Annotated in this window: 66 protein-coding genes (2 of these 66 cut by a window edge); 33 read left to right on the top strand and 33 right to left on the bottom strand. The window is 32.9% G+C overall.

Annotated elements, in window-relative coordinates; genetic code table 11:
• The 5 genes in view from pilM to ABIN61_02535 are tightly spaced (at most 2 nt apart) and all read left to right on the top strand, a layout consistent with a single transcriptional unit that may run on beyond the window.
• Nucleotides 1-340 carry the 3' portion of a type IV pilus assembly protein PilM gene (gene pilM, locus ABIN61_02555; GenBank protein MEO0293087.1) on the top strand. Its footprint begins 698 nt before the window's first position, so the window shows 340 of its 1,038 coding nt (coding positions 699-1,038); the start codon falls outside the window, past its left edge; the stop codon is at nt 338-340.
• Nucleotides 341-922, top strand: a complete 582-nt coding sequence (locus ABIN61_02550) for a PilN domain-containing protein (protein MEO0293086.1) — start codon at nt 341-343, stop codon at nt 920-922.
• Nucleotides 919-1,479 carry a type 4a pilus biogenesis protein PilO gene (pilO, locus tag ABIN61_02545; GenBank protein ID MEO0293085.1) on the top strand — a complete coding sequence of 187 codons (561 nt, stop codon included), beginning with the start codon at nt 919-921 and terminating at the stop codon, nt 1,477-1,479. The genes ABIN61_02550 and pilO overlap by 4 nt, the downstream gene beginning before the upstream one ends.
• The gene (locus tag ABIN61_02540) at nt 1,469-2,032 is read left to right on the top strand and encodes a hypothetical protein (protein MEO0293084.1); all 564 of its coding nucleotides are present in this window, start codon (nt 1,469-1,471) and stop codon (nt 2,030-2,032) included. The genes pilO and ABIN61_02540 overlap by 11 nt, the downstream gene beginning before the upstream one ends.
• A 2-nt stretch (nt 2,033-2,034) precedes the next feature.
• Nucleotides 2,035-3,654 (top strand): secretin N-terminal domain-containing protein, encoded by a 1,620-nt coding sequence (locus ABIN61_02535; GenBank protein MEO0293083.1) that lies wholly within the window; start codon nt 2,035-2,037, stop codon nt 3,652-3,654.
• Between the two features lie 6 nt (nt 3,655-3,660).
• On the opposite strand, the gene ABIN61_02530 is transcribed toward ABIN61_02535, so the two are convergent.
• From ABIN61_02530 to smpB, 11 genes are all read right to left on the bottom strand, one after another.
• Nucleotides 3,661-9,138 (bottom strand): hypothetical protein, encoded by a 5,478-nt coding sequence (locus ABIN61_02530; protein MEO0293082.1) that lies wholly within the window; start codon nt 9,136-9,138, stop codon nt 3,661-3,663.
• Nucleotides 9,131-10,039, bottom strand: a complete 909-nt coding sequence (pdxA, locus tag ABIN61_02525) for a 4-hydroxythreonine-4-phosphate dehydrogenase PdxA (protein MEO0293081.1) — start codon at nt 10,037-10,039, stop codon at nt 9,131-9,133. Before pdxA ends, ABIN61_02530 begins: the two co-directional genes overlap by 8 nt.
• 28 nt (nt 10,040-10,067) lie before the next feature.
• Entirely contained in the window at nt 10,068-11,177 is a 1,110-nt protein-coding gene (locus ABIN61_02520; GenBank protein ID MEO0293080.1) for a peptidyl-prolyl cis-trans isomerase, read from the bottom strand.
• A gap of 7 nt (nt 11,178-11,184) precedes the next feature.
• Complete coding sequence (locus tag ABIN61_02515; protein ID MEO0293079.1) at nt 11,185-12,072, bottom strand: peptidylprolyl isomerase; 888 nt, start codon at nt 12,070-12,072, stop codon at nt 11,185-11,187.
• Between the two features lie 16 nt (nt 12,073-12,088).
• Complete coding sequence (locus ABIN61_02510; GenBank protein ID MEO0293078.1) at nt 12,089-13,639, bottom strand: peptidyl-prolyl cis-trans isomerase; 1,551 nt, start codon at nt 13,637-13,639, stop codon at nt 12,089-12,091.
• A gap of 108 nt (nt 13,640-13,747) precedes the next feature.
• Entirely contained in the window at nt 13,748-15,217 is a 1,470-nt protein-coding gene (locus ABIN61_02505; protein MEO0293077.1) for a PAS domain S-box protein, read from the bottom strand.
• Nucleotides 15,218-15,317: 100 nt separating this feature from the next.
• Nucleotides 15,318-15,644 carry an Hpt domain-containing protein gene (locus ABIN61_02500; GenBank protein MEO0293076.1) on the bottom strand — a complete coding sequence of 109 codons (327 nt, stop codon included), beginning with the start codon at nt 15,642-15,644 and terminating at the stop codon, nt 15,318-15,320.
• Nucleotides 15,622-16,641, bottom strand: a complete 1,020-nt coding sequence (locus tag ABIN61_02495) for a diguanylate cyclase (protein MEO0293075.1) — start codon at nt 16,639-16,641, stop codon at nt 15,622-15,624. Before ABIN61_02495 ends, ABIN61_02500 begins: the two co-directional genes overlap by 23 nt.
• Nucleotides 16,642-16,692: 51 nt before the next feature.
• Complete coding sequence (gene murI / locus ABIN61_02490; GenBank protein MEO0293074.1) at nt 16,693-17,502, bottom strand: glutamate racemase; 810 nt, start codon at nt 17,500-17,502, stop codon at nt 16,693-16,695.
• Nucleotides 17,483-18,817 carry an N-acetylmuramoyl-L-alanine amidase gene (locus tag ABIN61_02485; protein MEO0293073.1) on the bottom strand — a complete coding sequence of 445 codons (1,335 nt, stop codon included), beginning with the start codon at nt 18,815-18,817 and terminating at the stop codon, nt 17,483-17,485. The genes murI and ABIN61_02485 overlap by 20 nt, the downstream gene beginning before the upstream one ends.
• Nucleotides 18,814-19,248 carry an SsrA-binding protein SmpB gene (gene smpB / locus ABIN61_02480; protein ID MEO0293072.1) on the bottom strand — a complete coding sequence of 145 codons (435 nt, stop codon included), beginning with the start codon at nt 19,246-19,248 and terminating at the stop codon, nt 18,814-18,816. The genes ABIN61_02485 and smpB overlap by 4 nt, the downstream gene beginning before the upstream one ends.
• Before the next feature lie 40 nt (nt 19,249-19,288).
• Here smpB and ABIN61_02475 point away from each other — a divergent pair, with 40 nt between their 5' ends.
• Genes ABIN61_02475 through ABIN61_02440 form a run of 8 tightly spaced genes read left to right on the top strand, consistent with a single transcriptional unit; the run spans nt 19,289 to nt 26,296 of the window.
• Entirely contained in the window at nt 19,289-19,924 is a 636-nt protein-coding gene (locus ABIN61_02475; protein MEO0293071.1) for a hypothetical protein, read from the top strand.
• Complete coding sequence (locus ABIN61_02470; GenBank protein ID MEO0293070.1) at nt 19,921-21,633, top strand: hypothetical protein; 1,713 nt, start codon at nt 19,921-19,923, stop codon at nt 21,631-21,633. The genes ABIN61_02475 and ABIN61_02470 overlap by 4 nt, the downstream gene beginning before the upstream one ends.
• Nucleotides 21,617-22,564: a DUF4388 domain-containing protein gene (locus ABIN61_02465; protein ID MEO0293069.1), complete on the top strand. Its 948-nt coding sequence runs from the start codon at nt 21,617-21,619 to the stop codon at nt 22,562-22,564. Before ABIN61_02470 ends, ABIN61_02465 begins: the two co-directional genes overlap by 17 nt.
• A 12-nt stretch (nt 22,565-22,576) precedes the next feature.
• The gene (locus ABIN61_02460) at nt 22,577-22,927 is read left to right on the top strand and encodes a hypothetical protein (GenBank protein ID MEO0293068.1); all 351 of its coding nucleotides are present in this window, start codon (nt 22,577-22,579) and stop codon (nt 22,925-22,927) included.
• 54 nt (nt 22,928-22,981) lie between these two features.
• On the top strand, nt 22,982-23,998 hold the full coding sequence (locus ABIN61_02455; protein MEO0293067.1) for an SPFH domain-containing protein: 1,017 nt from the start codon (nt 22,982-22,984) through the stop codon (nt 23,996-23,998).
• Nucleotides 23,999-24,005: 7 nt separating this feature from the next.
• Nucleotides 24,006-24,662, top strand: a complete 657-nt coding sequence (locus tag ABIN61_02450; protein MEO0293066.1) for a hypothetical protein — start codon at nt 24,006-24,008, stop codon at nt 24,660-24,662.
• Nucleotides 24,640-25,599, top strand: a complete 960-nt coding sequence (locus tag ABIN61_02445) for a hypothetical protein (protein ID MEO0293065.1) — start codon at nt 24,640-24,642, stop codon at nt 25,597-25,599. The genes ABIN61_02450 and ABIN61_02445 overlap by 23 nt, the downstream gene beginning before the upstream one ends.
• Complete coding sequence (locus ABIN61_02440; GenBank protein ID MEO0293064.1) at nt 25,586-26,296, top strand: hypothetical protein; 711 nt, start codon at nt 25,586-25,588, stop codon at nt 26,294-26,296. The genes ABIN61_02445 and ABIN61_02440 overlap by 14 nt, the downstream gene beginning before the upstream one ends.
• Here the strand turns inward: ABIN61_02440 and cdd are convergent.
• The 12 genes from cdd to ABIN61_02380 form a co-directional block, all read right to left on the bottom strand.
• A complete protein-coding gene (gene cdd / locus ABIN61_02435; GenBank protein ID MEO0293063.1) occupies nt 26,278-26,652 on the bottom strand; it encodes a cytidine deaminase in 375 nt (124 codons plus the stop codon). The genes ABIN61_02440 and cdd overlap by 19 nt on opposite strands.
• Entirely contained in the window at nt 26,642-27,880 is a 1,239-nt protein-coding gene (locus tag ABIN61_02430) for a hypothetical protein (GenBank protein MEO0293062.1), read from the bottom strand. Before ABIN61_02430 ends, cdd begins: the two co-directional genes overlap by 11 nt.
• Entirely contained in the window at nt 27,846-28,202 is a 357-nt protein-coding gene (locus ABIN61_02425; GenBank protein ID MEO0293061.1) for a YraN family protein, read from the bottom strand. Before ABIN61_02425 ends, ABIN61_02430 begins: the two co-directional genes overlap by 35 nt.
• Entirely contained in the window at nt 28,186-28,797 is a 612-nt protein-coding gene (locus tag ABIN61_02420; GenBank protein MEO0293060.1) for a ribonuclease HII, read from the bottom strand. The genes ABIN61_02425 and ABIN61_02420 overlap by 17 nt, the downstream gene beginning before the upstream one ends.
• Nucleotides 28,794-29,120, bottom strand: coding sequence for a 50S ribosomal protein L19 (rplS, locus tag ABIN61_02415; protein MEO0293059.1), 327 nt, complete (start codon nt 29,118-29,120; stop codon nt 28,794-28,796). The genes ABIN61_02420 and rplS overlap by 4 nt, the downstream gene beginning before the upstream one ends.
• A 7-nt stretch (nt 29,121-29,127) precedes the next feature.
• Entirely contained in the window at nt 29,128-29,826 is a 699-nt protein-coding gene (gene trmD, locus ABIN61_02410; GenBank protein ID MEO0293058.1) for a tRNA (guanosine(37)-N1)-methyltransferase TrmD, read from the bottom strand.
• A gap of 27 nt (nt 29,827-29,853) precedes the next feature.
• On the bottom strand, nt 29,854-30,099 hold the full coding sequence (locus tag ABIN61_02405) for a KH domain-containing protein (protein ID MEO0293057.1): 246 nt from the start codon (nt 30,097-30,099) through the stop codon (nt 29,854-29,856).
• Nucleotides 30,047-30,352: a 30S ribosomal protein S16 gene (rpsP, locus tag ABIN61_02400; GenBank protein ID MEO0293056.1), complete on the bottom strand. Its 306-nt coding sequence runs from the start codon at nt 30,350-30,352 to the stop codon at nt 30,047-30,049. Before rpsP ends, ABIN61_02405 begins: the two co-directional genes overlap by 53 nt.
• Before the next feature lie 166 nt (nt 30,353-30,518).
• Complete coding sequence (locus tag ABIN61_02395) at nt 30,519-31,421, bottom strand: DMT family transporter (GenBank protein MEO0293055.1); 903 nt, start codon at nt 31,419-31,421, stop codon at nt 30,519-30,521.
• A 97-nt stretch (nt 31,422-31,518) separates the two neighbouring features.
• On the bottom strand, nt 31,519-31,806 hold the full coding sequence (locus tag ABIN61_02390; GenBank protein MEO0293054.1) for a hypothetical protein: 288 nt from the start codon (nt 31,804-31,806) through the stop codon (nt 31,519-31,521).
• Nucleotides 31,807-31,811: 5 nt separating this feature from the next.
• Nucleotides 31,812-32,204: a hypothetical protein gene (locus tag ABIN61_02385; GenBank protein MEO0293053.1), complete on the bottom strand. Its 393-nt coding sequence runs from the start codon at nt 32,202-32,204 to the stop codon at nt 31,812-31,814.
• 70 nt (nt 32,205-32,274) lie between these two features.
• Nucleotides 32,275-32,934 (bottom strand): hypothetical protein, encoded by a 660-nt coding sequence (locus ABIN61_02380; protein ID MEO0293052.1) that lies wholly within the window; start codon nt 32,932-32,934, stop codon nt 32,275-32,277.
• A gap of 241 nt (nt 32,935-33,175) precedes the next feature.
• Between ABIN61_02380 and ABIN61_02375 the strand changes: the two genes are divergently transcribed.
• From ABIN61_02375 to ABIN61_02350, 6 genes are all read left to right on the top strand, one after another.
• Entirely contained in the window at nt 33,176-33,361 is a 186-nt protein-coding gene (locus ABIN61_02375; GenBank protein ID MEO0293051.1) for a hypothetical protein, read from the top strand.
• A 268-nt stretch (nt 33,362-33,629) separates the two neighbouring features.
• Nucleotides 33,630-34,781: a DegT/DnrJ/EryC1/StrS family aminotransferase gene (locus ABIN61_02370; GenBank protein ID MEO0293050.1), complete on the top strand. Its 1,152-nt coding sequence runs from the start codon at nt 33,630-33,632 to the stop codon at nt 34,779-34,781.
• A 48-nt stretch (nt 34,782-34,829) separates the two neighbouring features.
• Entirely contained in the window at nt 34,830-36,065 is a 1,236-nt protein-coding gene (locus tag ABIN61_02365) for a glycosyltransferase family 4 protein (GenBank protein ID MEO0293049.1), read from the top strand.
• A complete protein-coding gene (locus ABIN61_02360; protein MEO0293048.1) occupies nt 36,028-37,479 on the top strand; it encodes an oligosaccharide flippase family protein in 1,452 nt (483 codons plus the stop codon). The genes ABIN61_02365 and ABIN61_02360 overlap by 38 nt, the downstream gene beginning before the upstream one ends.
• A 62-nt stretch (nt 37,480-37,541) precedes the next feature.
• Complete coding sequence (locus ABIN61_02355) at nt 37,542-38,519, top strand: Gfo/Idh/MocA family oxidoreductase (GenBank protein MEO0293047.1); 978 nt, start codon at nt 37,542-37,544, stop codon at nt 38,517-38,519.
• The gene (locus ABIN61_02350; protein MEO0293046.1) at nt 38,520-39,092 is read left to right on the top strand and encodes a DapH/DapD/GlmU-related protein; all 573 of its coding nucleotides are present in this window, start codon (nt 38,520-38,522) and stop codon (nt 39,090-39,092) included.
• Nucleotides 39,093-39,198: 106 nt separating this feature from the next.
• On the opposite strand, the gene ABIN61_02345 is transcribed toward ABIN61_02350, so the two are convergent.
• Both ABIN61_02345 and ABIN61_02340 read right to left on the bottom strand, forming a co-directional pair.
• Nucleotides 39,199-39,393: a hypothetical protein gene (locus tag ABIN61_02345; GenBank protein MEO0293045.1), complete on the bottom strand. Its 195-nt coding sequence runs from the start codon at nt 39,391-39,393 to the stop codon at nt 39,199-39,201.
• A 120-nt stretch (nt 39,394-39,513) separates the two neighbouring features.
• Nucleotides 39,514-39,705: a hypothetical protein gene (locus ABIN61_02340; protein ID MEO0293044.1), complete on the bottom strand. Its 192-nt coding sequence runs from the start codon at nt 39,703-39,705 to the stop codon at nt 39,514-39,516.
• A gap of 163 nt (nt 39,706-39,868) precedes the next feature.
• Between ABIN61_02340 and ABIN61_02335 the strand changes: the two genes are divergently transcribed.
• The 11 genes from ABIN61_02335 (at nt 39,869) to ABIN61_02285 (ending at nt 47,564) form a co-directional block, all read left to right on the top strand.
• Nucleotides 39,869-40,255, top strand: coding sequence for a hypothetical protein (locus ABIN61_02335; GenBank protein MEO0293043.1), 387 nt, complete (start codon nt 39,869-39,871; stop codon nt 40,253-40,255).
• Between the two features lie 63 nt (nt 40,256-40,318).
• The gene (locus tag ABIN61_02330) at nt 40,319-40,603 is read left to right on the top strand and encodes a hypothetical protein (GenBank protein MEO0293042.1); all 285 of its coding nucleotides are present in this window, start codon (nt 40,319-40,321) and stop codon (nt 40,601-40,603) included.
• 43 nt (nt 40,604-40,646) lie between these two features.
• Nucleotides 40,647-40,835, top strand: coding sequence for a hypothetical protein (locus ABIN61_02325; GenBank protein MEO0293041.1), 189 nt, complete (start codon nt 40,647-40,649; stop codon nt 40,833-40,835).
• Nucleotides 40,836-40,840: 5 nt separating this feature from the next.
• A complete protein-coding gene (locus tag ABIN61_02320; GenBank protein MEO0293040.1) occupies nt 40,841-41,791 on the top strand; it encodes an FAD-dependent oxidoreductase in 951 nt (316 codons plus the stop codon).
• Nucleotides 41,781-42,029: a glutaredoxin family protein gene (locus tag ABIN61_02315; GenBank protein ID MEO0293039.1), complete on the top strand. Its 249-nt coding sequence runs from the start codon at nt 41,781-41,783 to the stop codon at nt 42,027-42,029. The genes ABIN61_02320 and ABIN61_02315 overlap by 11 nt, the downstream gene beginning before the upstream one ends.
• Nucleotides 42,022-42,582, top strand: coding sequence for a TlpA disulfide reductase family protein (locus ABIN61_02310; GenBank protein MEO0293038.1), 561 nt, complete (start codon nt 42,022-42,024; stop codon nt 42,580-42,582). The genes ABIN61_02315 and ABIN61_02310 overlap by 8 nt, the downstream gene beginning before the upstream one ends.
• A complete protein-coding gene (locus ABIN61_02305) occupies nt 42,572-42,715 on the top strand; it encodes a hypothetical protein (protein MEO0293037.1) in 144 nt (47 codons plus the stop codon). Before ABIN61_02310 ends, ABIN61_02305 begins: the two co-directional genes overlap by 11 nt.
• A gap of 11 nt (nt 42,716-42,726) precedes the next feature.
• Nucleotides 42,727-43,554 carry a 4Fe-4S binding protein gene (locus ABIN61_02300; protein MEO0293036.1) on the top strand — a complete coding sequence of 276 codons (828 nt, stop codon included), beginning with the start codon at nt 42,727-42,729 and terminating at the stop codon, nt 43,552-43,554.
• Between the two features lie 576 nt (nt 43,555-44,130).
• Nucleotides 44,131-44,373 carry a hypothetical protein gene (locus ABIN61_02295; GenBank protein MEO0293035.1) on the top strand — a complete coding sequence of 81 codons (243 nt, stop codon included), beginning with the start codon at nt 44,131-44,133 and terminating at the stop codon, nt 44,371-44,373.
• Nucleotides 44,366-45,298 (top strand): glycosyltransferase family 2 protein, encoded by a 933-nt coding sequence (locus ABIN61_02290; GenBank protein MEO0293034.1) that lies wholly within the window; start codon nt 44,366-44,368, stop codon nt 45,296-45,298. The genes ABIN61_02295 and ABIN61_02290 overlap by 8 nt, the downstream gene beginning before the upstream one ends.
• Nucleotides 45,299-45,350: 52 nt before the next feature.
• Complete coding sequence (locus ABIN61_02285; GenBank protein ID MEO0293033.1) at nt 45,351-47,564, top strand: YfhO family protein; 2,214 nt, start codon at nt 45,351-45,353, stop codon at nt 47,562-47,564.
• Nucleotides 47,565-48,415: 851 nt separating this feature from the next.
• Here the strand turns inward: ABIN61_02285 and deoC are convergent.
• From deoC to xseB, 8 genes are read right to left on the bottom strand one after another with little or no spacing between them, the layout of a single operon-like run.
• A complete protein-coding gene (deoC, locus tag ABIN61_02280; protein MEO0293032.1) occupies nt 48,416-49,081 on the bottom strand; it encodes a deoxyribose-phosphate aldolase in 666 nt (221 codons plus the stop codon).
• A 9-nt stretch (nt 49,082-49,090) separates the two neighbouring features.
• Entirely contained in the window at nt 49,091-49,849 is a 759-nt protein-coding gene (gene lpxA, locus ABIN61_02275) for an acyl-ACP--UDP-N-acetylglucosamine O-acyltransferase (protein ID MEO0293031.1), read from the bottom strand.
• Complete coding sequence (gene fabZ, locus ABIN61_02270; protein MEO0293030.1) at nt 49,846-50,289, bottom strand: 3-hydroxyacyl-ACP dehydratase FabZ; 444 nt, start codon at nt 50,287-50,289, stop codon at nt 49,846-49,848. The genes lpxA and fabZ overlap by 4 nt, the downstream gene beginning before the upstream one ends.
• Nucleotides 50,279-51,091: a UDP-3-O-acyl-N-acetylglucosamine deacetylase gene (gene lpxC, locus ABIN61_02265; protein ID MEO0293029.1), complete on the bottom strand. Its 813-nt coding sequence runs from the start codon at nt 51,089-51,091 to the stop codon at nt 50,279-50,281. Before lpxC ends, fabZ begins: the two co-directional genes overlap by 11 nt.
• Complete coding sequence (gene dxs / locus ABIN61_02260) at nt 51,088-52,950, bottom strand: 1-deoxy-D-xylulose-5-phosphate synthase (protein ID MEO0293028.1); 1,863 nt, start codon at nt 52,948-52,950, stop codon at nt 51,088-51,090. The genes lpxC and dxs overlap by 4 nt, the downstream gene beginning before the upstream one ends.
• Nucleotides 52,950-53,390: a divergent PAP2 family protein gene (locus ABIN61_02255; GenBank protein ID MEO0293027.1), complete on the bottom strand. Its 441-nt coding sequence runs from the start codon at nt 53,388-53,390 to the stop codon at nt 52,950-52,952. The genes dxs and ABIN61_02255 overlap by 1 nt, the downstream gene beginning before the upstream one ends.
• A gap of 1 nt (nt 53,391) precedes the next feature.
• A complete protein-coding gene (locus ABIN61_02250) occupies nt 53,392-54,267 on the bottom strand; it encodes a polyprenyl synthetase family protein (GenBank protein ID MEO0293026.1) in 876 nt (291 codons plus the stop codon).
• A complete protein-coding gene (xseB, locus tag ABIN61_02245; GenBank protein ID MEO0293025.1) occupies nt 54,224-54,463 on the bottom strand; it encodes an exodeoxyribonuclease VII small subunit in 240 nt (79 codons plus the stop codon). Before xseB ends, ABIN61_02250 begins: the two co-directional genes overlap by 44 nt.
• A 180-nt stretch (nt 54,464-54,643) precedes the next feature.
• Here xseB and ABIN61_02240 point away from each other — a divergent pair, with 180 nt between their 5' ends.
• The 3 genes in view from ABIN61_02240 to ABIN61_02230 are tightly spaced (each overlapping or abutting the next) and all read left to right on the top strand, a layout consistent with a single transcriptional unit that may run on beyond the window.
• Nucleotides 54,644-55,312 carry an isochorismatase family protein gene (locus ABIN61_02240; GenBank protein ID MEO0293024.1) on the top strand — a complete coding sequence of 223 codons (669 nt, stop codon included), beginning with the start codon at nt 54,644-54,646 and terminating at the stop codon, nt 55,310-55,312.
• Nucleotides 55,302-56,168, top strand: a complete 867-nt coding sequence (locus tag ABIN61_02235; protein MEO0293023.1) for an NAD(P)/FAD-dependent oxidoreductase — start codon at nt 55,302-55,304, stop codon at nt 56,166-56,168. The genes ABIN61_02240 and ABIN61_02235 overlap by 11 nt, the downstream gene beginning before the upstream one ends.
• A protein-coding gene (locus tag ABIN61_02230) for a radical SAM protein (GenBank protein MEO0293022.1) crosses the window boundary here: on the top strand, nt 56,165-56,369 show its 5' portion. Its footprint extends 737 nt past the window's final position; only the first 205 of its 942 coding nucleotides appear in the window; the start codon lies at nt 56,165-56,167; its stop codon lies off the right edge, out of view. The genes ABIN61_02235 and ABIN61_02230 overlap by 4 nt, the downstream gene beginning before the upstream one ends.

The following is a 56,369-nucleotide window of genomic DNA, read 5'->3' as shown; positions in this document are numbered from 1 at the left end:
TGATATAATACGATCCGGCAAAAAAGAAGAAATTGATCAATACGCATATCAAAACGCTATGGAAAGTTTTCAGGACGATCTAGGAGTTGCTATAGAAAGGGTGTTACCTTATTTACCTGAAGGATTTGAAAGCTTTAGCGAAATTATAATAAGTGGAGGAGGAAGTCTGATACCTGGACTACCAAAGTTCTTAGAAGAACGATTTGGGTGCCACACAGAGGTGATAAATCCATTTATTAATTTTGAATATGACAAAGAATCATCCTTTATTAAAGTTAATTTAGAGAAAGAAGCGCCTGTGCTTGCAATTGCTTTGGGTTTAGCTCTAAGGGGGTTATAAATGATAAAAATAAACCTGATCCCTGAGGAACAACTTAAAAAAGTAAGAGAGGTCAAGTTTAAAAAGCCTACTTTAAAGCTTCCTAAAGCCGATATGTTTCTCTCTGTATTAATTTTAATTCTCACAATAGGGATAGTATTTTTTTTAAACTACCAAAAAGACAAAAAACTTAAAAAATTGGAAGAAGATATTGTTAGAGCAGAACAACAATTAAGAGAACTTGAGAAAGAAAAGAAAATTGTAGAAGAAATAGAACAACAACAAAAGGAACTAAATGAGTGGATAACTATTGTCCAAACTTTAAATAAAGGTCGCTCCCTATACTTCCATGTAATGGACGAATTAAATAGCCTAAAGCCAGAATATATATGGTTCACTTTATTTGAGGAAAACGCTCAGAGATTCAAACTCCAAGGTAAAACTTTTTCTAATTTTATGATATCAAATCTTATGGATAGATTGCAATCCTCTTCTTACTTTGATGAAGTGAAATTAGATGAATTTAAAGAAACCGAAGAGAAAGAATATTCTGTTATTAGCTTTCAACTCTCCGGACTAATTAACCTTGGAGGCGAGAAATGAAAAAGATAAGAGGTTCTGTAATTGTTCTTTTTATTGCAATTTTAATTGGGGTTGGAATGTATTTCACTGTGTTAAAAGAAAAAAACCAGAAAATAGCTATAAAACAAAAAGAGTATAAAGATTTAGAGTTAAAACTCAGCAAAACAATGGCAATCGTTCAGAGGAAGCAAGAAGCAATTAGAAAACACAAAATTATTGCAGCAAGGTGGAATCAAGCACAAAAAATGTTACCAAAAGAAGAGAAAATTTCAGATTTGGTTAAAACTCTTACAGAAAGAGCTACAAAAAACGAAGTAAAAATAAAACATTTCAAACCGGTGAGTAGGACCCAAAAAGAAAAATATAGTGAAATTGTAATACAAATGGAAGTTGAAGGAGGTTACCATAATATAGCAGGATTTATGGCTGAACTAAATAATATGCAAAGGATTGTTAATGTTAGAAATCTGAAACTTTCTCCTATTACTATTAAGGAAGAGAAGGAAGAAAAATTTGCAGTTTCTGCAACTTTTGAACTCCTTACCTATATAACAAAAGGAGGAAAAGTTGAAGGGTAAGAACCTTTTTAAAATTATGGTTATTTTTTTCTTTTTAGTTTTATTAAGCTGTGATAGAGAAAAAGGTAGTATTTTTAATGAAGTGTTAGGAAAGACAGTAAGATTTTTTTCCCCCCCTAAAAACGAATTAAGAACAAAAAATGCAGAAATTTTCAATGTTATAACTTCAGCAAAAGAAGAGAAAAAAGAACAACCTAAAGAAGTGGATAGCACTTTGGTTGATACCTTAAAAGAATTTGACGAAGCTTTAAACTGGGTTAAAGTGTATTACTCAGACAGAGGTAATCCCGATCCTTTTCTTCCTCTAATTATAGGAGGTGAAGGAGAAGAGAAACTCCTAAATGTTGAATTAGCAATTCTCACTGGAATTGTTTGGGTTAAAAACAAATATTTTGCCATCTTAAAAGAAGGAAATAGGGGTTATGTTTTGAAAGAGGGAGACCCTGTAATTGATGGGAGAGTAAGTAAAATTACAGAATCTTCTGTGAGTTTTTTGCTTAGAAAGTTTGGAGAAGAAGTTAAAGTTACTTTATCTTTGAAAGGAGAGAGGTGAATATGTATAAAAAAATCTTTCTTTTGTGTTTATTATTACCATGTTTAACTTTTGCAAATCCAAAGGATCCAGAACTCACAAATATTGAAGTCAGAAAAACTAATGGTTACACAGAAATTCTCTTTACTTTAACCGATTATGCAACATTTTCTGAGTTTACAATGGATCATAAGTTAGTTTTAGACCTTCTTGAGACTACTAGCGCTCTTAGTGGTAATTTTTGGGAAGTAAATAGAGGGGGGGTTGAAAATATTGCTTTGTCTTACATCTCAGCTGCTTCTCTAACAAGGGTAGTTATTCAACGCTCTGATAACTACACCTACGAAATTTCTAATCCAACAGTAAATACAATTTCTATTAAGTTAAATACAAATACTAACGATTTTACCCCTTGGAGCGCTAAAGAAGAAGTAGTTTGGGAAGAACCTAAAAAAGAGGAAGAAGTTCCTCCTATCAAGACCGAACCCTCCCAAGAAACAGTTTCAATGAGATTAGAAAATGCCGATCTTGCGACAACTCTTCGTTCAATAGCTCAGGTTAGCGGAATGAACATAATAATAGGAGATGAAGTAAAGGGAACCATTTCCGTTGAATTGAATGACGTAGAATGGGAAAAAGCAATGGATTTAATCTTAAAAACAAAAGGATATACTTATATTATAGAAAATAATGTGATAAGGGTTGGTTCCCCTGCAACATTTGCAAAAGAAAGAGAAGACATTGAATTGTCACAACCCCTTAAAAGAGGAATTTATGTCCTTGAATTTACAACACCAAAGGAAGTTGAAGGAGCGGTAAAATCCCTACTTTCAAAAAGAGGGACAGTAGAAATAGATACAAGGACAAATTCAATTATTGTAAATGATATCCCCTCAAAGCTAGAAGCTGTAGAAAGTTTAATTAAAGCTCTTGACAAGAAAACACCTCAAGTTGCAATTACATCTAAAATAGTAGATATAGATCAAACAGCAGCCAGAGAATTAGGTTTAGCTTGGGAGGTAACCAATTTAAAAGCAACACCTTTTAATTTGAAAGTGGAGGCAGAACACGTTCTACCTCCAGAGCCAACCGCTGGTGCCTTTATTAATGTAGCGACAGTTCAAGATTGGGGGGCTCTTGCATCAAAACTTATTGCTTTAGAGCAAGCCCAAAAGCTTGAAATTCACTCCAACCCAAGGGTCACAACAGTTAATAATAAAGAAGCCAGAATCTTCGGAGGAAAAAGATTTGCGATAACCGCTCTTGATATTAATGGGCAACCCATAACAAGATGGTATACAGCTGGTATTGAACTAAAGGTTACTCCTCATATAAACGCTGCAGGAGATATTACAATGGATCTCAGTGTTGAGTTAAGCGATGTTGTTCCTGGAACAAATAACACAGTAGTAACAGAAACTCGCTCAGAAACACAAACTCTTGTAAAAGATGGCCAGACAATCGTAATTGGAGGATTCTATACAAAAACTATAACGGAAAGAAAGAGCGGAGTCCCTATATTAAAGAACATTCCTATTATAGGTGCGGCTTTTGGGCACAATCAAAAAGAAGAAAGGAAAAGAGAGGTCCTAATATTTATCACCCCTCATATTGTAGAACCCGAAGTAGGAAAAAATATATAGAAATTTTTAAAAATTTATAATTACGTTAATACCTCCTCCAAATGTAGAAGAAGAGATTTTCAATCTTTCATCAAAATAATTTCTATAGTTAAATAATAACCCTCCTGTTACCATTTCTGAAAAAGAGTAACTCCCATTAATATTAAAATCAACTGTCTTATTATCTGTATTTACGGATTTATTTCCAAGGCTATTGATGTAATAACTTTCATTATCACTAAAATTAAAAGAGGCATTGAGACTTATTGGAGTTTCCCACTTTATTCTCCCCAAAAGAGGAAAAGAAGATCCTGTCTTAGAAGGCCTTATCTGATACGAAAAAGATACTTTTACTCCCTTTGATGTAGTATAACCATTTAAGTTTGAAGGTGGAAAATCTCTTCTTGAAGTATAATTAGGAGAGATTCCAATTCCAAGATCATTTTTAAGACTAAAATTTAGTCCTGGTGTGATTGATAAAGAAGACTTTCCTGAGGAATATGTTTGATCTACAATACTCCTTTCATAAGAAGAATCTTTTGTAACATAAAGAGAGAAAGAAGCTCTTTTTAAATAATTACTAAAATAGGGGATATATTTTTGAATATCTGAAATATCTAAGGATATCTCGGGGAAAGTCAATTTTGAGTTTTTTCTTGCTTCTTGAGGATTTCTCTTCAACTGGAAATCATCAGGTTCATTTTCTGTGAGTCTTCCTTTTATATCTACTTTTATTCTCCATAAAGAAAAACCAGAGGATATAGAATAACTCTTATTAATTTTACCGCCATCTCTATTACTAAAATCTACAAATAAATTTTCTTCCGGATTATCTTCAATCCCATATCTAAATTTGAAATTGGGCTTGGCACTGAGATAAGCAAAACTACCACTTTTACTGAAATTATAAGAAAATTTTAATGGAGAAATGTTACGAGAAATTTTTGAAAGACCTGGAATTTTTTCAAGGAAATTACCCAGCTTTAGGTCGTCATCGAATCTAACAGTCTTTTGCCGAGAACAACTTCTAACATCCAAAGAATCTCCTAAGGATTTTGAATATTCAATCTCATGATTTTGATTAAAGTCTACCTTATAAGTAAGATTTAAATTATTAACTCCAAATTGACTTGAACGATGGGACAAATTAAGATTTTCGGTTAAGAGAGCATCCTGACCTAAATCTTTTAAAGAGAATTTTTGTGAGAAAGCCTCTTTCTCTCTTAGATCATTTTTAAAAGAGATTGAATAATTTGCTTCTATCCATCTTATAGGATTATAAAAAACACTGGCAGAACTTCTAATTTGTTTTGTTATTGGGAGAACTTTTCTTTCATATAAAGAATCCTTATCTTTATAAGAATATTCCGCAGTTTCTTTCCACTCGTAATTAGTCCCAAAATCTAATTTTTTAGGAAGCAAAGAAGAATTCTTGTCCCCAAAAATAGGGAAGGATAACCTTGGTAAATCTAAACTATAATTAGCCGAAAAAGCTGAACTTACAGTTGTATCAGCTCTCTTAAAGGGAGAGAAATTTTCACTTCTTCTATTAGAACCACTCAATTTTAGGTTATCAATTGTATTTCTTAGAAACCAGTTCTTTGATTTGGTCTTCTTTGAGATACTAAAGGTAATATCCCTTCCTTCGGATTTCTCTGCAAGTGAATTTCTTTCCTCTTCATTAAGCAAAACATCAGAGTTTACTCTATAAACAGGAATTCTCTTTGCTTCTCTTAAATTTACTGTAATAGGACAATTAACTATATCCCCCAAAAAATTCCCTATATTAGCTGTTAACCCAAACCCTTGAGAAAAATCTTCTCTATCTCCTAAACTTCTTAATTCAGACAGATTACTCTTATAATTTGAAGACTGCTTACTTATTTGGTATGATACATTAGGGAGAAGATCCCCGCAATTGCCAGATAAAGAAAGATTTATTAAATCACCCCTTCTTTTATCTGCTCCGGTTAAAATTATATCATCTATTAAAACTTCTCCTTTTACATCTGTAGACCCCTTATTTAATACACCCAACTGAAGGTAAGAAATATTTTTAAGAGAAGGATTCCCTTTAAGAGAATATTCTCCTCTTCTAGTTTCATTATTAGCCTTTAACTCTGTAAATTTATCAAAATTAACCCAAAGAGTATCCCAATCGCCTTTTTGAGAAATGTTTGTAGTGTATTGATAATAATTAGCAGAATCTGTAGCAAGCCTAATAAAAACCAAAATAGAATCAGGAGAATCCCCAATAAATTTTGTATAAAAGTTTAAATTTTTGTATAAACGGAAATCATATCCTTCTCCATAACTTTGAACATCTAACTCAAGATATTTCTCAATAAGACAATAATTGTTTGGTTTTAAAAAATCTATCTTAAAAGATAAAGATTGCTCTCTCTCATAAGTATTCATCCCATAAATTGGCTCCATCTCGACAGGAGAGACATATCCTGGGTCCTCTCTTGTATTTCTATACCCAACTATAAAACTTCCACCCTCAGGGTTTAATGAATCGCTAAGAGCAAAATGAACCCCTTTATTTAACCATTCGTTACCAACTGCCTCTATTTTGGCTATTGTAATTCTTGTATTTTCCCTAAATCCTCTAAGCCATATTCTTGTATAAACAATGTTATCAAAAGAAGGATTCCCTATTTTTTCGTAACAAGAGGAATCCCTTAGGGGTATTATAAAAACCTTCCACCCATTGAGGCCTTCTTTTGACAAGTATTTTTGAGAGGAAAGATCTATCTTATATCTAAAGTAATCATTATTTTTTTCAAGGATAAAATCTCCATTAAGATCTTCTGAGTCCAATCGACCATTCCCTTCCTTATTATGGCTTTTTAAAGAATCTTTAAAACTTCCTCCTTTACCATAATAATCATCTACCCCTTCATCATATAAAGTATCTGGTCTATAAAACCAATTTTCATCATTCATCCTAACACCATCAAGCCCACAATCTTCTTCTGCCTGCAAAAGCCCATCTCCATTTTTGTCTTCTTTATCTAAAATTCCATTTGGTTGGATTAAAGAATCCAAACCACTAGAACTTTTACCCCATCTTGGGGCATCCTCTGCCATTCTTGATCCCATTTCAAATATGAACTCTCCTCCATCTCCTTTAATCCATATCTCAAGAAAATCCTTTTTGGAGAAATTCTGCGCTCGGGTAAAAGCCTGCATAATTCCACCCCAGCTTTCAACGTTTTTAGGTTGGAAATAAAGAACCAAAACACTAGTCCGATTTTCACTAAAAGAAGCTTCAGAATAAGCAGGAAATATCCTACTATAATAATAATATCTATCGGTAAACCAGTCTATCTTGCAAATATTATTTATATTATTTCCATTAGGGACGCTACTATAAGACCATCTAAAATCCTCCAGCCCAATATTCAAAGAAAGATTAATTGATTCCATATCATCCAGATAACTTTTTCCATTGGAGGCAGGATTAGGTAAGGAAAAACCATAGTTTCCATTTATTGCAAATCCAGATTTGCTCTTATCATCCACAAAAGGCATTTTACTAAAGAAATCACTTAAGAACTCAGGCTCTTTTCTAAGAGAAAAATCAAGTTTCCCTGAAGCAATGTTTGAAGGCTCCTTACCTACCACGGGACGGAAAACACCTTTATCTGATCTAGAAAGAAACTGAAGATCAAAATTCAACTTCCCATCTTTGATAAAATTAGATTGAAGATTTAGCTTACTCCTATATTGGGACTTAAACGAGAGTAAAGGTTGACTTTTAAAAGAATACCGAATCTTAGCATCCGGCGGTAACACTAATCCTTCTTTAAGTTCTACTTCACCTGTATAATAATTTATTGTATAATCTATCCCTTTTTGTAAAGTTCTACCTCCTTCCACAGTCAATACTTCTGAGCCTTCAACTATAGGTTTCATTCCTTTCAAAGTAAAGGACCTTATAGAAGAAGTTGTTGTAATTACTATTTTATATTTTTTACCTATCTCTGGGAATAAATCAATTGATTTTCTATAAATTTCTGGAACAGTATCACTCCCCAACTCAGGATTTAAGAAAGGATAAGGCTCTGGAAAGATAATACAACCATCCTCCCAAAGAACCTGATTTGGATCTATCAATCCCTTTGATTTATTAATTCCAAGAATTTGGGCATATGGTATCCCTTTATCATTAGTCTCCTCATCATTCCCACCAGAAATAATTTTGTAAATATCAACCCTAAGATTGAAAGGCCCTTCTTCCCCTTTCCCAAAACTATACACATTCCGCATTCTAAGCCACCACGATGGATCGGAAGGTGTTGGATTTGGAGATCTTAGCTGATAAAGTGTAAGAGATTCAATTCTTTTAGGATCCGTAGGATCTCTTTTAATTCCCCCAAGCGTGTCTATTTTACCTGTTGAATCTGCATAAATGATATATACTCCCAATCTTGTCCTTCCATCTATTATTTTGCCTAAGTTTATTATACGAAAATAAGGTAATCTTCTTCTCTTTCCAGAAATTAATAATTCTCTAAGTTCGTAATCTTTACCTTTCTCAAGCTCTAAAAAACGAGCCTCTCCAATATATTCTCCATTAAATTCAAACAAAGATGTGGGTATTCCACTAAAATCACCTCCCACACTAGCAAAAAGACCATATTCTATTATGGAATCTGGAATAATTTTGAGCCCAGTATAATAAAATCCATCTACGTAATCTCTCTCATTACGAATGATTGTCTGAGAACTTACGCTTACGTAATCGCTCCCAGAAACCTCGTCAGTTTCAAGTTTTCCAATATTTAAGTCAAAAGTTGTTGAACCAAACTGACCTCTTGTTGAAATGCCAAATAATTTATCTCCACCCATACTTCCAACATCACCTAAATGTAGTTCTTGAATTATCTCATCCTCAATCTCTGTATCCATTCCGCTTCTTCCTCCATACCATATTTTTAGGTCATTCTCCTGCTCAGACCGTTCAGAATCGTGATCGATCTCCACATTTAATTTAGTTCCTATTGTTCCATCTACATTTGCCTTAAGTCTCTGCTCAAGGATAATCTGAGGATATGAGTATGAAGGAAGTGCTTCCTGAAAAGAGTAAGTATTTTTCGTTTGCTCTAATCTTAAATCTATTGATTGAGAACCCTTAACTTTTATCTCCCCTCCCTCTCCCAATATATAAGAAAGCCCTCTCGGCATCTTCAACTCAAGTTCAATGTCCGGAATTAACCCCTCTTCTCTTTTAACTTTAGAACTCTTTCGGAGACTTTTTTTTATTTCTCCATAAAGTAGGATACCAAATTTCTCTTCTAAGAGTTTTTCCCCCCATAAACTAAAACTTTCCCCTCCTTCCGAATATAAATAATAACCGTTATAATAATAATTAGCAAGAATAACATCTCTAATCAAAATAGGAGCCTCAGAGACTTCATTTCTATAATATCTATAATATAGCTCATCCGAAAATTTAGAAATATTAACGTAGGAGGTTAAGAAAAGAAGCTCAAACATCTGCTATCTTCAAAGCTAATTTTATAGCTTCTTTCATACTCCCGGGATTAGCCACTCCTTTCCCAGCTATATCAAAAGCTGTTCCATGATCAGGAGAGGTTCGAGGAATCGGAAGCCCTAAGGTAATATTTACCCCTTTACCATAACTCTTTAATTTAAATGGAATCATCCCTTGATCATGATAAAGAGCAACTGTGCAGTCCTTTCTCTGAGAAATCCAATACGTATCGGAGGGAAAAGGACCTTCTATATTAACTCCTTCCATCCTCAATTCTTCTATCGCAGGTTTTATCACCTCCTCCTCTTCCCTCCCAAAAAGACCTTCATCCCCTTTATGTGGATTTAAGGCAAGAACTCCAAAAGATGGATTCTCTAAACCCCAATAAAGTTTAAGATATTTATAAGCCAATTTTGTCTTTTTTATAATTTTTTCTTTCGAAAGAGTTAGAGAAACAGAAGATAAAGGGATATGGGTGGTGACAAATACTATCTTCATCTCCTCAGAAACCATCATCATCGCAAAATCTTCGCAAGAAAAATTTCTTGCAAGAATTTCTGTATGTCCAGGATAATCAAAGCCTGCAAGTTGAAGAGCTTTCTTATTTATAGGAGCTGTTACAATTGCATTACACATTCCATTTTTTACAGCTTTTATTGCTTCCATTATGGAGTTATAAGCAACTTCTCCATTATTTGGATTAATCTCCCCTATAAAAAAATCACCCTTAATATTCCATATTTCAGCGTTCTTAGGAATCTTTAGGCTTAACTTTTTTGAATAATATTCCAAGGCTCTCTCATTCCCAAAAAGGATAAAGCGCCCTTCTTTAAAATTAGAAAGAGCTTTGAGAGTAACCTCAATACCAATTCCTCCTGGATCCCCTAAGGTTATTCCAATCATTGCTCAGAACAAAATATATATATTCAATTTATAATTTCTTTACAAAAACGTGTTTTTTTTCTTCCTCAATAATCTTACTTAAAAGTTTTAACATTTTTTTCTGGATAAGCAAACTAGTTAGTTTATCCTTTATCTCTGAAAATTCTGGGACTTTACTTTCTTCTTTTTTGACAATCTTAAAAAGATAAAACTTACTTCCTTCCAATATTGGTTTACTCACTTCTCCAGGTTTAAGAGCATCAATTATTGAAAAAAGCTCCGGAGTAAGAGCTTTGAGGGGGATAGGCCCCATACTTTCTATTTCATAAGGAAAGGTAGTATCTCCTTTTTCCCATTTTTCTTTTATCTTAAGAGCTTCTCTTTCTCTTCTTCTGATTTCTTCTTCTTTTAGTTTAACCTCCACTAATATCTGCGAGAGAATTAAATTTATTCCATCTTTTCCTTCTAATCTTATAATATGATAGCCCCGAGGAGACTCAAATATTTCCGCTTCTCCTTCCTCAAGTTTAAGAACCTGAGCAAAATAGATTGGAATATCTTGAGGAGTAAAACTTCCTATTCTTCCCCCATAAGGAACTGTAGCAAAATCATCAGAATATTTCTTTACAAGTAAAGAGAAATCCATTCCTTTTATGTACTCATCTAAGATTCGTTTCGCCTTTTTAAGAAAAATGTCATTCTCGGGAGATAAAACAGGAATTTGTAATCTTTGAAAAACAACAGTTTCCGGCATCCTTAAAGAATCTTTATAAGTGTTGTAAAAATTGTGCACCTCTCCGGGAGAGATTTTCAACTTTTCTCTAAACTTTGAAGAGACCAGTTTATTAGAATAAGCCTGGGCTTTTAGTTGTTCAGTATAAACCTTATCAAGATATTCATCTCTAAGAATAAAACTAAGGGATGGATTATTCAGCAACATTTCATCCTTCATTTTTGCAATTTCTTCATCACTTACTTTTAAAGTATCAGCCTCTGCTATCCGAAGAATAATTTTATCATTTATAAGTTTTTCAAGCAAAACCTGAGAACTAATCCCCGGATAAAAGACAGAAATATATCTCAGTTCCTCTCGAGTTATTACCTCTCTATCAACAACACAAGCTATTCCATCAAAGGCAAAAAACAAAAATAAAATCATTACATATTTACTTCAAAGATTCACTTTTTTCCTCTTTTGGTAAAACTGATGGAACGCCCAGCTCTTCCTCTAAAACTTCAGGAAATACCTCATAAGGATAGATCTTCCTTAAAGAATCTGATAATTTCTCTATTCTCGTTTGAATTTTTTCAATTCTTAACTTAGAGATTATAGTATTGGCAACTTTCTCATATTCTACAGGAATTTCTTTCCTTGAATGCAATTTTATTATATCATAATTAAACTCTGTCTCTAAAACAGGGGATATTTCCCCTGGTTTCTTAAGAGAGAAAGCTGCTCTTTCAAAAAGAGGATAATTAGAAAGTTCTCCCATTCTAAAAGTTCCAAGATATCCTCCATTTGAAGAAGACTCTCCATCGGTAGAATATTTCTTTGCAAGCTCTGCAAAATTCTTTCCAGATTTAAGTTCTGAAAGAATCTTTTCTGCTTTTTCTCTTGAATTGGAAGATATATGAGATATCTCTATCACAGTGCTAAATTCTTCTTTATGCTTCTCAAAATAAGCTCTTGCCTCAAGCTCAGAAACAAATTGTTCTTTCTCTAACAAATCTTGTAAGTAACTCGTCGTAACCAATTGTTTCTTAATCCTATCTATCCTTTTCTGGATTTCTGGTCTCTTATGCACTCCTTTTTTCAAAGCTTCTCTATATATAATCTCATTATTAACCCAATTTTCAATTAATGCTTTTCTATAATTCTTAGGAGCTTGTATAAGAAGTTGAGGAGGGTATATTTCTATAAAGTCATCCACTGTTAGATAAGTTTTCCCCACTTTAGCAACAATTTTTTCTCTTTGCCCTTTATCCTTTTTGCAACTCTCGATAGAAAAAAGACACCCAACAATTATTACAACTAATCCAATCTTTCTTAACATAATTTCCTCCCTTCATTTAGAGAAAGATCTTAACACCTATACGTTCTTTATTTCGTTCAAAAAACTCATTCTCTATTTCTTCTGCTTTTTGTTTTCTGTAGTCATATGCTACAGTTCCTTTTACTTTTGAATATTCTTGAATATAACTTTCTTTTATATCTGTAACTTTTATAATTGCCCAACCTTTCTCCGTCTTAAAAGGTTTAGAAATCTCTCCTTTTTTAAGAAGAAAGGCCACTTCTCCAAGATCTTTATACTTCCTTCCAATATAACCTACCTCCCCTCCTCTCTTCTTCCCAATACCAATAGACCTTTCTTTGGCGAGAACTTCAAACTTCGCGCCTCTTAAAAGCTTTCTTCTTATTTCTTGGGCTTCTTTTTCCTCTTGAACCTCAATTAAATATACCTTCCTTTTCTCCTCAACTCTATATTTTTCTTTATTCGCTTCATAAAAAGTCTTTAATTCATCGTCATTTTCTGTAATTACACTCAAAATCTCCTTTCTTCTAAAAAAATCTACCGTAGAATTCATAAGACTTCTATTATAATTTTCAATAAGGTAAGGATCTCTATGAGCCCCAAGCCTCTTAGAGAAAACAACAAGAAACTCATTTCGAATACAATCCGCTATAAAATCTGCAACCACTTTTTCACTATTTATCAAAGCAATATCTATCTTCCCAGCATTTATATCCTCTATTAGATCATTTATTGTGTATTCTCCAAGAGCACTTCTCGCTAAAACAACTTTTAATTCTTCCTCTCCCCAAGCTGTTTTCCTAAATAAAACTTCTCTACCAAGAGATTCTACTTTCTCCCAAAGAAAAGAAAGCCCTTTAGAATTAATTTTTGTATTCACAAGCCATTCAATTAGTCTTCTTAACCTGGAAGAAAAAATGGATGCTTTCTCTCTTGAGACTTCTCCTTTTATTTTCGGTCCTGAAATTTCTCCTCTAATTTTACCTCTATCAAAAACATTATGTTGTTGAACATCAATTACCTTTATTATATTCCAGAAACTCGCATATTTTATGGGAAATGAAACCTCTCCTTTCTTTAAATTAAAAATCTTTCTAATAGTAACAGGTAAAAATGGAGAATATTTTAGAGGTTCTTTTATTTCACCTTTAGCTTCCTTCAATTCCGGAATAGAAGAATATTTCTCAGCTACACTCCCAAAATCCTTTCCCACCATAATTTCTAAATAAGCCTTAAGAGCGTTAGAGAACTTATCTGTTTGGATAAGTTGAATCTTCAACTCCTTACCAGAATTTATATAATGGACTACACATTCATAAGGTGTTGGTTCTGCACGTCTTGTAATTCTTTCTCTAAAAGTCTTTCTAATAACTTCTCTATTAAATCTCTCCTCTACATTTGCCCGCACAGAATCATCATAACCTTTTTCTTTTGCAAGAAAAAAGAGAACAAGATCCCTTACATATTTCTCAATAGTTTTCCCTTCCGGAATATCCTTCATAAAAACTTCCTGGCTTCCCACTATTGCCACTGGCTTTTCCTTTGGCTTAGAAGAAAAAAGTCCTAGTAAAATTAAAATAAACACCATAAAATCCCTCCTGGATTTTTTTATGATAACATATGTTATATTTTACATAAGTCAAGAGGTAACTTAAAATAAAAGACGAACGAGCTAAAGAAAAGTTCCTTATCTACCTCAAAAGCTACATTTTTCAATTAAATCTTTATCAAATACGCTTATCTCCTTAAACTTAAATCCATTTTCAAAAAGTTTTATACAAATCTCTACTATTTCAGGATCGTAAAGCTCTCCTTTGTTTTTCTCAATCTCATTTAGAACAATTTCAATATTATAAGGACTTCTATAAGGCCTTCTTGAACTCATTGCTTCTACAACATCAGCAACCCCTATAATTCTCGCCTCAATCATAATATCTTTTCCTTTAAGCCCATAAGGGTATCCAGATCCATCCATCCTCTCATGATGTTGCGACACTATTTTTGCTACAGGACCTGGAAAATTTACAGATTTTAATATCTCATAACCTGCCTGAGCGTGATTTCTTACAAGAGCCATTTCATATTCGCTAAGATTAACAGGCTTATTTAAAATTTCTGCTGGGACATGGATCTTTCCAATATCGTGAAGAGCACTAGCAATTTTAAGAATATTTAATTGGTCATTGGTAAGATTTTTTTCTTTCCCTATAGCAATCGCAAGTTGAGTAACTCTTCTTTGGTGCCCTGCTGTAAAATGGTCTCTTTTCTCTACAGTTTCCGAAAGGGCTGCAACCGTTCCGGATAAGATTTCTGTTAGTTTGCATACACTGTTTTTAAGCTCAATCTCTGCTCTTTTCCTTTCTCTTATATCATTATATATGGCAAAAACCCCGATAATTTTCCCTTCTTCACTTATAGGACCTCCGCTAATATGAACATCTATTAACTCACCGTTCTTCCCTTTCATTACAGTATCTGGTTTTTTTATTTCTCCTCTTAACAACTTTTGCGAAAAAGCCTGCATTTCTTCTCTAAGATTCTTAGGAAATATTAAATCTTGAATGTATTTTCCCTTGACTTCTTCAAAGGAATACTTAAATAATTCATGGAAACTTTTATTAATCTGTAAAACTCTATCATCTACATCAAGTAAAGCTATTGCAACTGGAGAATTATCAAACAAAGATTTAAAATAATTTTTCTGAATTTTTAATTCTTCTTCCGCCTTCTTTTTGTCTGTCACATCAATAGCTGAAGTAAGAACAGCAGGGCCTCCCCTAAAATCTTCTAAATGTTTACTCCCACAAGCAATCCACCTTTCTCCCCCATCTTTCCTTATAATTTTAACCTCATAATAAGAAGGAACTTTTTCTCCTTTAAGATGTTTTAAACCTCTTGCCTTAAAAAGATCTTGAAATTCAGGATGAACAAAATCCCAGAAGTTCATTTTAAGTAATTCCCTACAAGAATAACCAGAAAAATCTTCGGCTGTTTTGTTAACATAAATAAATTTCTTTCTGTGGACAAAAATTAATAAAGGAGCATTATCCGCTATTATTTTGTTATACTTATCTATTTTTACATCTTCTTGGGATTCATAGGGGCGAGAACCTTCTTTTGATAATTTTCTACTTTTTCGAGGGTTTTTCCCCCTCTTTCTTTCCATAAGAATCCCCCTTTCTTAAATATATAGGATTTCTCTAATATTATATTATAGAAATTCTATATATAAAGTCAAGGGGCTAAAAATAAAAAACTCAAATTTTTCAACTTTGTTGATCGCTTACAAATTCAACATTATCTAAATAATTTTTCATTTCTTCTAAACTGTTCTTAATTTTTACAATATCTTTATTTCTTGCAGACTCTTCAATAACCCCTCCAACTTCGGATAGTTTTTCAAATCCATATGTAGCTCCTGAACCTTTTATGCTATGCCCAATCCTTTCTATTGTCTTAAAATCTTCCTTCTCTAAGGAGCTTTCTATTGTTTTTATATCCCTTTCTCTATTTTCAATAAAGTTGGGGATTAGTTTCATCGCATATTCTGGAACATAAACTTTAATTTTCTTACTTCTTTTCTCTTCCTCCACTTCTTTTAACCTCCTTTTTACTCTTCGCTATTTTTATACAATTCCGACCAGATCGTTTTGCTTGATAAAGAGCTTTATCAACCTCTTCAACAAATCTATTTGGTTTTCCTTTTCTTGTAGGAATTGTTGTTGCAATTCCTATGCTTATTGTAACATTTTTATTTATTTTTGAAGCTTTATGAGCAATCTTTAATTTTTCCGTTTCCCTTAAAAATCTACTTGCTACTTCAAAAGCTCCTCTTTCATCCGTCTCAGGAAGAACTGCGATGAATTCTTCTCCTCCATATCTACATAGAAAATCCCTCGGTCTTTTCAATAAACTACTCATATGAAAAGCGAGCTTTTTAAGGCACTCATCCCCATTTAAATGCCCATATGTATCATTATAAGCTTTAAAGTAATCAATGTCAAACATAATAAGTGATATTGGAGTTTTAGCCCTAATAGCGTGCCTCCATTCCCTACGAAAGAATTCCTCAAAATACCGACGATTTGGAATAGAGGTTAGTCCATCAAGGTAAGACATTTGTTTTAACTTCTTATTCGCTTCATCTAACTTTTTTGTGATTTCGAGTAGTTCCTGTTCTCTCTTTTTTCTTTTTTCTATCTCTTCCTTAAGTTTCAAAGCTAACCGAACTCGAGAAATAAGTTCTATTTTATTTATCGGTTTTGTTATGTAATCATTTGCCCCCACCTCAAAAGATGCCTGAAGATGAGCATCATCCTTTTGCCCTGTAACCATTATTATTGGTATTTCTCCCAGTTCTTCATCTGCCTTTATAATTCTACAGGCTTCAAGCCCATCTACTTTGGGCATTCTTATATCCATTAGAATAAGATCTATTTTTTTTCTTTTCTTCTTTTCTTTTATTCCAAGAATATCAAAAGCTTCTTCTGCAGTTTCTGCTAGATATATACTGACTTGCTCCTCACCGCTTAGGATTCTTTTAAGCAGCAATAACTCATCCCTTGAATCATCCACAATTAAAATATTCATTTATTAAAAAATATTTATTTTTACAAAAATGTAAAGAGGAGAAGATAATACCTAATTCTCTACATTTACAAGATGAATCTTCCTTGGATAAGTTCCTAAGAAATTCTTTATTATCTTTCTAAAGTCTCTTGGAATATCAGAAAAATATAAGGAAAGCGAGTTTCTTCCAAATCCGATTAAATTATTATTCTCTAAAAATTTCTTTAAAAAGATAGCCACTTCTTTCCCAGGTTCAATTATATCAACTTTCTCGCCGATAATTTTTTTTATAGTAGGATAAAGCAAAGGATAATGAGTACAAGCGAGGATTAAAGCCTCTATATTGTTATCTAAAAGAGGAGCAAGATACTCCTCAGCAACAAGCTCTGGAACTTTCCCAGAAAACCAACCCTCTTCTACAAGAGGAACAAAAAGGGGACAAGCTTTAGAGTATATTTTTATCCCTTTTAATTTATTCTTTAACACTCTTTCAAATGTTTTACTTGTGATTGTAGCCTGGGTTCCAATTATTCCGATTTTCTTGTATGATTTTTCTAAAATATTATTTATTCCAGGACCAATCATTCCTATGATTGGAATTGAAGTCTCTTTTCTTAGTTCCTCTAAGGCATTTGAAGAAACAGAAAAACACGCTGCAACAATTACTTTCACATTAAACCTTTGGAGGAACTTAACATCTTCTCTTGCAAATCGTAAAATTGTTTCTTTAGACTTTGTCCCATATGGAACTCTTGCACTATCTCCAAAATAAATAATCGCTTCTTTGGGGAGAACTTTCCTGATTTCTTTTACGACAGTAAGCCCTCCAATCCCAGAATCAAAAACTCCAATAGGTCTTTCTTTATGTTCGAGATTTTGCATAAGCTTCTATTCCTTCTGCAATTGCTTCGGAAATTCCTTTAATAAAATTTTCATTTAATAACCTTCCTCTATCAGAAGAATTCGTGATAAAAGCAATTTCTACTAAAACCGCAGGCATAAAATTCAAGCGAAGGACATAAAAATTCGCTTGTTTCACTCCCCTATTATAAAGCCCTGTCTTATGAACCATACTTTCCTGAATACAAATAGCAGCCTGCTGCGATTCTTCTAAAAATTGAGTTTGAGCAAGATCGTTTAAAATATAATCAAGTTCCGAGATCCCTCCACCTTCTTTCACCTCAAATCTAATTGCTGAGTTTTCAGTCGCTTCTACAGTTCTTGCCCAATCGCTCCTTGCAGCTGAAAGAAAGTAAGTTTCTGCTCCCTCCATTTCTCTCTTATAAGGAGCTGCGTTGCAATGGATTGATACAAAAAGATCCGCCCTAACCGAATCGGCAAATCTTGTTCTCGTCTTCAAGGGAAGAAAAACATCCTCCGTTCTTGTCATTATTACATTAAACCCCTTATTCTTTAGTTTTTCGTAAAGTTCTTTCCCCACTTTTAAAACAATATCCTTTTCTTTTATATCTTTATAAGTAGCTCCTGGATCCTCTCCCCCATGTCCAGGGTCTATCACAATAGTTCTTATTCTTCTCTCTACAAAAGTTTTTGCTCTCAATTTCAATAAAGAACCTTCTCTAATAGAATCTATCGTAACATTCCTTTCTGTTTTAAGGCGAATCTTTACAAAACCGCTGCCTTCTTCAAGTTTTATCTCTTTTATTAGCCCATTAGGAGTAAGATCAAAGACGTTTTTATTATAAATAGGGTCAAAAATTACTAAAACCCATTCCTCTCCAACTCTATTAAATAAAGTTTTTAAATTAGAGGAACACTCAATAGTATAGACAGTCTCCGAAGAAGAAACATCCCATTTAGTTTTGTAAATGTTGGCCTTACTTCCAACCTCAAGCACCTCACCCGTGAACTTCACTTCCATATCTGTTAAACTTCCCAAAATAAAAGAAAGAGAAGAAATAGGAATGAACAACTCCTTTCCTTCCCTTATAGGGGGGGCTTCTAATTGATAAATCTCTTCATTTACTTTCACAAAAGGATTATCCGGCATAATATAAACGACTTTTTCTCTCTGAATAGATAAAATCTGTGTATTGGGATCCTCGAAATAAGAAAACTTAAGTTCCTCAAGCAAAGAGGAACTTTTAACATATTTATTTCCCCTAATTATGTATTCCTTAAAAGTATATACATCCCCAGAAAGATTAATACTTAAAGAAAGAATAAGAAAAATCATAAGTATCTTCTAATCTCTCTTTTCTGTTCTCTTTCAATCAATTTGTCCCTTTTTTCATATTTTTTCTTTCCTTTAGCAAGCGCTAAATTGACTTTTACCAATCCATTTTTGAAATATAACTCAAGAGGCACCAAAGTAAGACCTTTTGTTTTCAATTTACTTTCAATCCTTCTTATTTCACTTTTATGCAATAGAAGTTTTCTGTCTCTCTTAGGATCTAATTCAACACGAGATTTCTCATAAGGAGAAATATGCATATTGAAAAGAAAAAGTTCACCTTGAACAATTTGGGCAAAAGAATCAGTTAAACTAACCTTTCCTTCTCTAATAGATTTCACCTCAGAGCCCTTCAATACAATACCCGCCTCATACGTTTCTATAACGTGGTAATCAAAATTTGCTCTTCTATTTTTCACAATTGTTTTTACCATATTGACTTATTCTCCTTCTTCAATATAATTTCTTTAGAAAATGAAAAATTTTATCTTTTTTCTTATAATAATATCATTTTTAAATTGTGCAAGACAAGTTGTTAAAAACCAAAAGGAGGGGGAATCCCTTTTAGAAAACATATATAAATGGCAAGACAAAGTAAAAAGGAAAATGGGAACAGGAGAAATGATTGTTTCGGAGTCAAACAATCGTTTCTCCTCCTATTTTTCTTTTGAATATGATGTAGAAAGCAAAACTTTAAAAGGAGAATTGTTAGGATCATTCGGAATGGTCATTGGCTCTTTCTATTTCTCTTCTGATTCTATCTCTATGAAAGACAAAGAGAACCGTGAGGTAAAAGAAGAAATCTTTTCTCTTTTAGAAGAAAACCCTGAGCTTTCCTTACCGAGATTTTTAATGTGGGATATTCCGATTTCTTCAAACCCTGAGGTAATCCCTTTAGAAAAGGGATGGATTTTAGCGGAAGGCGACTTAGAAGTTTTCGTTTCGCAAGATTTAAAACCAATAAAAGTTGTGTTAAATAAAAATGGTAAAATTTCAATCAATTATTCGGATTTTCTTACAGAAAAAGGAATTCTTTCTCCAGGAAAGGTAGAGGCAAAAACAGAAAATAAAAACCTTTTAATAGAGTTTAGAAAGATTCAAATAGAATGATCCTTTTTATTCTTTTAGGAGTTCAAGATACCATTAACATTTTAAAAGAACCCTTTTCTTCTTATGAAGATTCTCTTTCAACAATTTCTTCTACTAATCAACTTTACAAAATTGATTCTATTTTACTCTCAAGAGGGCTATTTGAAAAAAGCAAATCTGTAGAAGAAAAACTTATAAATATTATAAAAGATAACAGTGACTACTTGAACCCTTCTCTTGCAAAAAAATATTTTAAATTAGGTATTACAGACTTAAAAAAAGGAGAAATAGAAAAAGGCGAAAGAGAACTAATTTTCGCTTCAGAATTGGACCCCTCAAACAGGAAGATTCCTTTAGCACTTGCAAAATTGCATTATCCAAAAATAGGTAAGATGCTGGATTTCCTACAAAAATATTTTTTAACCTTCAAATTCCTTCATAATAAGATCTTCTTAATCAAAAGCTTAATATTTTTCTTTGTTGTTTGGTTTTTATGGCTTTTAATAGCAATTTTTGTGGCAAGTTTTGTTTACTCTCTTAGTTATATTATGAAGTGGTTTCAAATAAAATTTAACATAAGTGGATTATGGACTATAGCTATATTCTTGGCTTTATTTGTATGGCTTCCTTTGCGATATATTCTTCTTATTTTAGTAGTATTTTCTCTTTTTAAAATGAGTAAATCTAATCTAATTAAAGCAGGTTTAATCTTAATCTGTCTTTCCTTCCTTTTTTCCTATTCTTATTTAATCAGTAATAATTATAAACCTACAGGACCTGTTTATAGAGAACTTAAAGCCAGATATATCCCTAATAGCTCATTCCTACAAGACCCTGTGACTCCTTATGGGTATTTGGTGAAAGGGATAGAATCTGCGAAAAAAGGGGATTTCTCAAAAGCTATTTCTCTATTAGAGGAAGGTTATAAATTAAAAAAAGACATAAGTTACTTAGAAAATCTCTGCTCCGTTCATTATACAATAGGAGACACTTCCTCTGCCATTAAGTTGTGCGAAAGCATTCTAACCCATCATCCTAAAAGTGAAATAGCAAATATTGTAATAATCAAGATTCTTCTTGACAAACTTGAACTTGACAAAGCCACAGAATATATAAATAAAAGTGGAATAAAGATTTCGGGAACCTCTTTAAGAAATAATAAGCCCCCATTTAAATATCCCCCAGATAGATGGCTTTATGAATACGTGTTTTTACCTCGAGGAATAATTATAAAATTAATTGATAACAAATTATATTTTATAACAATTATAGGAGTGGCTCTTTTCCTTGTAGGAGTTTTTAAGAAATATAAAGAAAATTATTGCTCAATTTGCAAAAGTTTTATTATGAAGGATAGCAAGGATAATGTTTGTGTTTTATGTGCAAAAAAACTCTCCACAACGAGTTCTAAAAGTATAAGGGAAAGAGTAAAAACAAGAATATCGAAGAGAGCAACAAATATTGACAAAGCAACCAACATCCTGATGAATTTGGTTATTCCCGGAAGTGCACATTTTTACAAAAATAAAAATATTGAAGGAATAATAATTGGAGCAATTATGGGTTTGTTTTTTTCTATATATATCTACTCAATTCTCTACCAGCCGGAGGAAGCTCTTCAATACAAAACTTCAATAGGAAACAATATTCTAAAAATTTCCCTATTTTTGACCTATTCTTTGGTAATATTATCAAGTTGGAGGTTAAGGCCTTATGGAAATGGAAGGTAGTATTCAGGAATTTTCTGTCCCAGAGATCTTACAATTTTTATCCTTACATGAAGCTGACGGAGTTTTAAAACTCAAATCTGGTAAAGAAGAAGTTCACTTTGGATTTAAGAAAGGAAAAATTACAGATGCTATTCATAAAGGGGAGCAACTTTTTCATTCTATAAGCGAATATATTAAAAGAACAGGGTTAATTCCTCCAAATACATTCAAAGAGTATTCTGAAAGGGCTACAGAGTTAGGAATTTCTATCTTAGAAGTAATTGAAAAATCTGGAGATCTATCCAAGAAAGACATTGAAAATATAATAGCTTTTAAAATTCAAGAAACAACTTGTGAAGTTTTAACTTGGAATACTGGAAAATATACTTTTGAGGCAGGTAAAAAATTATACGAAAATTCTCCTTTCTCTATAGAAATAGAACCTAATAACCTGGTTATGGAGGGAATGCGAAGGATAGATGAATGGCCTCTAATTATAAAAGCCTTACCTGATGAAAACGTAATCCTTAGAAAACTCGATAAACCAGAGATTGACATTGAACTCAAAGAAGATGAAAAAACCGTTCTATCAAAAATTCCTGAAGAAGGGATTTCTTTAAAGGAGCTGGTAGAAATATCAGGTGTAGGAAAGTTTAGAACTTATAATTCAGCTTACAGGCTTTCTGAAATTGGAATAATAGAGAAGGTTGAATCTGTTGGGGAACCCATAAAGAAGAAAGAGAAAATCTCTATTAAAAAGAAACCCATTGAAATTGTTAAAACTTTAAAAGGCGTTATCCTTTATATATTTATTTTTATTAACGTTTTTTTCCTCTTCAAGTTTAGATTAAATGAAATTAAAAACAATATAGAAAATCTGTTAGAGTTTTTAAAAGAGTCAACTTATAAAACAGAAACCATACTCCCTATAGCTGAGGGAGAAAAAAACTAAAAAGGAGGAAAAATGACCAAAAAAAAGAAAGAAGAACCAAAAGCAAAAGCCAGAAAGAAAGATATAGAAGAAGGAAAGAATTTAGCTTGGTTATCTTACTTGGGGATTTTTCTTCTAATCCCTCTATTGGCTTATCCTGAAAACACCTTCTGCAAGCATCATGCGAAACAAGGACTAGTAATCCTTCTATTATGGATTGGACTTGTAATCCTATCTTTTATTCCTTTTATAAATGTAATTGGATATATAGGAGATTTGATATTGTTTGTAATAGCCATTATAGGAATAATTCAATCTCTAAAAGGGCATTATTGGAAAGCCCCCTTTGGAATTTTTGAGCTCTCTCAAAAGTTTAAAATTTAAAGTTTCCTGTTTTTCTATGTAATTTTTAAGTAGAAATCCTAAAGGAGGGATAAAATGGCTTTATTTTTTGAGGTTATTGAATTTTTAGACAACGAAGGGAATGAAATTGTCCATCGTGTTCCCCAAGAAGGTTCCGCTGAGACCTCTATCGGTAGCCAATTAATTGTAAGAGAGAGTCAATCAGCCGTTTTCTTTAGAGATGGAAAAGCTCTTGATACTTTTGGTCCTGGAAGATATACTTTAACAACAGCTAACATTCCTCTCTTAAAAGAAGTGATTGGTGCAGCTTTTGATGGGAAAAGCCCTTTTAGGACAGAGGTATATTTTGTAAACAACAAAGTTTTTACTAACGCAAAATGGGGAACTCATGAACCAATTCCCTTTAGAGATAGAGAACTTGATGTAATAAGAATAAGAGCAAATGGAGTTTATTCATATAGAGTTTCTAATCCACGACTTTTTGTAAATAAAATTGTTGGAACGGAAAATATAAAGGAGAGAAGCGAAATAGAAGATTTTTTCAAAAATGTAATTGTTTCAAGATTAACCGATTTCCTTGGAGAAAGTTATTCTACAATATTCGATCTTCCAAAAGACTACGATGAGCTCTCTTATGGTGCAAAAGATAGAATATCTGAAGACTTTGAAAAATATGGGATGGAGTTAGTCGACTTCTACATAAGATCCATTACGCCTCCTCCTGAGGTTCAAAAAATGATTGATGAACGAACAGGCATGGGAGTTGTTGGAGACATCGATAAGTTTACTCAATTCCAAACAGCAAAAGCCCTTCGAGATGCAGCTTCCGCAGAGGGGGGCACAGCAGGCGCAGGTGTAGGTGTAGGAGCTGGGATCGGAATGGGAGCTATGATCCCAGAAATAATGCAAAAAACTATTGAAGAAAAGAAAGGCTCTCTCGCAAACTGTGAAAGATGTGGTTACTCTTTACCTCAAGGAGCAAAATTTTGTCCAAATTGCGGAGAAAAGGTAGGAAAAATTTTATGCTCAAAATGCAAAAAAGAAATTCCAAAAAATGCAAAATTCTGTCCTCAATGTGGAGCGAAACAATAATTAATAAATGGAATTTAAATGCCCTCAATGTGATGGAGTTTTAAAATTAGAAAAACACGCAGGGCTCGTAAGTTGTCCTTATTGTGGAACTTATTTATACTACGAAAGAGAAAAAATAATTCTAAGAAAGTTAATAAAACCTATCTTGGATCCAACACCGGCAAAAATTTTACTAAAGAATAAAATAAAAAAAGACTTAAATCTTAAATTAACTTATCTTCCTTTTTATAGGATTCTTACTAAAGAGGGAGTAAAATTCTTACCTGGAGAAGATATAAAATTAATAGGATTAGAACATTTTGTCCCCAGAGGAGATATAATACCTCTTGATTTTGATCTTCCTCCTCCTCAAAAACCTTCTGAAGCAATATTAAAAGAAAAAGAAATAAAGGAGATTGAGTCTATAGAGATTATATATTATCCTTTTTTTAAAGCAGAAGAAGCTCTTAATATTTATTATATTGATGCTGTAAAAGGAGAGATCTTTACTAACTTCTTTGAAGAGATAGAAGAAAAACCCAGAAATCAATATCCTTTTGCCATTGGAAGTTCGATCATAGTTGTATTTATTTCTCTTTTCTTGCCCTCTTTAATTTTAAAAATAATCTTTGGGCTTCTTCTAACTCTTATCCTTTGGTATTATGATAGAAGAGAAAACTCATAGAAAAATCAAGATCTTAATTGCTTTTACCTGCCCAAATTGTGGGGCTGAACTTGATGTGCAAGAAGGAGTTACTAATACAAAATGCTCTTTCTGTAAAACTCGTTTTTTGCTAACAAAGAAAATCGGTTTCCCAAGGTTCTTCGCAAAACCAATCATAAAAAATCCTGAGAAAATTATAAGAGATTCATTTAAAGAAAATATAGAAATTATAGATTTGGATCTAATCTTCCTTCCACTCATAAGAGTTAATGGGGAGGTAATTGGCTGGATTAAAGGGTTCAAAAAGAGAAAAGTTGCCCAACAACATTATAATCCATTAGAAACAAAATTTAACAATCTCGAAAATATCTCTACTTCAAAGATATTAGGGGAAGAAAGTGTTGAGAAAAGAATAAGACGATTCTTGGAGGTTAACTTAGATCCTTTGGGGTTTTATCGATATGGAATACAAAGGATAAATTTGGAGGGGAAAAAGTTTCAAATTTATGAAGACAGGATAATTCGTCAATATGGGAGTGTATTTGATTTACCCCTTTCTATAGAGGAATACATAGAAAAAGCTACAAAAATTTTCATTGAGACAATAATAAGAGATTACAAAGATTTTGATGAATTGGAGTATTACTTAAAAATTATAAAGAAAAAAGCCCTCACATATTATAATCCAATCTTCTTTTCAAGAATTAAAGTGGGAGAAGAATTTTATACTTTTTCTTTAGACGCTACTAATGGCGCTCCCCTTCTTAAGGAACAGGAAAGAAAAATGAAAATAGTAAGTGATAAAGTCTATATAGGAATAAATAAATTATATGCATTTATAGCTATTGGAGGTTTAACAATTTCCTTCCTTTCTTATTTCTTTGGAAAAGGGTTAGGAATTATAGCTGGCTTATTTTTGATTTTCTTTATATGGAGACTTCAGTATGGGAGAAAGTGAGTTAGAACTTATCCCACTTAAGTGTCCAGAATGCGGGGAGAATATTGAAAGTGGAGAAGAGGATCTTGTTCACTTCTGTTCTTTTTGCGGAAATGGATTTGAAGTTGTTTATAATAAAATTAGAAAAATAGATGTGCTTTTTGCAAAACCAGAAAGGGAGGTTAGGAATAAAAAAATATATTATCTTCCAATGTGGCGGATTCCAACAAATATTTATATAGAGAAGAAATTTAATATAAAAATAAACCAGCTACCATCTGAAATCCTATCAAACGAAAAATTTGCCAAATCTCTTATAGATTTATTCAACAAGGAAAAAGCTCAAAAAAAAATTACCTTCTTTGTTCCAGCCTATGGTGTTACAAACAAATACCTTCTTTCTGATCAACCCGAACTTCATTTTACTATTACCCAACCAGAGATAATCCCCGATTCTCCAAAAGATATGGTGGGAGCCGAATATTCATTAGAAGATGCAAAAGAATTGGCAAAAGTTATGTTCTTTTCTATCCAAATGCAGACAAAATCTTTCTTTAAAGAAGAAGATGTGAATTTTGAGTTCATAGATGGAAATATCGTGGGAGTTCCATTTTACGAAGAAGGAGGAATGCTTATAGATGGGATTAAAGGCTGTAAAATATTTAAAGACTCTTTAACAAAATGGGACAAAATAAAAGACTACAAAGAGAATCTATAAGGGAAAAGCTGAGAAAGGGTAAACTTCTTTATCTTTGCTTCTCCATTTATTAAAAAAACCTCCATATCTTCAGCAAATTCCCCAAGGAATTGTAAACAAGCTCCACAGGGATAAGAGAAATTTAATCCACTAGAAGCAATAGCTATCTTCTCAAATTTCCTTACTCCATTTATAATACCATTTATCCCCGCCACTCTTTCTGCACAAACAGTAAGAGAGTATGAAGCATTCTCTATATTAAATCCTATAAAAAACCTCCCGGAAGCCAAAATAGCTGCTCCAACTTTAAACTTTGAATAAGGAGCATATGCTTTCTCCTTCGCTTCTATTGCTAATTTGACTAATTTATCTTCCAAAGTAATGGCTTAACCTCTCTTTTAACTTATTACCACTTAAATCCTTAATCTCTTCTGTAACAAACCCGATTTTACCAGAAATATCTTTCCTCTTTAAGCTTAGAAATCTAACAAATGTATTGCCGCATTCATTTCTAAAAAATAAATTACCTTCATCATCTTCAAGATAAATAGAATTCTTAGTTATACTCAAAGAATCAATAATTTCGGAAAACACCACTTCAAAACCGTACCCCAGATCTTTCCAACTTAGGACTATAGGAGGGATTGTGTCTTTCTCACATTCCGTCTTTTTATAGTTACAATTTGATGCCTTGAATTTCTTCTTAAAAACAACAGACCCCTTTTCTCCAATTTTATTCCCCGATAGATCCGAAATATCTCCAAAAACCATAACTTCATAGGTTTTCCCAGCTTTGAGAAAATATGGTTTAATAAAAACTGCTCCAAAGAAAGGAGAAAAAGGGTCTACTATATAATAGATTTCCTTTAAAGGGATTTCCTCTCCATTCTCTTCAACAATTTTAAACTTATCTTTTTTTATGGTATTAGAGTCCACCACACTTAATATCAGAGTCCTTTCTTTCAACCATGTGTAATCGTAAATATAAAGAGCCAATTCAACATCTTTCCATCCAATAGAAGAGGGTGCTCCTTCTGCAAAAAAGAATAATCTTGAAGAGATAGAAGGAGAAATTTTGTCTTCCAAAGAAGGCCATTCTCCTTTAGAATTATCTTTTTTAACTGTAAGAAAAGGAAAAGCGAAATTATCATCAAGAGGTTCTCCTTTTATTCCATCTTTGTCTACATCAATATATTCTCCTTTAATATTAAAAACCTCACTTCCTATTATTTTAAGCACATAAATAGCGTTATAACTAAGTCTTTCTTTAGGCTTTAGAATTAAATAACTGCTGTCTTCAAACATTACCCACTCTTGAGAAAAAGGAACCTCCTCACCATTAAAATCAAGAATCTTAATTCCTGTTGTGTTTATAGTATCAATTTCTTCTTTAAATTTTAATTTAAGCCAACTCGCTTCATCGTATTTATAAACTCCAACAGAATCTTGATTTTTTGTAATTACCCCAAAAGGAAGAGGGATATAAGTCCTCTCCAAAACTACCTCTTCCCCCATTTTTAAGGGAATAGGAGGAGCTATCTTCGCGCATCCAAGACTTAAAAACAAAATCTCAAAAATCAGAATTAATCCTGAAAGCATCCTCATAATATTCAATATCCTTTTTATCTTCAATTATCACAAGAAGATCAAATCTTGTATCACATTTATCATAAAGGTCATTAAGAGAAAGGAAAAACTTAGCGCCTTTTATTAAATGCTCTTTTTTCTTCCTCCCAATTGCTTCTAAAGGATGCATAAAGCAAGAAGATTTTCTTCTCTTCACCTCTACAAAAGCTATTGTATTCTTTTTCTTAACAACAAGGTCTATTTCAAATCCTTTCCCAATAAAATTGCTTGCAAGAATCTTATAACCCTTATTTTTAAGATATCTTGCTGCTATCTCTTCTCCCTTATCTCTGTAATTCATTAACTAAATCTTTTATTGGGGAGAAACTTCTCCGATGTATTTCTGAAGGTCCATAGTCTATTATTTTTTTTATATGAGAAGAAGTCCCATAACCTTTATTCTTACTAAATTCATAGAAAGGGAAAATAATGTCAAAAAATTCCATCACTCTATCTCTCAGAACCTTCGCCAAAATGGATGCCGCGCCTATTGCATGGGTAGAAGCATCTCCACCTTTTACCGCCACCTGAGGGATGGGTAATTCTGGTATTGGGAATCCATCCACAAGCACCCAATCTGGCATAACGGAAAGAGAAGCTATTGCCCTGTACATCGAAAGAATAACAGCATAATCTATACCCCAGGTATCAATTAAGAAAGAATCTACATAACCTACTCCTACAGATACAGAATGCTTTAAAATCTTCGGGAAAAGCTCAAGCCTTTTTTGAGGAGAAAGTTTCTTTGAATCGTTAATTCCAGAAATATAAAAACCTCTTTCAAAAACAACAGCAGCCGAAACAACAGGTCCAGCGAGAGAGCCTCTTCCTACCTCATCTACTCCACAAATAAGAGTAGCATCAGGAGGAATTAAACTCTCATCACTAAAAATCATTTCTTTTCTTTTATTTTTGCTTTTTTCCCTTCTCTCTCTCTAAGATAATAAAGTTTGGCTCTTCTTACCCTACCTTTTTTAAGAACTTCTATTGATTTTATAATAGGGGAATTCAAGGGGAATATTTTCTCCACTCCTATTCCTTGACTTACCTTCCTCACAGTAAAAGTTTTTCCATTCCCTGAGCCTCTTATTTTAATAACAGTTCCCTCAAAATGCTGAACTCTTTCTTTTTCTCCTCTTTTGACCAAAATGTTAACTCTTACAAGATCCCCTGGCCCAAAATTAACGCCCTTCTCTAGAGAATTTTTTTGCTCTATTATCTTTAACTCATCCACTTTTATCTCCTTTCAAGCTCGTTTTACTCATAATATCCATTCTATATTTCTTTGTCAATCTTATTGCTTCTTCTTCCCTCCACTTAGCAATTCTCTTGTGATCCCCAGAAAGCAAAACATCTGGAACTTTCTTGCCTCTGAAATCTTGGGGTCTGGTATAATAAGGTGCATCCAAAATATTTTTTTCAAAAGAGTCTGTATTAACAGATTCAATATTTCCCACAACACCAGGGAGAAGTCTAACAATAGCTTCAACAATTACCATGGCTGCTACTTCTCCACCACTTAAAATATAATCTCCTATTGAGATTTCTCCATCAACAAAATCTCTAACTCTTTCATCCACACCTTTATACCGACCACAAACTAAACTTAATGCTTCCTTCTCCGCTAAATTCCTTGCCATTTGCTGGTTGAATTTTTCTCCCCGCGGAGAAAGAAGATAAACTATTCCTCTTTTCTTTTCTTCCACACTTTCCAATGCCCTAACGATAGGCTCTACCTTCATAATCATTCCTGGTCCACCTCCATAAGGATAATCATCCACAGTTCCATATGAATCAGAAGCAAAGTCCCTTATGTTTATTATATTAAAAGAAACAATTCCTTTTTCCTTTGCCCTTCTAACTATTCCAACTTCTAAAAAAGGATGGAATAGAGAAGGGAAGATGCTAAAAATGTTAATATTCATCTAATGCAAGTGCAAGATGAAAAATTCTTATTCCGGAGAGGGTTCTAAAATCTCAAGAACCGCTCTTTTACCACTTTTCATCGAAGCTGCAGTAACAATAGTCCTAATAGCTTTGGCAGTCTTTCCTCCTTTTCCAATTATCTTTCCGATGTCCTTCTTGCTCACTTTAAGCTCATACATCACTGTCCTTTCTCCAGCGATTTCCTCTACCTCTACACTTTCAGGCTGATCCACCAGAGACTTCGCTATGTAAGTTATCAGATCTTTCAACATCGCTCACCTCCTCAGTTTTTGTTGATTTCCATCTCTTTAATAAAACTTTTACAGAATTAGTTAAAATCGCACCATTCTCTTGCCATTTTTTAATCTTTTCTTCATCTATCTTAAGTTCCTTGGTATGAGGATTATACCAGCCTATTTGGTCCAAGTACTCTCCATCTCTCGGATTTTTGGATTCAATTGCAACAATCCTATAAAATCGCTGCTTCTTTTTGCCCATTACTCTTAATCTTATTTTAACAGCCACCTTACCTCCTTCGTCTTACCGCATAGACGTTTTCTGTTTAATTTATAAATCAATAAAGTATAAAAAATTAATAAAAATCCACTTTTTTGTCAAGCCCCTAAAAGGAATTTTATTTCTCACATAAATAAAAAAGAAATTAGAGTAACTCCCCAGAATTTTTATAATATTATGGGGTTATTTTTCTTAAATTAAATAACAATACTGAGGTTGCAACTATTACCATACCCATAATAGATAATGGGGTTGGGGAATCATCTTTTAAAAACATCCAACTAATTAGGGCACCACTACCTGGGACTATAAACTTCCACATATTCAATTCGGAAACCTTAACTTTTTCTTTTTTTAATAAATAAAACCAGATAGAAAATCCTGCTGCAGAAATAAAAGAAAGCCAAATCAAGGCAAAAATAAACTGTTTATCAAATACCACTTTTGGAGAACCCTCAACTAAAAGAGAAAGAAAGAGCAACATAATTCCTCCAAGCCCCATTTGAGCAGAATTTAAGGGGATTGGCTCAATTTCACTATTATCTATAGCTACAATTACATTACCAATAGAACTTGCAAAAGTAGCTACTAAAAGAATCAATATACCTATCAATTCTTTAATAGACCCTTTGGCAATAAACTGTCTATCAATTGACAATAAAACAATTCCAAAAATACCCCCTAAAATATAAATAGTCTTATTTATAGAAAGTTTATCATTCTTTAAAAAGATATGAGCCGCAACCGCTGCTAAGAGAGGGGCAGATCCATTAACAATTGCACCTGTTGAGCCCCTGACCAAAGTCATTCCAAAGAAAAATAAAGAATATAACAAAAAAGTCTGGAAAAAACTTAAAATTATTATTGTTTTTATATTATAACAAATTGAAGTAAAATAATTCCTAACTCCTCCACAAAAAGGTAATAAAAATAAACCTGCAAGGATAAACCTCATCCCAGCAAAAAGTAAGGGGGACGAATATATAAGTCCAATCTTTACTCCCACAAAAGCTGTAGACCATAAAAGATTGGCAAGGATAGCAAGCGAAATTACCCTGAATTTTTTTAAATAAAACATAAGGAATGGAAAGTATTATCTAATTAAAAAAAGTCAAGATTCCACCATTAATAAAATTTTATTCCTTTTTTCTTCTTATAATTTCCTTTTTATTTAATTATCTTTTTCTTATAATTCCCTTAGGATCACTTATTAATACTGAAACTTCCCAACCCAAAAGGGTAATAACAACTACAGAAATCCCAAGGAGCGTCGCATCCAAATTAACTTCAAGAAACTCTCCTCCTTCAGATATGTACGTCATCACAAGGTCAACAAACCACATTAGCGTAGCCCCCCAGAAAATGATAGACAAAGATCCTAGCTTGTATTCGTTCTTCGGATCTTTCAAATACCATGTTAATGTGCTTACTATCGCTGCAAAAGCAGTAATTATTAGCCACATAATTCTCAACCTCCCCTTTTGTATTCAACATTTAATCCCGATATAGATGCCTTCAGTTCGACAGTCAACATTGCAACCGCCCAGATAAAAGTTACAAATATAGCCATGCCGACACCAATCGTAGCTATTTCGTGAAACATTGGGCCCACATCTGCCGGATCCCTCATTGCAGTCAAAAAAGGTGGCCAGGGGACTACTTCACCATGCCATATATGTTCAAACGCAAGTAGCAAACTCCCTCCCCACAAAAGTCCATTAAGGAATCTCAACCGCTGGCTCCAACTCAACACTCTTTCTTTTGTTTTCCCTCTGCTGTTTTTTTTCTCCTTTTTTTCCACGACTTTCTGGATAACCGTAGTTATAACCGCTTCTCCAACAGGAACAACAAAACAGGCCATATTTTTACCTCCTTTTTAAGGTAAACTTTTCGTTTTTACTCAAAAAACTTTCCATTTATTTATGCTTGTCCTAAAAACCATATGTCAATCCTAAAGTAAATTTAATCTCAGAACTCTCTTCGGTAAGACCACAACCGATACCTAAATCAATCGCCAAGACATTAAAAGCCAAGAAACTCCCCCCAATTAAGGCTTCAATAGGACCTTTTTTCAGTTCACCGGTCAACTCTGAAACCAATGTGATTTTATCACTAAGAGGGTATTCCACAGCCACACCATACACCGCAACATCTTCTCTTAATTCAGGTAATGCCGTATATCCGAGATTTATGTGCGTTACGACCGGACCCGCCTGGACACTCAGGATGCCAACCGCCGTATATCCCGATTCGCCCGGCACATAACCTACAACAAAAGAACCGGCCAAAATCTTCCGGTTGAAAAGCGCTAATTTCATTGCGAACTCGACATCACTTAAACCGTCATCTGGTTCTATATTATATGGGATACCTATACCAAAATCGAATCTTTCCGTTATACCGTGTTTAATCGACAATCCTATACTTCGGTTTCCAATATCATTACCAGTATTTGAAAAATCATACCCCAATTCTACTTCATAGATACCCTTTTCTACAACTTTCGCGTCATCTACAGAAAGAGGTCGAGCTCCAAATCCGGCCACAGAAACAAAAACTAGTAAAAAGAATTTTAACTTTTCATTAAACATAAAGCCTCCTTTCACACCTACATTTCGTAGCACGATTTTTTAAATTATAACACCATTTTCAAAAAAGTCAACCCCTTTTCTTTGGGAAGTGGGCAATGTCTTCCTTAAGAATTGCCTAAAATCTCATTTTAGGAGAATCTCTTTAAATTTAAGAAGGCCTATAGCCTATAATAAATAGCTTTCTTAGATTCAAAAACTTTGAATAGAACCCTTGACAGAGTAATCCCATTTTATAAACTTTATGAGAAATAAAAGAGAGTTTTTCGTGAAATTCAATCTTAAAAAAGGAAAAGCAATAAAGTTGCTTAATTTTTTAGTCATTGGTGCTCAAAGAACTGGGAGTAACTGGATATATGAGCAATTAAAAAGCATCCAAAAATTCTTATGGGGAATCATCGGAAAGAAATTAGCTATTGTATCCCTATAAAGGAGAAAGATGGTATCTATCTTACTTCAATCACTATCGCTGCGTTTCAAGTTGGATGGTTAACTTTGTAAAGATATGTGGTATTAATAAATTGTTTTTTTGGGGTAGAAAAAGAAATTTCGAATTGCTTCCAATAAAAACCTATACATATCTAAAAGATTATTTTAGAGAAAGCATAAAACAGCTTACCAATCTCCTATGTAAGAACATTAATTACACTCTGGGGGATATAGGAGAAATGTCTTACCTTAGAAAGGAGTGAGCTTCCATGAAAGTTCCCTTACTCGACCTAAAACGGCGGTATATCTCAATAAAAGAAAAAATTGATAAAGCGATTGAGAGGGTTTTACAAACTCAACATTTTATCCTTGGAGAAGAGGTAAAACAGCTGGAAGAGAAATTTGCAAGATATTGTAACACAAAATATGCAATAGGAGTAGCTTCAGGAACTGATGCTCTTTTACTTAGCTTGAAAATTCTAGGGATTGGAAAGGGAGATTATGTAATAACCACACCCTTTACTTTCTTCGCCACAGCGGGAGCAATCTATAATGCAGGAGCAACACCTATCTTCGTAGACATAGAACCTACTACATACAACATTGACCCAGATAAAATAAAGGAACTTTTAGACGGTGCTTCCTTCCACACACAACGGTTATCAATAAAAATTCCCAAAATAAAAGCAATAATTCCTGTCCATTTATATGGGCTTATGGCTGATATGAACTCAATTGTTAAAATTGCAAAAGATTTTAATCTTGAAATAATAGAAGATGCCTGCCAAGCTGTTGGAGCAGAGCACCTTGGGCAAAAAGCAGGCTCTATTGGCAAATTAGGTTGTTTTTCTTTCTTCCCTACAAAAAACTTAGGGGCTTATGGAGATGGTGGGATGATAACCACCAATGAAGAAAAAATCGCAAAAGGGTTAAGAAGCTTAAGAGTTCATGGATCTTCCTTAGATTATCATCATCCTCATGTAGGATACAACAGCAGATTAGACACTATCCAAGCAGCGATTCTTTTAGCAGAATTCCCCTATCTTAATAAATGGAATGAAAAAAGACTTGAAAATGCAAAATTTTATGCTAAGCTTTTAAAAGATATTGAAGAGATAGAACTTCCAAATTTTACAAAAGACAAAAAGCATACATTCCATCAGTATACAATCAGAGTAAAAAATGGAAAAAGAAATGATCTTGCAAGGTTTTTAGAGAAAAAAAATATTGGATGGAAGATATATTACCCACTCCCTCTTCACCTACAGGATTGTTTTTCTTATCTTGGTTATAGAAAAGGAGACTTGCCTATTTCTGAGAAAGCCGCCGAGGAAGTTCTCTCTTTACCTATTTTCCCAGAACTAAGAAAAGAAGAAATTGAATATGTGTGTAAAACTATAAAATCCTTCTTCACCAGATAAATTGGACCTCCTAGAAGAGAAAGGCATATTTAAAATAATATTTTTAATATGGCTATAAAACGAATTTTAATGATCGGACCTGTGGATTTTTCCATAGATAATGCCCCAAAGGTTCATTTTTATAATTTGGCTAAAGAATTCTCCAATCTTGGAGCAAATGTTCTTTCTATTGTTTATGGGCCAATAGACAAGAATCTTAGTGATTCAAAAATAAATTTTAAAATCCTTTCTTTACCTAACCCCTTAAAAGGAAGCCATTTTCTTAGATTTATTAAATATTTTAACTTTACCTTAATCTCTTTATGGCAGTCTTTTAAGTTCTCACCTTCCATAATATACCTTAGATTTTCCCCTCCCAGTTTCTTCTATTTATTATTTTTAAGATTATTAAAAATCTTTTATAATAAATTTAAAATAATTCTTGAATTAAATTCTTGGATCTCTGAAGAAAGAAAAGTTTTAGGAGAAAGTGAAAAAAAGATTAAACTAGTAGAGTTTATGCAAATAAAAAGTGCTTTTCTTTCCGACTTCCTCAGAGTTGTAAGCCCGGGAATTAAGGAAAAACTTATTAAATACAGAATTAACGAGAGAAAAATAGCCCTAATTGGAAATGGCACAGATATAAATCACTTTAAGCCAATTAACAAAAAAGAAGCAAAAAAAACTCTTGGTCTTGATCCTCATTTTTTATATGTAGGATTTATTGGTAATTTTGTAATCTGGCAAGGATTAGAATATCTCCTCCAGACAATCCCAAAGATTTTGGAAACAAATAAGAATGTTAGATTTATTCTTGTTGGAGATGGAATCTTAATGCCTAAAATTCGTAAAGAGGTTTCGAGGTTTAAAGAAGAACAAGTTGCTTTAACAGGAAATGTCCCTTATCAAAAAGCCAATCTATATATTAACGCTTTTGACATTGGAATCGCACCTTTTATAAAAGAAAGAAATGAAAATATAGGACTTTCTCCCTTAAAAATCAGAGATTATGCTGCCTGTGGGGTTCCAATTATAACAACAAAAATCAGAGGCTTAGAGATAGTAAAAGAGAAAAAAATAGGTATTTTAGTTCCTCCAAATGATGCAGAAGCTTTATTCAAAGCAATAAAAAAACTTGTCAATTCTTCAAGATTAAGAAAAGAGATGGGTAAAAGGGGAAGAAAATTAGCAGAAGAAATTTTCTCTTGGGAATATGTGGCAAGACAAATTTTAAACATAAATAGCAATACTCCATCTAAAAATTCTTATGAAAAAAGAGAACTTTGCTTTCAACGTTCTTATTAGGCTTGCAACAGGAATCTTATTAGATTTAAAATCCTTTATTTTACTTCCCTTGATTGCCAAAAATCTTGGCCCTAAGGAATATGGAATATGGACACAAGTTGTTGTGAGTTTAGGACTATTGGTGCCTATCTTAATGCTCAGATTAGATACTGCTTCCATCCGGTATCTCCCTTCTAAAAGAGAAGAAGTCTTTTCTCAGCACTTTTTTTCTATGTTATTTTTAATCTTATTTTCTCTAATAATTATTATCCTCCTTATGTTCTTTTTAAAAGAAAAAATTGCGATTTTCTTGTTTGGAGACGAAAAACAAATATTATATGTTAATCTGTTTTTGTCTTTGCTTTTTATACGTGTTTTATACACCTTTCTCCACAACTATTACAGAATTCTCAACCAAATATGCAAATATTCCATAATTGAAATTTTAGCTACCTTCTTTTCTCTCCTACTAGGGATAATTTTTGTTTTTTGGGGTGGAAAGTTAGAAAAAGTTATCCTTTCTTTTATCATCGTAGAAGGATTTGGCTCTTTCTTAATAATTTTTGATATTATAAATTCAAAGGGTTTCCCTTTAAAGTTATCTTTTAAAGAGATTCTCCCTTATCTTTATTACAGCCTCCCATTAATTCCAATCAGCATTTTATTTTGGATTGTTGAATACAGTGATCGTTATGTAATTATTCACTTCTTAGATATTTCCAAGGTGGGTGTTTACTCGGCCTCTTATTCTCTTGGAAAATTTGTTAATATTTTCCTCACCCCCATATCATTCGTTCTTTTCCCTACTATTTCAAAACTCTGGGAAGAAAAAGAAGAAAAAGAGGTCAAGGAATATCTTCAAGATTCTCTAAAATATTATTTAATATTAGCAATTCCTTCCTGTTTTTTAATTTTTTATTTTGCCCCTTATCTTTTAAGACTATTAGCAACAGAAGTATTTGTAACAAAAAGAACCTTAATCCTATTCATTTTGGGAGGATATCTCTTTGCGGGAATTTACCAAATTTATGTTTCCATAATCCTCTTAAAAGAAAAAACAAAATATTTGCCTTTTTCTTTTTTATTTGCCGCTCTTTTAAATCTTGGGCTTAATTTTCTACTTGTTCCAAAGATAGATATTATTGGAGCAGCTGTTGCAACATTTATATCTTACTTTTTTTTGGCAATTATAATTTTGACATTCTCTTATAAATTATTCAAGGTTACAATTGGGATAAAGTTTACTGGGAAGATAATAGGTTCTTCTTTAATAATGCTCCTAACATTAAGGTGGTTTTCTCCAAAAGGAGTTCTTGAAATTGTAAGTGTTGCATCTCTCGGTGGAGTAGTTTACTCTATTTTATTAATCTTATTTAGAGTTATCGGAAGAAAAGAGTTATATTTCTTAAAATCTATGCTAAAAAAGGATTCTTGAAATTTCAAAACTTGACAGAGAAATGAAAGTTTACATATTTTATAATACTTTTTGGAGGTTTAATGAAAATCGGAATAATTGGAGTGGGAAATTGGGGTAGTAATTTAGTTAGAAACTTTGTCAGGATCTTGGGAATAGAAAATGTGGCAATCTGTGATTCAGATAGAAACAAACTCTCAAAAATAACATCAGAATTTATAGGAATTAAAAGCTTTTTGCTTGCCAAAGAAATCATTTCTAAAGAAGAAATTGACTCAATAGCAATAGCAACTCCTACTGAAACCCACTACAAAATTGCAAAAGAAGCTCTTCTTAAAGGTAAAAATGTCTTGGTAGAAAAACCAATAGCCCTTCAGCTAGAAGAAGCCGAGGAACTAATAGAGATTGCAAAGAAAAAAGGTTTAATTTTAATGGTTGATCACCTCCTTATTTATCATCCTGCCATTTCAAGAATAAAAGAAATAATAAAAAATGGAGAGCTTGGGAAAATTTACTATTTATATAGTGAGCGCCTCAATTTAGGAGTAATTCGGTCTAAAGAAAATGTTCTCTGGAGCCTTGGCCCCCATGATATTTCTATCTTCCTATATCTCTTAGAAGATTTTCCATCTAAAATAGAGGCCTTTGGAAGCATATATCTTCAAGAAAAACAAAAAATTGAAGATACTGTTTTTCTTCATTTAAAATTTCCTTCTGGAGCTAATGCCCATTCTCATCTCAGCTGGCTTAATCCCAACAAAACAAGAAAGCTAACAATTGTGGGTAGTAAAAAAATGGTTGTCTTTGACGACATGGAACTAAGGAATAAATTGACAATTTTTGATAAAGGTATTGAATGGACAGAAAAAGGGGGCGTGGGTGTTAGGTATGGAGATATTTATATACCCAGTATTCCTTTATATGAGCCTCTTAACGCAGTTTGCGAAGATTTTATTGATTGTATAAAAAATAAAAAGAAACCAAAAAGCGATGGGGAGAGTGGCCTACGGGTTTTAAAAATCCTAAAAGAAGCTCAAAAATCTTTGGAGGAAAAAAGATAAATGGGGTATTTTGTCCATCAATCATCTTATATAGACGATAATGTTAAAATTGGGAATGGGACAAAGATCTGGCATTTTTCTCATATTCTTTCTAATGTCACTATTGGTGAAAATTGTACAATCGGGCAGAATGTTTGTATTGGACCAAATGTTAAAATTGGGAATAATGTGAAGATTCAAAATAATGTTTCTGTGTATGAAGGAGTAACTTTAGAAGACGATGTGTTCTGCGGCCCTTCAATGGTTTTTACCAATGTTAAAAACCCAAGAGCAGCTTATCCAAAAGAAAGAAAAGAATATCTAAAAACCATAGTAAAAAGGGGAGCTACTATAGGAGCTAATGCCACCATAATCTGTGGTATCACTTTAGGGGAATACTCTTTTGTTGGAGCAGGTTCTGTGGTTACAAAAGATGTTCCAGATTATGCTATAGTTTATGGAAATCCGGCAAAATTAAAAGGCTGGATTTGCGAGTGTGGCAACAAAATCATTTTCAACCAAAAAGAAACCTCTTGTTCTAAATGCAAAAAAAAATACAGAAAAATTAATGAAGAAAGAATCGAACAAATCTAAAGAAATTAGTAAAATTTTTATCTGTTCTTTACCAATATTTGCCACAGGTTTTTATAAGGGAGAAGAGAGCCCATGGGCTATTTATCTTTTGGGACTTTAGTCTTATCTACTTATATAAGAAAAAACAGCCAAAAAGTTCTTTTCTTTTACCCCTTAATTTATTTATAATCGCTTCTTTTCTTGCAAGTTTATTTTTCTCCCTCACTTCTCTATTTAATGGAAGCTTTCTTAGAATACTTGGCCTATTTTTTATTTCACTCCTTTTAATAAAACCAGATAAAAATTTATTACTTTTAAGCATATTTTTCTTCTCTTATGTTTCCCCCAAATTGAGTAAGTGGAACTTATAGATATGCCAACTTCTTTGTCTTCCCACTTACCTTAGGATTTCTATATAGCCTCCATATAAAAAACAAATTGATTAAATATCCCCTCTTCTTTCTCTTTTTTTCTTCTCTATCCTTACCGGGTCAAGAATTGTGCTCATTTTTATTCTCGTTTTCCCCTTCTTAATCTTTAAAAGAAAAATTTTCGCTTTGATTAGCCCTATTTTGATTGGAACAATTCTCATTCTACCTAACCCAGTAAGTAAAAGAGTAATTAAAAAGTTCATTCAGATTCTCTTCAACATCCAAACATTTGGAAATAAGCAATTAAAATTGGCTTGGATAGACCTATCACAGGCTGGGAACTAAGAAACTATAAAAAAAAAATTTCTTTTTAAATACAACTTTCCTGTTAATGGAGAATATAAAAAATACCAGAAATGGCCCATAATGAATTTCTCAATTATTTTGCGGAAGGAGGATTTCTTTTTCTTCTGTTATGTTTTTCTATTTATAACTTTCTTCTTTAATTATAAAAAACTTAAAAATACAGAACGCATTCCCATAGTTGCCATCCTCATTCACTCTTTATTCGATAATATTCTATATCTTCCTGTAATTTTTCTTATTTTTATAGCAATTCTTTTTACAATAGAAGAAGAAAAAGAATATCCTCTTAATCTATCCAATTTGGTTAAATCAAGCATATCTTTTCTAAGCCTTATTTATCTTTTACCTTTATCTTCTCACTTTCTTGGAGAAAAAGGAAGAGCCTATTTTAAAAACAAAAATTATGAGAAGTCTTATAAATGTTTTTCTTGGGCAGAATCCCTTTGAGGCTTACCACAAAATTCAATACCTCTTGGTTTAGTAAGCGAACAATTATACTATAAAACAAATTTGGTTAGTTTTCTTTTCTTTGCTTATAACTCATACTTAAAAGCAATGAGAAGCGATCCCATTGATTGGGAAACACCTTTCAAAATTTATGAATTTTTAAAAAGACACGAAAAGGTCATTTTCTTCAAAAATCCTGAAAAAATTCTTATTAAAGCGATAGAACTTAATCCGAAGAGTAAAAAATTATATGAAATTCTTATAAAAGAATACAAAAATAGAGGGATGGAAGAAAAAGCTAAAGAAATTGAAAATTTTATACAAAGGATCTTTAAAATAAACTCTTGACATTCTTTAAAAGATTCATACCTTATAGGAAAAAGAGGGTAGTTTGGGTATAATAAGCAGAGGCGATAAAGAATATTTAAAAGAAGTTGTCTCTTTAAATGATAATTTATCTCTAATCTCAAAATCCTACGAGGATTTAAAAGAAGATGTCAGAAATTCCTATAAGTTTTCTTTTGTAAGTGAAAGAGTAATGTATGGAACTTTTCTTAGAGAAGATAAAAGAAACTTTTGAAATAAATGAGTTTTAACAAGAAAAATCATTTCTCTACGGCAATTATAGGTAGTGGTCCAGCAGGACTTACTGCAGCAATTTATCTTGGTAGATCCAAAGTAGACACAATAGTATTTGAAAAATTCCTGCCAGGAGGTTATGTAGTTAATATTCATAATATAGAAAATTATCCGGGTTTTCCAGAAGGAATCTCCGGAATAGATTTGGGGAAATTATATCATCAACACGCGCAAAAATTTGGAGCTATAATTAAAAATGAGGAAGTTAAGAAAATAATTTTGGAAGAAAAACCCTTTATAATAGAAACTTCCATTTCCTCTTACACCTCTCTAACTTTGATATTATCGATGGGAACTTCTTTTAAAAAATTAGGTGTCCCCGGAGAAGAAGAGTTTATCCATAAAGGAATCTCTTTTTGTGCTACTTGTGATGCTCCTCTTTTTGAAGGGGAAAATGTTGTTGTAATAGGTGCGGGAAACTCTGGTCTTCAAGAATCTTTATACATCTCAAGATTTGCAAAACATATCACAATAATTGAAAAACTTGAATATCCAACTGGCGAAAAAATCCTTATAGATCGGGTTAAATATAATAAAAAAATAGAATTACTATTATCGCATTCAGTTATTAGATTTATAGGAGATGAAATGTTAAGCGGCGTTGAAGTCAAAGATTTAAAGAAAGGAAAGATAAAATTCCTTGAAGCAAAGGGTGCTTTCATTTATGTAGGAGAAGTCCCCAACAGCGAACTTGTAAAAGGCCTCTTAGAATTAGACGAGAACGGTTTTATTTTGACAGACCAATATATGAGAACATCCTTTCCTGGAGTTTTTGCTATTGGAAATGTCCGAACTACTCCCTTACGACAAATAGCAACTGCTATAGGAGATGGTGCTATAGGAGCTAAAGAAGTTTACAAATTTCTTGAAACACTCGAAGCAAAAAATGAATATTAAGGTCTATACTGCCTCTAACTGTCCTTATTGTATTAAATTAAAGAATTTTTTAAAAGAAAATGGGATTAAATTTAAAGAGATAAATATCTCTATATACCCTGAGGCTGTAAAAGAACTTAAAAATATAACAGGGCAAGTAGGAGTTCCTGTTCTTCTTTTTGGGAATCAAAAGATTGTGGGTTTTAATGAAGAACATCTTAGAAAAGTTTTAAATATAAAAAGGAGGAAATTTGAATAAATTTTTAATATTAATAATCATTCTTTGCTCTTTCCCTACCGTTTCTTGCAACTCGAGTAATTCTTCTACAAAAAAAGAAATAAAAACAAATCCAGAAAAAGGCAAAGAAACTTTAGCTCCAGACTTCACGCTTGAAGACTTAGAAGGGAATAAACACACTCTTTCTAAATACAAAGGTAAGGTAGTCATTATAAACTTTTGGGCAATTCACTGCCCTGCCTGCAGAAAAGAAATTCTATTTCTTAAAAATTTGTATAAAGAATATATAGAAGAAAAAAATGAAAATTTGGTAATATTAGGGATTGGGATTGGGAAAAAGAGCAACCTTAAATTTTTCAGTGATTTTATTAAAATAAACTATCCAATTTTAATCTGCGATATTGAAACTGCAAGAAAATATAGGGTTCAGGCAGTTCCGGTTACTATTATAATAAACAAAAAAGGTGAAATAATAAATACAAGAATGGGATTCAGTGAAAGTTTTGGAGAAAAAATAAAAATCATTGTAAAGGAATTATTAAAAGAAGAGGAGGAAAAAGAAAGTGAAAAATAAACATTTATTTGCCTTACTTCTTGGTTTAATTTTAGGAATAGGAATGTTATTTTATGGCGTCCTAATAAATCAATTTCTTGAAACAGGATTTATTGGTTCAGTTCTTTGCCTTTCTTGTATCGGAATTTACTAATGTTAAAAAAGATGTACAATAAATATATTCGGATAACTGTTGGGGTAAGTGCCTTTTTTACAGTTAATAACCATTTTTCTACTGATATTTATCAAGGTGTAGGTAAAAGATTCCTTTTCCCTGGGCTTAATTGTTACTCCTGCCCTCTTGCGAGGTTTTCCTGCCCTATTGGAACAATTCAAAGTTTTATTGTTATAAGGAACTTTCCTTTTTATGCAATAGGATTTTTAGCATTTTTAGGAATAACTTTAGGGAGAGTTGCTTGTGGATGGATCTGCCCCTTTGGTTTTCTTCAAGAATTTCTTTATAAAATAAAAACCTTTAAGATTCAAATACCCGAAAAATATAATTATTCAAAGTTTTTTGTTCTTTTCTTTCTCGTTATTTTATTGCCTCTTTTCACCTTCCAACCTTGGTTCTGTAAATTATGCCCTCAAGGAGGAATTGAGGCTGGAATACCTCTGGTTTTGTTAAATTCTTTTATAAGGCTCAGAGTAGGTTGGTTTTTCTATGTCAAGATTTCTATTGTTCTCGTTTTTATCTCTTATTCGGTTTTAATAAAAAGACCCTTCTGCCGGTTTTGTTGTCCTCTCGGAGCCATCTACGGGCTCTTCAATAAATTTACCTTTTTTAAGATTATGGTTGATGAAAAAAGGTGTACCGAATGCCTTGCCTGTCATAATATCTGCCCTATGGACATTGAAATCTTTAATGTTCCGGATTCTATAGATTGCATTAGATGTGGTTTGTGTATAAAAAAGTGTCCCACAGGAGCGTTATCATTTTCGTATGGATTTACTACCTTTAAAGAAAAGGAAGTAAGAGTTAACAATGGATAAACAATACGAATTGAAACATTCCGAATCAGAAAAATATCACCGGTGGGGTAGAAGCTCGACGGGATATAATATTTAGACTACTAATACAATTGAAGGTTAGTTCTGGGTCTAAAGTTCTTTATATTGGTTGTACTGGTGGACATTTAATAGCTTTTTAAGAGAAAAACTTTGAGAATATAGTGGGTTATAGATAGTAGCAAGGAAGGAATTGTAAAGTGCAGAAAAAATAGAATAAAAGATACCTTTGTAATAGATTGCGGTAATACTAACTTTAAAGACGAGAAATTTGATTTTCTGATCACTTCGAGGATATTGGAACATGTAGAAAAAGATAGTAAGTCACTAGGGGAATGGAATATAATATTAAAATAGAATGGAATTTTTATTGTATTCGGTCCTACCTTCAATTTTTTACGGAGTAAAACACGACGAAGTCAATCATCATTATAGAAAATATTCACGAAGTAAACTGGCAAAGGAATTGAAGGAACATAATTTCAAAGTTTTTAAAAAACCTCTTATTCTAATTTCAGTCTATTTATTTCTGTAAGTTTCTTCAGGACCGTATAAAATTTTATGCCAAAAAATGCAAAAGGTAAATGGCGACCAATTGTTTCAGTTACCCCTAAGATAAATAAAGCCTTAAAATATCCACTAAAATTAGAAAACTTATTGCTTGAGAAAGCATTAATATATCCCTACGGTTTAATTGCTTTTGCAGTTATGGAAAAAGTTAGACACGAGCAATGTCCCTCATACTTGACAAGCCAATGCTATTTTATAATATTAATTATAAAAATTTATAATAAGAATGAATAAGGAAATTTTATACAGTGTGGTTATTCCAATTTATAATGAAGAGGATAATATTCCTATCCTCTATGAAAAATTGGTTCAGGTTTTTGAAAAAATAGAGGGAAATTATGAAATTGTATTCGTTGACGATGGAAGTTCTGATTCTTCCTGGAGTCTGTTAAAAGAGTTGCACAGAAAAAATTCCTCTGTAAAAATTCTAAAATTCTCCCGGAACTTTGGGCATCAAACAGCAATCTCGGCAGGAATAGATTTTGCTCACGGCGATGCTGTTATAACAATGGATGGAGACCTTCAGGACCCTCCGGAACTTATACCCAGCTTGATAGAGAAATGGAAAGAGGGATACCAGGTAGTTTATGCGGTTAGAAAAGCACGAAAAGGGGAAAGTTTTTTTAAGAAAGGAGTCGCCTGGTTTTTCTATCGTATTCTAAAACTTCTTTCCGAGGTAGAAATTCCAATGGACGCTGGCGATTATAGACTTATGGATAAAAACATAGCAGAAAGATTAAAGAATTTAAAAGAACAATATCGTTTTATCAGAGGGCTTACCAGCTGGTTGGGGTTTAAACAGACAGGTGTAGAATTTATTAGAGAACCAAGATATAAAGGAGAAGTCAAATATTCATTCTGGAAACTTATAAAGCTTGCATTAGATGGAATAATTTCATTTTCTATCAAACCTCTTCAAGTTGCCAGTTTTGTAGGATTTATAGTCTCTATATTTTCTTTCTTATATGCGGTTTGGGCAATTATTTATAGATTTGCCCTCAAGGAAATAGTCCCAGGTTGGGCTTCCGCAATAGCAATCATACTATTTCTCGGTGGTATTCAACTCATAACTCTGGGTATAATAGGCGAGTATATCGGAAGAATTTATGGAGAGGTAAAAGATAGACCTCTGTATATTATTGAAGAAAAATACGAATAAAATTACAATCTGGATATGGAAGATAATTCAGAAAAAAGAGGAGAGAAATGTATTGAAGAATAAAAGGTATGATATTCTCATAATTTTTTCGTTTACTGTGTTGCTTTTCATATTTTTTTGGAAAATTATTACAAAAGAATCATTTTTCTGGTTTGATTTTATCCTTGTAGAATATCCCAGAAGAGCCTATATGGCTGAAATGCTTCTTTCGGGAAAGATCCCATTATGGCTACCATATATCTATGGGGGTTATCCTTTTATTGGTTCACAGCCCACTTTTTCCCTGTGTCCCTTTTTACTTTTTTTGTCATTGTTTCTCAAAAACAACCACATTTCCGCATATATTGTTGAATTATCTTTACTTTTCCAGATATGGTTTGGTGGTATTACGACCTATTTCTTATTGAAAGAATTAGGCATCTCTAAACTTTCCTCGTTATTCGGAGTAGTATTATTTTCTTTTAGTCTGCCAACAATTGTTCGAACACAACATACAGGAGAACTGACAGGGTTGATATGGCTCCCAATTATTTTTTATTCCCTATTAAAAACTTCTAAAGAAAGAAATTTGTTCTGGGCTTCGATTTCTGGTTTAGTTATAGGAATGTCTATTTTGGGGTCACATATCCAAGTATATTTTTACCTCTTAGGAGTGGTTAGTTCTTTCCTTTTATATAACACAATTACCTCAAAAGAAAGAAAAAAAGTATTAATTCTTGCTATAGTTCTTATTCTAGTGAGCTTATTTTTTGCTGCTCCAAGAATAATACCTGAATTAGAGTATGTAAGGTTGAGTTCAAGAACTCGGGAATTCGTAGCGGGTTATACTCCCTTTAAAATGATCCTAGCGCTTTTTACCCCTCATATATTTGGGAAGGGAACAGATGGTTACGATTACTGGGGTGGGTACGAGTCATTCTGGATGTTTGTTGAATATAGTTCTTATATTGGTGTTATTGGCTTGCTTTTACTTGCTTTCTCGTACAGGATTTTCAATAAGAAAAATATACGGTTTTTCTTTTATTTATTGGGTTTTGCTCTTATATTTATGTATGGAAAATACAATCCTTTCCAGAAATTAATTGCTATCTTTTTACCTGGTTTGAGATTCCATATAAGATTTATGCCATTCTTTGTTTTGGCGTCTACAATAATTACATCTTTCTCTCTTGATTCTCTGGCAGATAATCTAAAAGAAAAGAACTTTAAAAAAGTCGGAACTTTTGGATTAATAGGAACTGCTGTCATTATTGCTGGAGTAGCGGTATGGCATTCTACCAGCATTTATCCGTCAACAGGTTTAGGATTTTACAAACACAAAGTCATATTTCAAAGTTTACTTCTCTTCGGGGTATTTTTGCTTTTTTCATTCTCTCTTCTTTATATAAGGAGTAGAGAAAAAATATCTTCTCAATGGTTTAAAATTTGTGCTTCTATTATCCTCTTCTTTGACCTTTTTCTCATGGGCAGTTACTTCGCTGGGCAGAAAATGTCTCCTGAGGATTATTATTCTTCTAATCACCTTATTCGGTTTCTGCAACATGAAAGTAAGTTTGAAAAATTCAGAATAGACTCTCCAAGATTTGGTTACTTCTATTCAAATTCAAGGTCTTTATTGTTTCAATTGGAAGCACTTGATGGCCATGTGCCAAATAAGTTGGCCCGTTTTAGTAAATTTGAGCAGGCGTTCAAAGACCAAAAAGAAAAATATCTCGACTTATACAATGTAAAATATGAAGTAAGAGATACCACAATAGGCAGGAATAGGTTAATTTCCCTCTCGAAACGCGATTCTTATCTTCCCCGGGCTTGGATAGTTCACCAGGTAAAGAAACTGGCGGACTCTTTAATCATTCCCTATATGAAATCCAATGCCTTTAAGCCATTAGAAGAGATGGTAGTTCCTGAAGAAACAAAAATCGTTGGTTTTAATAAAGAGTTGAAAGATAAAGAAAAAGAGAACGTCAAGATAATCGAGTATGAAGCAGATAAGATAAAACTGGAGGTTGAACTTGTCTCGGACGGTTATCTTGTACTTTCAGAACACTATTACCCTGGTTGGGAAGCCTACATTAATGAAGAAAGAAGCGATATAATTTGCGCCAACTATCTCTTTCGTGCAGTTTCTGTCCCTAAAGGTAAACATAGAGTAAGTTTTCTTTTCAAACCGAGAAGTTTCTATCTGGGAGTTGCTCTTGCTTTTCTTTCTTTAATTTTTACTACCGTTGTTTTTATCCTTTCTCTAATCCATTATAAGAAGCATTAATTATTTAGGTTCTTAATAAAGTTAATACCTCAAATCTAGAAAGATAGAAGCCCTACCCCTAAAGTTGGAATGAACCGGGATGGGGAAAGAAGAATAGCTGAATACAAAAGTTTGCTTAATCTGGAAAATAACTAATCCTTCCATTACGAAAAACGGGAATGCCCAATAAAAGCCACTGGTTGAAGAAACTATAAGTCCAAAAGCCAGAATTATCATATCCACAAAACACATATGCAAAGGTAAGCGAATTGGGAATATATTTAAAGCCTCAATGAAAGTGGAAAAAATGCTTTTATTCTTCCTTTTGTTTTTTCTACAATTTTAAAAAAATCTCCTTTTTGTATACCTAAAAAGAGAAAGAAAAGTCCTAAATTTATAATAGAGATTTATAATAGAGATTGCAAATTCTATTCTTTAAACCAATGTGGGACAGGAGAAATAGTTACAACAATTGCGATGAAAAAAAGAGAGAATAAAAACATCCATAACCCTTTCAACAATAACTATCATAAAAGCAGAAATCCTGCTGAATTTCTCCCGTGAACCAATTAGATATACACGAATTACTTATCCAATTCTTGCAGGGAAGATATAGTTTAACATAAAACCTATCATTGTAGCATGGAATCTCAGAATTAATGATAGTTTTTTTATCGGGTTGAAAAGGATTTTCCATCTTATTGCTCGTAAGAAAAACGCAAACAAAGTAAGTAAAACAGTTAAAAAGAAGTACGATAACTTCGCATTTAACAATGTTTGCCTGTTTTCTTTTATATCTATTTTTTAAAGCAAGAAATAAAAAAATAATTGGAATCAAAAAAACTTAAGATTAAACCCACTCTTTTTTTCATCTAAAGTAAATCTCTAACTATTTTTACCCCATTTGAACTACCTAAAATTGAAGCACCTTCTTTTATTAATTCAATCGCGGTTTTTATATCTCTTATTCCCCCACTAGCCTTTATTGGAAGTGTTGTATTTTCCTTTATCTTTTTAACTTGAAAAATCGTAACAGGCCCTTTTGTCCCTGTTCCTGTTTTAATAAAGTCTGCTCCTGAGGCCTCTACAATTTTAACAACATCCTTAATTTCATCTTCTGTTAAAATAGGAGCTTCAATTATAACTTTAAGTTTACCATCAGGATGAATAATCTCCGCAATTTCTCTTAAGTCCCTTTCAACTTCCTTATATTTTTTGCTTTTAAAAAGAGGTATTTGCAGGACAAAATCTACTTCATCTCCTCCGCTTTTCATAATCACCTCAGCTTCTTTTTTCCTTGCCTCGCTTAAAGAAGACCCTAAAGGGAAATCCCCAACCGAGATTACTTTAACTGGTGTATTTTTTAAAATTTTTGAAACAAATGGAACCCATACAGGATTTACACAAACACCTCTGAAATTGTATTCTATCGACTCTTTACACAACTTCTCAATATCTATTTCCTGAGCATCAACTTTTAGGTTTGTGTGATCAATCAATTTAGGAGTTAAGATATTAGACTTAGGATTTAAAAACATAATTTTTCATTATTTAACTATTCCCCTTTTAGATTCATTAATAAATTTTATAATATGCTCTATGTCTTTATTTCCTTCAAATTCTTCCCTAATTTTCTCTATAGCATGTTTTGTATTAAGCCCTGAACGGAATAAAATTCTAAAAGCTTCTTTTATAGGGGCTATTCGTTCAGCACTAAATCCGTTTCTTCTTAAGCCAGTGAAATTAGGAGAAATGACCCTCAAAGGATATCCGGCAGCAAGAGCAAAAGGAACAAGGTCTTGTGTGATTCTTAAACCTCCTCCTATCAAAGAATAAGCTCCGATTCTCACCCATTGATGAACCGGCACAAAAGCTGAAATATAAGCGAAATCTTCAACTTCTACATAACCTCCAAGAGTAGCCCCATTTACAAGTAGAACATTATTCCCAACCTTACAATTGTGAGCTATATGAGAATAAGCCATAATATAGTTATTATCTCCAACCCTCGTTTCTGTCCCTTCTCCAACTGGTAAATGAATCGTCACAAATTCCCTTATTATGTTGAAATTTCCAATAATCACTTTTCCTAATTTCTCTGGATGACTTTTATCCTGAGGAGTATCACCTATAACAGCATAAGGATGTATTTCATTACCATCTCCAATTTTAACACCACTTTTTATAATAACTCCCCTCCCGATTTTTGTTCCTTTACCTATTGTAACATCTTTCTCTATTAAACACCCAGGCTCAATTTTAACACCCTCTTCAATATTTGCCTCTGGGTGAATATCCGCCTTCATTGTTCTTCCTTCCTTTCTACAATAGCTGCAGAGAAAGAGCCTTCTGCGACTTTTTCTTTTCCAACAAAAGATTCTCCTTCTAACTTGCAAAAATTAGTTCTAAAAGCTGTGAGTTTAACTCTATGTTCTAAAACATCCCCAGGACGAACAGGTTTTCTGAATTTCGCTTTTTCAATAGATGCAAAATATACATTTGCTTTTTTAGGATCCGAAAGCTTATTTAAAAGCAAAAATCCACCTGCTTGAACCATAGACTCAACAATGAGGACTGCTGGCATTATCGGGTCCATAGGGAAATGTCCTCTAAAAAAGGGTTCATTGTAAGTAACATTTTTTATTCCAATGACCTCATTTTCTCCCACAATTTCTACTTTATCAATCAAGAGAAAAGGATATCGATGAGGCATAATTTCAAGTATTTTTTCAATACTAAAGACCATTTTTGCTCCTTTCTATTTCTTTAAGTAATTGAAAATGTAATAAATGACCTCCTCTAAAAACAAAATAATAACCAATAGGGATAGGGTTAAGTAGATAAAGTTCACCCATTAAATCAAGAATCTTATGCCTAACTGCTTCATCTTTAAAACGAGGTTTATTTAATAAACCACTTTCTGTATAAATAAGGGTATTTTTCTCTGAAGCTCCTAATGCAAATCCTCTCTTATTTAATTCTTCTTTCCAAGAAAGAAATCCATAGGTTCTGGATCTTCCTATATTCTTTTTAAAATCAGTTTTCCCATCAAAAATATATTCTTGATAAAAAAGCAAAGGATGATTATAAGAAATAATATAATGGACTTTAAGTTTCTTTGCAGGAAGACAAAAAGCAAAGGAACCTTTATTTTCTACAAAAATTTTTTTATTAATAAATCTTTTCCTCTTTTCTTTCTTTAGCTCCTTTAACCCAACTTTCTCAATCGCAGAAATAAAAGGATAAGCGCTTCCATCAAAAGCAGGTATTTCTTCCCCTTCTATTTCTACTCTAACATGATCAACCCCACAAGCATAAAGAGCACTCATAAGATGTTCTACACCTCTTACACTTACACCATTTTTTGAAAGAACAATTTCTCTTTCTTGAGATTTTACTAAGGAAAAAATTGCAGGAATTTCTTCCTGGTCTTTAACAAAAATAATTCCTCCTTCCTCTTTAGGATAAAGGGTTATTTTTGCCTTATTCCCTGAATGAATGCCCCTTCCAGAAAGGATAATCTTCTCTTTTATTGTTCTTTCCTTCATTTCACAAAACTCTTAATTCTTTCTATTAAGCTATTTTTATCCATCCCAATTGATTCTAAAAGTTTTTCTTCTTCTCCATGTTCTACAAAATAGTCAGGAATACCTATTCTTAAAACTTCTTTTTTCATTGATTCCCTATTAAGAAGTTCTAAGATAGCACTCCCAAAACCTCCTACAACAGAATTCTCTTCCACTGTTATAATTTTCTTACTCTTTTCCGCAAGTTCTAAAATCTTTTCCTCATCCAAAGGCTTCACAAATCTAGCATCCACTACAGTTGGATTAATGTTAGAGATTTTCTCAGTTACCTTAAGAATTGAATATATAATTGGACCTATTGTTAAAATAAGAACATCCTTTCCTTTACGAAGAATTTCTGCTTCTGGAATTGAAATAGGGAGAAGCTCATAAGGTTCCTTTACCCCTATAGACTTTCCTTTGGGGTAACGAATTGCTGTAGGACACTCTTTGTTAAGAAGAGCTGTTTTTAACATCCTCTTTAACTCAACCTCATCTCTTGGAGCCATTATCACAATGTTTGGTATCATCCTAAGATAGGAAAGATCAAAAACTCCATGGTGTGTAGCCCCATCTCCAGGAGAAAAACCACCTCTATCTATACAAAAAATTACTGGCAATCGTTGTAATGCAACATCATGAAGAATCTGATCAAAGGCTCTTTGAAGAAAAGTAGAATATATTGCACAAACAGGCCTCAAACCTTCACAAGCAAGACCTGCAGCAAAAGTGACTGCGTGTTGTTCGGCAATACCAACATCAAAAAATCTTTCCGGGAATTTCTCTTTAAAAAGTGAAAGACCTGTTCCCTCAGCCATAGCTGCTGTTATTGCGATTATATCTTTATTCTTTTCGGCTTCCTCAACTATTGCTTCTCCAAAAACTTCTGAATAATCTTTTGGCCCCTTTCTCTTTATAATTTTCCCTGTTCTTTTATCAAAAGGCCCTACTCCGTGAAAAAGAGATGGATTTTCTTGAGCAGGTTTGTAACCTCTCCCTTTTTCTGTAATAATATGAAGAAGCTTTGCTTTCTTTATCTTCTTTAGCTTAGAAAGAATTGTAATTAGTTCTTTTATATTATGGCCATCAATAGGCCCATAATAGGAAAGACCTAATTCCTCAAAAATTACATTTGGGACAATTAAATTTTTAAGTCCTATACTTAATTTTTCAGCAGCCCTAGTTGCCCTTTCGCTTAAACCTGGAGGAAGCTTTTCAAGGAGACTCCAAGCATCTTCCATTATCTTATTATAAATCTCTGCAGACTGCAAACGGGTCAAGTATTCTCTTAACCCCCCTACATTCTTAGCTATAGACATTTCGTTGTCATTCAAAATCACTATCATATCTCTTTTTAAATATCCAATTTGATTTAGCCCTTCTAAAGCAATCCCTCCTGTTAAAGCACCATCTCCAATAACAGCAACAACCTGGTAATTTTCTCCTTTCTTATCCCTTGCAATTGCAAACCCAAGAGCTGCGGACAAAGAAGTGCTTGCATGCCCAGCTCCAAAAGCGTCATAAACTGACTCATCTCTTCTTAAAAAACCACTAAGCCCTCCAAATTTCCTAAGAGTGTCAAAAGCTTCTCTCCTACCTGTTAATAACTTATAACCATAAGCTTGGTGGGATACATCCCAAATTATTTTATCTTTTGGTGGATCAAAAACCTTAAGGAGTGCAATCGTAAGCTCCACAACACCCAAATTTGGTGCAAGATGCCCCCCATTTTTAGAGACTACTTCTATTATCTTCTCTCTCATTTCAGAAGCTAGAATCTTTAATTCTTTTATTGATAAATTCTTTAAATCCTCTGGAGAATTAACCTTCTCAAGTAACATTATATACCTGCAAAAGCAAAAGCAAAGAAAAATCCCAAAATCACTCCCATTATTACTTCTAAGGGTGTATGCCCTATTCTGTGTGTAGCTTCTCTCCCCAATTCTTCTTTTAAACTTATTTCAATCAACTTATTTATTAACTCTCTATGTTTACCTATTACACCTCTTACAACATATGCCTCTCCTATTATGAACGAAGAAAGAAAAAAAGAGATTATAAAAAGAGGAGAGTTTACTCCATAATATATTGCAATTAAAGTACTTAAAGTTATGGTAGAGGCAGAGTGAGCGCTCGGCATTCCTCCAAGTTCTAAAAAACTTTTTAGATTAATATCAAACTTCTTCCCCATAATCCAGTGGTTAAAAATTTTCACTCCTTGACAAATTAGGCCACTAAGATAAGGGAGAAAAAAAAGGCGTAAAAGACGATTATAATCCATCTTAACTTTTCCTTTCAAGCAAAAAATTCAATATCTCTCTAAATGTTTCGTCTTCTTCTTTAATAACATTTAAACTCTTTAAAGCAAGTTCGCTATATCTTTTTGCTATCTTTTTCGAAAATTCAACTCCATAAATAGAAGGATAAGTAATCTTATTCTTATCCTTCCCAACCTCTTTTCCCAATTCTTCTTTCTTCCCTTCTACATCTAAAACATCATCCATTATTTGAAAGGCCATACCCATTAAAAGCCCACCCTTTCTTGCTCCCAGAATTTTCTCTTCATCTGCTTCTGCAAGAATCGCTCCAATTTCACATACCGCAGAAAAGAAAGAGGCTGTCTTATGAGAGTGAATATACCTCAACAATTTTGGATTTTTATTAGCAGAATCTGATAAAATATCTTCCACTTGCCCCCCTATAATACCTTTATTCCCAATAGCTTTAGTAAGAACCTTAAGAATTTCCTCTTTTAAGTTTGGCTTTATATCACTATGAGATATTATATAAAAAGCATGAGAGAAAAGAGCATCTCCTGCGAGAATCGCAATATCTTCTCCGAATTTCTTGTGAGAGCTGAGTTGCCCTCTTCTATAATCATCATTATCCATAGAAGGAAGGTCATCATGAATTAAGGAATATGAATGGATAAATTCAATAGCGGAAGAAACCGGCATAATTTCCTCAATATTCTTCCCTCCTGCAAGAGAATATGTAGTAATCATAAGAATAGACCTTATCCTCTTTCCCCCTGCAAGAACAGTATATCTCATAGCCTTACTTAAAATAGAAGGGGGATCCTCTTCTTTTGGAAGATGTTCCTCTATCTTACGATCAACTTTCTCTTTCCAACTCTTCAGATAATTCTCTATATTCATCAGTTTTAAATTTGCCTTCACTATCTTTTATTAATCTCTCTATTTTAATTTCCGCTTGAGCAAGATAGTCCTTTAGCTCTCCCAAAAGTTTTGTCCCTTCTTCAAAAAGAGATATTGATTCTTCAAGAGGAACTTCTCCTCCTTCAAGTTTTTTTACAATCTCCTCAAGTCGATTTAAAGACTCTTCAAACTTCATAATTTTCAATAAATAAACCTATAACATTTATAATGAAGTGTCAAGGGGTATAACTTCACCGAAGTCTTATTTCTGTATCCAGTAAAATATTTCAATAAAAAAACCTGTCAAGCCATTTATTGCTTAAGCCAAAATCCAAATCTTATTGACAGAAATAGGAAATATATTATATTTTTCCTCGTGCCAATCTTGAAAGAAAAATATTTTACTATAGAAAACATCAAAAAGAAATCAACCGAAATGTTTGAAAAGATAAAAAATTTAAAAGCCCATACTAAAATAAAACTTATACCACACCATTCAGCTCTCCTAATTATAGATATGCAGGAATATTTTCTCAATCCAGCTTCTTTTGCCTATATTCCAGCCAGTGATGCAATCCTACCTGGAGTGAAAAAAATTATATCTCTTTATTCCCAAAAAGGATTCCCTATAATCTTTACTCTTCACTCAAACACAAAAAGAGACGCGGGATTACTTACTAAATGGTGGTCAGATTTAATCTGGGAAGGGTCCTCTCTAAGTAGAATATATAAAGATTTATTGTGCCCAGAGGGAATCATTGTAAAAAAGAACCAATATGATGCCTTTTATAATACGGAATTAGAAAAAATTTTGAAAGAGAAAAGAGTATATCAGCTCGTCATCGTTGGGGTTTTGACCAATATCTGCTGTGAGACAACTGCAAGGAGTGCATTCGTTAGAGGCTTTGAAGTTTTCTTCACAATTGATGGAACAGCCACTTACAATGAGGATTTCCATCTTGCAACTCTTAAAAATCTCTCCTATGGTTTTGCAGTTCCGGTTCTCCTTGAAGAAATTTCTTCTTTACTTGGGTATGAAAGTTGAAGATGTAATAATAATTGGTGGGGGACCTTCTGGGATCGCTTGTGGAGTTCAATTAGCAAGATGTGGAATAAAACCAGTTATCTTAGAAAAAGGAAAACTTGGTGGGTTACTAGTAAACGCGAATTATATTGAGAATTATCCCGGATTTCCTAAAGGTATTTCTGGAAATAAATTTGCAGAGCTCTTGAAAGACCAGATTAAAAAATATAAAATTAAGGTTATATTTGAGGAAGTATTTGATTTAATCTTGGAAGGTGAATTTTTTAAAATTACTACAAAAAAACACTCTTTTCATTCAAAATTCTTGGTAATAGCCTCAGGAACAAAACCAAAGGAGTTTAAAGACTGCCCTATCCCTCCAGAATTAAAAGATAAAATTTTCTACGAGGTATCTCCTATCCGTTCAGTGAGAAACAAAAAAGTTGTAATTGTTGGGGCTGGCGATGTAGCTTTTGATTATGCCCTTAGCTTAAAAACCTACAATGAAGTTTTAATTTTGAATAGAAAAGAAAAAGAAAAATGCCTTCCTACTCTTTTTAAAAAAATCCAAAAATCAAAAAGAATAAATTATAAAAAAAACATTAAAATTAAAAAAATTATTCCTTCTTCTAATCATCTTATTAAACTTGAGTGCAAGAGTAAAGAGGGGAAAATAAATATTGAAGCAAACTATCTTTTATTTGCAATTGGGAGAAAACCTTGCCTTGATTTTTTGAAAGAAAAGATAGAAAATAATAAAATATATCTTGTGGGAGATGTGAGAAATGGTCCATTTAGACAGATAGGGATAGCAATAGGAGATGGGATAAAAACAGCAATGAAAATATTTAGAAAAATACAAGGAGAAGAAAAATGAAAGTTTTGGCAAAAACAGGGAAAGAAGAAATTGCAATTGTGTATATTGGTATGGTGAGAGAAGGTTCTTTTGTAGAATTTGTTGAATCCCTTCAACCACCTCTTTCACGAAAGGAAAAATGGGTTTTGATTGTCTCATCTCTTTTGGGGTGCCCTTGTGGTTGTGTTTTCTGCGATGGAGGTTTTGACTATAAAGGCAAAC

This window comes from candidate division WOR-3 bacterium (genome assembly GCA_039804165.1).
Lineage (GTDB): Bacteria > Hydrothermota > UBA3072 > UBA3072 > UBA3072 > JAFGHJ01.
The sequence above is the reverse complement of the archived record's forward strand: the minus strand, read 5'-3'. Positions and strand labels throughout refer to the sequence as shown.

What these genes read in the sequence shown, in the direction of transcription:
- ABIN61_02390 (MEO0293054.1), bottom strand. Translation starts at nt 31,806, where the DNA reads ATGTGGCTAATAATTACTGCTTTTGCAGCGATAGTAAGCACATTAACA.
- ABIN61_02470 (MEO0293070.1), top strand. Translation starts at nt 19,921, where the DNA reads ATGATCCTTTTTATTCTTTTAGGAGTTCAAGATACCATTAACATTTTA.
- ABIN61_02345 (MEO0293045.1), bottom strand. Translation starts at nt 39,393, where the DNA reads ATGCTTAAAAGTAATAAATTTTTATCTGGTTTTATTAAAAGGAGTGAA.
- ABIN61_02535 (MEO0293083.1), top strand. Translation starts at nt 2,035, where the DNA reads ATGTATAAAAAAATCTTTCTTTTGTGTTTATTATTACCATGTTTAACT.
- deoC (MEO0293032.1), bottom strand. Translation starts at nt 49,081, where the DNA reads ATGTTTTTAAATCCTAAGTCTAATATCTTAACTCCTAAATTGATTGAT.
- ABIN61_02445 (MEO0293065.1), top strand. Translation starts at nt 24,640, where the DNA reads ATGATAGAAGAGAAAACTCATAGAAAAATCAAGATCTTAATTGCTTTT.
- ABIN61_02295 (MEO0293035.1), top strand. Translation starts at nt 44,131, where the DNA reads ATGCCAAAAAATGCAAAAGGTAAATGGCGACCAATTGTTTCAGTTACC.
- ABIN61_02365 (MEO0293049.1), top strand. Translation starts at nt 34,830, where the DNA reads ATGGCTATAAAACGAATTTTAATGATCGGACCTGTGGATTTTTCCATA.
- ABIN61_02235 (MEO0293023.1), top strand. Translation starts at nt 55,302, where the DNA reads ATGAAAGTTGAAGATGTAATAATAATTGGTGGGGGACCTTCTGGGATC.
- ABIN61_02255 (MEO0293027.1), bottom strand. Translation starts at nt 53,390, where the DNA reads ATGGATTATAATCGTCTTTTACGCCTTTTTTTTCTCCCTTATCTTAGT.
- xseB (MEO0293025.1), bottom strand. Translation starts at nt 54,463, where the DNA reads ATGAAGTTTGAAGAGTCTTTAAATCGACTTGAGGAGATTGTAAAAAAA.
- lpxA (MEO0293031.1), bottom strand. Translation starts at nt 49,849, where the DNA reads ATGAAGGCGGATATTCACCCAGAGGCAAATATTGAAGAGGGTGTTAAA.
- ABIN61_02450 (MEO0293066.1), top strand. Translation starts at nt 24,006, where the DNA reads ATGGAATTTAAATGCCCTCAATGTGATGGAGTTTTAAAATTAGAAAAA.
- ABIN61_02495 (MEO0293075.1), bottom strand. Translation starts at nt 16,641, where the DNA reads ATGAATATTTTAATTGTGGATGATTCAAGGGATGAGTTATTGCTGCTT.
- murI (MEO0293074.1), bottom strand. Translation starts at nt 17,502, where the DNA reads ATGCAAAATCTCGAACATAAAGAAAGACCTATTGGAGTTTTTGATTCT.
- ABIN61_02315 (MEO0293039.1), top strand. Translation starts at nt 41,781, where the DNA reads ATGAATATTAAGGTCTATACTGCCTCTAACTGTCCTTATTGTATTAAA.
- ABIN61_02440 (MEO0293064.1), top strand. Translation starts at nt 25,586, where the DNA reads ATGGGAGAAAGTGAGTTAGAACTTATCCCACTTAAGTGTCCAGAATGC.
- ABIN61_02290 (MEO0293034.1), top strand. Translation starts at nt 44,366, where the DNA reads ATGAATAAGGAAATTTTATACAGTGTGGTTATTCCAATTTATAATGAA.
- dxs (MEO0293028.1), bottom strand. Translation starts at nt 52,950, where the DNA reads ATGTTACTTGAGAAGGTTAATTCTCCAGAGGATTTAAAGAATTTATCA.
- ABIN61_02335 (MEO0293043.1), top strand. Translation starts at nt 39,869, where the DNA reads ATGAATTTCTCAATTATTTTGCGGAAGGAGGATTTCTTTTTCTTCTGT.
- ABIN61_02515 (MEO0293079.1), bottom strand. Translation starts at nt 12,072, where the DNA reads ATGTTAAGAAAGATTGGATTAGTTGTAATAATTGTTGGGTGTCTTTTT.
- ABIN61_02455 (MEO0293067.1), top strand. Translation starts at nt 22,982, where the DNA reads ATGGCTTTATTTTTTGAGGTTATTGAATTTTTAGACAACGAAGGGAAT.
- pilO (MEO0293085.1), top strand. Translation starts at nt 919, where the DNA reads ATGAAAAAGATAAGAGGTTCTGTAATTGTTCTTTTTATTGCAATTTTA.
- ABIN61_02520 (MEO0293080.1), bottom strand. Translation starts at nt 11,177, where the DNA reads ATGATTTTATTTTTGTTTTTTGCCTTTGATGGAATAGCTTGTGTTGTT.
- ABIN61_02530 (MEO0293082.1), bottom strand. Translation starts at nt 9,138, where the DNA reads ATGTTTGAGCTTCTTTTCTTAACCTCCTACGTTAATATTTCTAAATTT.
- ABIN61_02360 (MEO0293048.1), top strand. Translation starts at nt 36,028, where the DNA reads ATGAAAAAAGAGAACTTTGCTTTCAACGTTCTTATTAGGCTTGCAACA.
- ABIN61_02300 (MEO0293036.1), top strand. Translation starts at nt 42,727, where the DNA reads ATGTACAATAAATATATTCGGATAACTGTTGGGGTAAGTGCCTTTTTT.
- ABIN61_02355 (MEO0293047.1), top strand. Translation starts at nt 37,542, where the DNA reads ATGAAAATCGGAATAATTGGAGTGGGAAATTGGGGTAGTAATTTAGTT.
- fabZ (MEO0293030.1), bottom strand. Translation starts at nt 50,289, where the DNA reads ATGGTCTTTAGTATTGAAAAAATACTTGAAATTATGCCTCATCGATAT.
- pdxA (MEO0293081.1), bottom strand. Translation starts at nt 10,039, where the DNA reads ATGATTGGAATAACCTTAGGGGATCCAGGAGGAATTGGTATTGAGGTT.
- lpxC (MEO0293029.1), bottom strand. Translation starts at nt 51,091, where the DNA reads ATGAAGGAAAGAACAATAAAAGAGAAGATTATCCTTTCTGGAAGGGGC.
- ABIN61_02430 (MEO0293062.1), bottom strand. Translation starts at nt 27,880, where the DNA reads ATGAGGATGCTTTCAGGATTAATTCTGATTTTTGAGATTTTGTTTTTA.
- ABIN61_02425 (MEO0293061.1), bottom strand. Translation starts at nt 28,202, where the DNA reads ATGAATTACAGAGATAAGGGAGAAGAGATAGCAGCAAGATATCTTAAA.
- ABIN61_02485 (MEO0293073.1), bottom strand. Translation starts at nt 18,817, where the DNA reads ATGATTTTTCTTATTCTTTCTTTAAGTATTAATCTTTCTGGGGATGTA.
- ABIN61_02375 (MEO0293051.1), top strand. Translation starts at nt 33,176, where the DNA reads ATGAGAAATAAAAGAGAGTTTTTCGTGAAATTCAATCTTAAAAAAGGA.
- ABIN61_02465 (MEO0293069.1), top strand. Translation starts at nt 21,617, where the DNA reads ATGGAAATGGAAGGTAGTATTCAGGAATTTTCTGTCCCAGAGATCTTA.
- ABIN61_02395 (MEO0293055.1), bottom strand. Translation starts at nt 31,421, where the DNA reads ATGTTTTATTTAAAAAAATTCAGGGTAATTTCGCTTGCTATCCTTGCC.
- ABIN61_02505 (MEO0293077.1), bottom strand. Translation starts at nt 15,217, where the DNA reads ATGGAAAGAAAGAGGGGGAAAAACCCTCGAAAAAGTAGAAAATTATCA.
- ABIN61_02420 (MEO0293060.1), bottom strand. Translation starts at nt 28,797, where the DNA reads ATGATTTTTAGTGATGAGAGTTTAATTCCTCCTGATGCTACTCTTATT.
- ABIN61_02350 (MEO0293046.1), top strand. Translation starts at nt 38,520, where the DNA reads ATGGGGTATTTTGTCCATCAATCATCTTATATAGACGATAATGTTAAA.
- ABIN61_02380 (MEO0293052.1), bottom strand. Translation starts at nt 32,934, where the DNA reads ATGTTTAATGAAAAGTTAAAATTCTTTTTACTAGTTTTTGTTTCTGTG.
- ABIN61_02250 (MEO0293026.1), bottom strand. Translation starts at nt 54,267, where the DNA reads ATGAATATAGAGAATTATCTGAAGAGTTGGAAAGAGAAAGTTGATCGT.
- ABIN61_02460 (MEO0293068.1), top strand. Translation starts at nt 22,577, where the DNA reads ATGACCAAAAAAAAGAAAGAAGAACCAAAAGCAAAAGCCAGAAAGAAA.
- smpB (MEO0293072.1), bottom strand. Translation starts at nt 19,248, where the DNA reads ATGGTAAAAACAATTGTGAAAAATAGAAGAGCAAATTTTGATTACCAC.
- ABIN61_02320 (MEO0293040.1), top strand. Translation starts at nt 40,841, where the DNA reads ATGAGTTTTAACAAGAAAAATCATTTCTCTACGGCAATTATAGGTAGT.
- ABIN61_02340 (MEO0293044.1), bottom strand. Translation starts at nt 39,705, where the DNA reads ATGAACTTTTTAATTACTCTTTTACTTACTGGGTTAGGTAGAATGAGA.
- ABIN61_02510 (MEO0293078.1), bottom strand. Translation starts at nt 13,639, where the DNA reads ATGGTGTTTATTTTAATTTTACTAGGACTTTTTTCTTCTAAGCCAAAG.
- ABIN61_02475 (MEO0293071.1), top strand. Translation starts at nt 19,289, where the DNA reads ATGAAAAATTTTATCTTTTTTCTTATAATAATATCATTTTTAAATTGT.
- trmD (MEO0293058.1), bottom strand. Translation starts at nt 29,826, where the DNA reads ATGAATATTAACATTTTTAGCATCTTCCCTTCTCTATTCCATCCTTTT.
- ABIN61_02550 (MEO0293086.1), top strand. Translation starts at nt 341, where the DNA reads ATGATAAAAATAAACCTGATCCCTGAGGAACAACTTAAAAAAGTAAGA.
- ABIN61_02370 (MEO0293050.1), top strand. Translation starts at nt 33,630, where the DNA reads ATGAAAGTTCCCTTACTCGACCTAAAACGGCGGTATATCTCAATAAAA.
- ABIN61_02405 (MEO0293057.1), bottom strand. Translation starts at nt 30,099, where the DNA reads ATGTTGAAAGATCTGATAACTTACATAGCGAAGTCTCTGGTGGATCAG.
- ABIN61_02385 (MEO0293053.1), bottom strand. Translation starts at nt 32,204, where the DNA reads ATGGCCTGTTTTGTTGTTCCTGTTGGAGAAGCGGTTATAACTACGGTT.